Source organism: Niveispirillum sp. FG148 (genome assembly GCF_057809655.1).
The window spans coordinates 57477-113382 of sequence record NZ_JBMDKJ010000015.1 but is presented as its reverse complement, the minus strand read 5'-3'; the positions used below and the strand labels follow the sequence as shown (position 1 = coordinate 113382).

Genomic DNA, 55906 nt, shown 5'->3' with positions numbered 1-55906 from the left:
TTGTCGGAAACGACACTGTCCAGGCTCTGGCGATTGTAGTCGATAATCCACCAGGCATTGCGCAGATCGTGCTTCCAGCCTTCCAGCATGGCTTCGAAGACATTGCCTTCGTCCATCTCCGCGTCGCCGACCAGGGCGATCATGCGGCCTTCCGGCTGATCGGACAGGCCCTTCAGGCGCACATAATCCTGAACCATGCTGGCAAAGGCCGTGACGGCCACGCCCAGCCCCACCGAACCGGTGGAGAAATCCACATCGCGCGTGTCCTTGGTGCGCGACGGATAGGACTGGGCACCACCAAAGGCGCGGAACCGCTCAAGCTTGTCGCGCGTCTGCCGGCCCATCAGATATTGGATGGCATGAAAGACGGGGCTGGCATGGGGCTTGACCGCCACACGGTCCTGCGGGCGCAGCACATCGAAGAACAGTGCCGTCATCAGGCTGACCATCGAGGCGCTGGACGCCTGATGCCCACCCACCTTCAGTCCGTCGCGCGACGGCCGCAGATGGTTGGCATTATGGATCATCCAGGTCGAAAGCCAGAGCGCCTTGCGTTCCAGCGCGCGCAAATGCGACAGGCGCCGAACGTCGTCGGACGGGCGCAAAGGGCTGCTATTATCGGGCATCACGCCATCCTGGTGCTGAACGGGTTTCCTGGACATTGCCGGCTTTTCTGGGCGAAGCCTTGCATGTCAAGGATCGGCGTTCGCGCAAAGCCCTGGCGCTGCCGCTGATCCCTGGTCGGTTATAAACCAGGGGTCGTGTCATATGAAACGATTCAGAGGCAGCGCGCCAATGCAAGATCGGCGGAGCTGCGGGCAGGCAGATCAACTGGCGCGCGGCGAACCATACAGCTGGGTGAAGCTTTCAACCGTCAGCGTGCGAACATTGCCCCGCGGCGACCGGGGTTCGCGAACCTGCGGACCATCCAGCAATTCGTTGCGGGAGATGTAGCGCACATGAGGGACGGGAAATCCTTCCTGCGTGACTGAAATGACATGTGCGGTTTCGACCGTGTTGAAAATCACGCGTTGATAAACGTCGCCGGCAACCGGCGTCGACAAAGGTTTGGAACGCTTGAACAACGAAACGCCCATCGCAACGCCCCCCGCTTCGGGTCAATTCCAGTTTAGCGCCAAAGAGCTGCACCATCCCTGAAAGGAGTACTGCCCCATGGTAAAAGTGACATTAACGCAATGATAATGACCACGCAACGAAGACACCGGGTTTCCTGCGATTTTCTTCCCAGAAGTTATATGCAATTTTAACAAAAGCTGACAGAACTTGTCGCGATCCGCGGCCCCTCATAGGAACAATCTCCCCATCCATCTGCAACAGGCCGCTGGGCGTTTCCGGGGGAAATGGCCAAGTGATTTCTAAGAAATGACATAAGAATATCGTCACTATATATTGTTTTATATAGATAATTTAGCAATTACGTTCGGCACAGCCTCGGGCAGATCCTCGGCAATCAGGCCTGCACCGCAATGCAGGCCGGCCGCACCATGGCACCAGACACCCGCCGACGCGGCGTCAAATGGGTCCATGCCTTGAGCGATCAACGCCAAAATCATGCCGGCCAGGACATCGCCACTGCCTGCCGTCGCTAGGTCGGGCGGAGCATTATGGTTGATCCGCACTCGTCCATCGGGATGCGCGATCAGCGAATCCGCGCCTTTCAGCACCAGAATGGCGCCCGACTCCAGCGCTGCCCGACGGACTCGGTCCAGGCGCGACCCGCTGCCGTCCCCGAACAGTCGTCGGAATTCTCCCTCATGCGGGGTCAGCACCCATCGGTCATTAAGCCCCGCCGCCTTCAACGCCGGGAGATCGCCCGCAAAGCTAGTGAAGATGTCGGCATCCAGGACCCCCGACTTGCCGGCCCCGAGGGTGATTGCGACCAGATTCCGCAACCGTTCACCAACTCCCGCTCCGGGCCCGAGCAGGACGGCATTACGCCGGGGATCGGCCAGAAGATCGGCAAAGCCGGCAACATCGGCTACCGGATGCACAATCAAGCTGGGCATGGCCAGACTATAGACCAGATGCGCTGCCGGATCGCAGGCCAGGGTCACCAGTCCTGCCCCCAGCCGGAGCGCCGCCCGCGCTGCCAGACGGGCCGCCCCCGTCATCTCGGTGCCACCCAGGATCAGGGCGTGCCCGCGGCTATATTTATGTGATTGCGGCGTGGGGCGCGGAAATCGGGCCCGCCACAAGGCGGGGTCGTTCAGGGCCAGGGTAGGCGTAATGTCGGTCAGAACGGAGTCGGGAATGCCGATATCCGCGATGTGCAGCCGGCCGCACAGACCACGACCCGGATAAAGATAATGTCCAGGCTTCGGCCGGAAGAAGGTGACTGTGACAGTTGCAGGTGCCGCGCCCCCCTGCACGCTGCCATCGTCCCCGCTGACACCGCTGGGCACATCCACCGCCACAACCGGCCGGCCCGTGGCAGCCATGGCGCGAACCAGTGCCAGCCCCTGGCCTTCGAGTGGACGGCAGAGGCCGGCCCCGAACAAGGCGTCGACGATGATGGCCGCCCCCTGGAACAAGGCCGGCTCGGCCGGCAGAACCGGGCCGTCCCAGGTACCGGCCGCCCAGGCGGCATCGCCTTTCAGCCCACCACCGGGGCCCAGCAGGCCCACCCGCACCGGCCAGCCCGCCTGTTCCAGATGACGGGCCGCAACAAAGCCGTCGCCGCCGTTATTTCCGGGTCCACACAGCACCGCAACCGGCACCGGGGTGCCGGGCGACAGTTCCATCACGGCCCGCGCCACCGCGAGCCCCGCTGCCTCCATCAGAGTCGGGCCGGAGATGCCCGCCGCCATGGCGGCGCGGTCGGCCTCGTACATCTGCGCGACGGTCAGGAGTTCCTGCGACATGGGCGCCTCTACCGTATTCCACATGGCCGGCAACAGCATGGGCATGGTGGACGCCCGGCCCTTGCCGATCAATCGACATGTGCCGTCGCAAAACGGAAGCGGAAAATGAAAAGGCCGCCCGAAGGCGACCTTGTTTCATCCCCTGCGATCAGGGAAAATGGGGCGATGGATGGGACTCGAACCCACGACCACTCGGACCACAACCGAGGGCTCTACCAACTGAGCTACCACCGCCGCCGTGGGCCGCCTTATGCTACAGTCGGCTCCATGACGTCAAGCATTCCTTTCAAAAAAATTCATCACAGGATTGTCACGGTAAACGCTGCATTAACGTGCAGGTAATCAAGGTTTGAACCGTCCTTTTCCGCCCATATGCCCTACGGTTGATCCATATGGTCATTTTTTGTGCAGTACATTGTGACATATTTGGGCAAAATCGAAGTCGTTGCGCGCCAAGGGCGCGAAATATCATGGTCCTGCCAACTGGCATGGTCCATGCTTACCAGGGTCAATGCGTGGGCAGGGCCGCTGACGGTCGGGCCCGCGCCGAAATTTGGAGCTGCGGGACGCGATGAAGAAGATTGAAGCCATCATCAAGCCCTTCAAGCTGGACGAGGTGAAGGAAGCCCTCCACGAAGTGGGGATCAAGGGCATCACCGTGACCGAAGCCAAGGGCTTTGGCCGCCAGAAGGGGCACACCGAACTTTACCGGGGCGCAGAATATGTCGTCGACTTCCTGCCCAAGGTGAAGATCGAAGTCGTCATGGACGATGCGCTGGTGGAACGGGCCATCGACGCCATCCAGCAGGCCGCGCATACCGGTCGCATCGGCGATGGCAAGATCTTCGTCACCCCCGTCGAAGAAGTGATCCGCATCCGGACCGGCGAGCGCGGGTCCGACGCGGTCTGATCCGTCTGGCCGACAGCCGGGCAACAACCGGCGACCATCGGCCACAGGATCAAGAATTTTCTTTCCAAATGGTCCGGGGATCGGGTAACGCCAACGCTTGGCGGGCCCATCCGGGACCGGTTCGACAGCGACAAACCTCCAACTACGGAAGCAGAGGCTATGTCTGATTTGGCCAAGTTCTTCGACCTGATCAAGGAAAACGACGTCAAGTACGTCGACTTCCGCTTCACCGACATGAAGGGGAAGGTCCATCACGTCTCGCAGCACATCTGCACGGTCGACGAAGACCTGATGACCGACGGCGTGATGTTCGACGGGTCGTCGATCGCCGGCTGGAAGGCGATCAACGAGTCGGACATGACCCTGATGCCCGACCCCTCCACGGCCGTCATGGACCCGTTCTCGGCCCAGCCGCTGCTGACGGTCCTGTGCGATGTGCTGGAGCCCTCCACGGGCCAGCCCTACAAGCGCGATCCGCGCTCTATCGCCAAGGCCGCTGAGAAGTACATGGCCTCGGCCGGCATCGGCGACGTCGCCTATTTCGGCCCGGAAGCCGAGTTCTTCGTCTTCGACGACGTGAAGTTCGAAGTCTCGATGAACAAGGTGATGTACGAATTCGACAGCGAGGAAGGTCCCTACACGACCTCCAAGAGCTACGAAGGCGGCAATCTGGGTCACCGTCCCGCCGTCAAGGGCGGCTACTTCCCGGTTCCGCCGGTCGATAGCGCCCAGGACCTGCGCGCCGAGATGCTGACCGTCCTGGCCGAGATGGGCGTCGAAGTCGAAAAGCACCACCACGAGGTGGCCGCTTCCCAGCACGAGCTGGGCGTGAAGTTCGGCACGCTGGTCAAGATGGCCGACGGCATGCAGCTGTTTAAGTATGTCGTGCACAACGTCGCCCACCAGTACGGCAAGACCGCCACCTTCATGCCGAAGCCCGTCTTCGGCGATAACGGCTCGGGCATGCACTGCCACCAGTCGATCTGGAAGGACGGCAAGCCCCTGTTCGCCGGCAACGGCTATGCGGACCTGTCCGACACCGCCCTGTACTATATCGGCGGTATCATCAAGCATGCCCGCGCCCTGAACGCCTTCACCAACCCGCTGACCAACAGCTACAAGCGTCTGGTCCCGGGCTATGAGGCTCCGGTGCTGCTGGCCTACTCCAGCCGCAACCGTTCGGCTTCCTGCCGCATCCCGCATGTGTCGAGCCCGAAGGGCAAGCGCGTCGAGGTCCGCTTCCCGGATCCGGGTGCGAACCCGTACCTGGCCTTCGCCGCCATGCTGATGGCTGGTCTGGATGGTATCCAGAACAAGATCCATCCGGGCGAGGCGATGGACAAGAACCTGTACGATCTGCCGCCGGAAGAACTGAAGGAAATCCCGACGGTCTGCCGCTCGCTGCGTGAAGCCCTGGAAAGCCTTTCGGCCGACCGCGACTTCCTGAAGAAGGGCGACGTCTTCACCGACGACATGATCGACAGCTTCATCGACCTGAAGATGGAAGAAGTGCTGGCGTTCGAAACCTCGCCGCACCCGATCGAATACAAGATGTACTACAGCGTCTGATGCGGACGGCCCGGCAACGGGCCTTCCCTTCCGACCAGGGTTACGCAACCCCCGCCGGGAAACCGGCGGGGGTTGTGCTTTTCGGCCCCTGTCCGCCGCCAGGGGAATCCGCTATACAGGGCCGGCAATGCCCGACAGCCCCACCCGCCCCGCCCGCGCCGCGGTCTTTCCCGTCTCCCCCGGTATCTGGGGTGGGTCGCCACGGCGCATCATGGGCATGGTGATGCGCAACTGGTTCCTGATCCGGAAAAGTTGGCCGCGAATCCTGGAACTCTGCTACTGGCCGACCGTACAATTGCTGGTCTGGGGATTCATGTCCCAGTTCCTGCGGGGGAACAGCTCAATGCTGGTCAATGCGGCCGGCGTCCTGGTCTCCGCCGTGCTGCTGTGGGAGGTGCTGGTCCGCACCCAGATCGGCATGAGCCTGACCTTCCTGGAAGAACTCTGGTCACGCAATCTGGGCAACCTGTTCGTCAGCCCGCTGCGCCCCTGGGAATGGGTGGCGTCGCTGGTCATCATGGGGCTGATCCGGGTGCTGCTGGGCCTGTTGCCGCCGGTCATCCTGGCCATGGTCTGCTTCGATGTCAGCCTGTTCGATCTGGGGTTGCCGCTGGCTGGGTTCTTCGCCAACCTGATGATGCTGGGCGTGTCCATCGGGCTGTGTACATCGGCCATCATCCTGCGCCATGGGCTGGGGGCCGAATCCTATGCCTGGATGGCTGTCTTCGTCCTGGCTCCGTTCTCCGCCGTCTATTATCCGCTATCCTCCCTGCCACCGGCCATCCAGTTCATCTCCCTGGCCCTGCCATCGACCCATGTGTTCGAGGGGATGCGGGCCGTGCTGTTCGACGGACGGGTGCCGCTGGACCAATTGGCGATGGCCGCCATTCTGAACCTTCTCTATCTGGCGCTCGCCGCCCTATACTTTCTGCGCGCGTTCCGCAACGCGCGGGCGCGGGGCGCCCTTTTGAATGCAGGCGAGTAAGGCGGGGAGCGGACGGGGCGTGTCAGAACAGCGCAAATACGCGGTGCAGCGGCCCAAGGGGGCGAAATGGGAAACCTTGTCCCTGGTCGACGATCTGGGTCAAGGCAAGCAGGAATTCAAGAATGCGGTCACCCTGCATGGTGCCGGGCCCGTTCGGCTGATCCAGGTAGATTTCGTCAATGACGAAGCATTGGCGGATTTTGACTGGCGCCTGATCGAACTGCACGACCCGCGCAAGGGCGATCGGCCGAAGCCCACGGTCGTGGCCGGCAGCGAACGCAGCCGGCCCAAAAGCCACCCAACCCGCGCTGGTGCGCACAAGCGTGGTGGCGGCCGGGGGCCGGGCGTGAATGACAAGGTGCCGGTGCCGTTGAAGACCTATGTCCTGGCCTTCCTGTTCGGCGCCGTCTCCCTGGGTGTCTGGGCCCTGCTTTACCGGACGTGAAAAGGGTGGAAGCAAACCATCGTCGCTTCCGCCCTATACCGAACAGGCCCGGGATCCCTCTTCAGACGCTGGCCGCCGGACCCGGCTCGTCGGTCGTGGCCCCTTCCTGCAGGCGGGCCGCTTCGGCCTCCAGCACCTTGTACCGGCGCGCGGAGAAGGGTACGGAAACGATATAGGCCAAGCCGACAAAGGCCAGGGTGGTCCAAGGCGCACTGACCAGGGCAGCGGCTGCCACCCCCACCCCCAGCAGCACGAACACCACAAAACGCTGCGGAATGCGCAACCCCTTCATGGAGAAGGTGGGAATGGCACTGATCATCAAGCCGGACACCAGCAGGGTCCAGGGCACGACGATCCAGGGTCGGTCGAAAATCTCCGGCCCGACTTCCAGCGTGGCGATCAGCGGCAGCAGCGCCAGGAAGGCGCCGGCCGGCACCGGGACGCCCGTAAAGTAATTATAGGCGAAGGGCGGCTTTTCCGCGGCCGCCCCCAGCATGGTATTGAACCGCGCCAGACGTAGCGCCGCACAGCCCCCCAGGACCAGCGCCACGATCCAGCCGATGGAACGGGCATCATGCAGGGTCCAGAGATAGAGGATCAGGGCCGGGGCCACACCGAAACTGACCACATCGGCCAGACTGTCCAGTTCCTCCCCAAACTTGCTCTGGGCGTTCAACATGCGGGCGATACGGCCATCCAGCATGTCAAACAGGGCCCCGGCGGCGATGGCCAGCACGGCTTCCTTCCAATGCGCATCGATGGCGAATCGCATGGCCGTCATGCCCGACGCCAGATTAAGCATCGTCAGCATGTTGGGCAGCAGATTGTTCAGCGACAACCCCTTCAGGCGGGCCGGCCGCAGCCGCCGCGCCCGCTGGCGATGCCCCACGCGGGGTGGCGCTTTTTCCGCCGGCATCAGCGAACCTCGCCCTCGCGCTGACCTTCGTCGCTGTTCAGGTCGGCCAGGATGGTCTCGCCGGCGATCATCTTCTGGCCGACGACCACCAACGGATGCACCCCGTCGGGCAGATAGACGTCACAACGGCTGCCAAAACGGATCAGGCCATAGCGTTCGCCAGCCTTCAACGACTGACCGGGCGCCACCCACCAGATGATGCGGCGGGCGACCAGACCGGCGATCTGCACGAAAGCCATCTCACGGCCATCGGGCAGGCCCAGACGGATGGACATGCGCTCGTTCTCGTCGCTGGCCTTGTCCAGGTCAGCGTTCAGGAACTTGCCGGGCTTATACTCGGCTGCCTTGATGGTGCCATCGGCCGGGCTGCGGTTCACATGCACGTCGAAGACATTCAGGAAGACGGAGATGCGGGTCAGCTTCTCCTCTCCCATGCCCAGTTCGGGCGGTGGTGCGGCCTTGGTGATCAGGGTGACGCGGCCATCGGCCGGGCTGATGACCAGACCGGGCTTGGTCGGCGTCACGCGATCGGGATCGCGGAAGAAATAGACGCACCAGGCGGTCAGGACCAGACCGATCCAGCCCAGCGCCGGGGACCAGGTGGCCAGCAGGGCCGACACCACGGCAAACAGGGCGATAAAAGGCCAGCCGGCCTTGTTGATCGGAACGATGACGGTTTTCAGCGCGGACATGGTCTTTCGCGGCTACCCGGTGGTGGAACTCGAAGCCGCCATACTAGACAGTCGGGCGGCGGAAATGAAGCCAATTGGCACATATGGCCCGTATGGTCCTGGCGGTGTATAGCATCGCCCATGCGCGACTTCCCTTCCCTTCCCATTGATGACGCCCTGCCGGCCCTGCTGTCGGCCCTTTCCACCGGCACGGACGCGGTGTTACAGGCGCCGCCCGGTGCCGGCAAGACTACCCGCGTGCCGTTGGCCCTGCTGGACCAGCCCTGGGCCGCATCGGGTCGTATCATCATGCTGGAACCCCGACGGCTGGCGGCGCGGGGTGCAGCGCGGCGCATGGCACAGATGCTGGGGGAGGAGGTGGGCCAGACCGTCGGCTACCGGGTGCGCATGGATGCCCGCGTGTCGGCCGCCACCCGGATCGAGGTGGTGACGGAGGGTATTTTCCTCCGCCGCCTGCAATCCGACCCGTCGCTGGACGGCGTATCAGCCGTGCTGTTCGATGAATTCCATGAACGCAGCCTTGATGCCGATCTGGCGCTGGCCTTCTGTCTGCAATCGCGCGCGCTGCTGCGGGATGATCTGCGGCTGGTGGTGATGTCGGCAACGCTGGATGGCGGGCCCGTGGCGGCCCTGCTGGGCGGTGCGCCCCTGGTCACGTCGGAGGGTCGGGCCTTTCCCGTGGAGACGCGCTGGGCAGAGCCGGGGCCGACCGACCGGGCCGATGACCACATGGCCCGCACCATCCGCCGGGCGCTGGCAGACGAACAGGGCAGCATCCTGGCCTTCCTGCCGGGCAGCGGGGAAATCAAGCGGGTCGAACGGCTGCTGGCCGAGGGACCGCTGCCCGCCAATGTCCTGCTGACCCCGCTTTACGGCGATATGAGCCTGGAGGCACAGGACATCGCCATCCGCCCTGCCCCGGCCGGTCAGCGCAAGGTGGTGCTGGCCACCTCCATCGCGGAGACCAGCCTGACCATCGAAGGCATCCGCATCGTCATCGACAGCGGCCTGTCGCGCCTGCAACAGTTCGACCCGCGCAGCGGCATGGGCCGGCTGGAGACGGTGAGATCGTCGCGGGCGTCTGCCGATCAGCGCCGGGGTCGCGCCGGGCGCCTGTCAGCCGGCATCTGCTATCGGCTGTGGTCGGAGGCATCGGACCGCGCCTTGCTACCCTTCACCGCGGCGGAAATCACCCGCGCCGATCTGACACCCCTGGCGCTGGAACTGGCGCAATGGGGCATCGTGGATGCCGATGAACTGTCCTGGCTGGACACGCCGCCCGCCCCCACCCTGACCCAGGCGCGCAAGCTGTTGCAGCAATTGGGCGCCATCGACGCCCATCTGCGCATCACCGACCATGGCAAGGCCATGGCCGGTCTGGGTGTGCATCCGCGTCTGGCCCATCTGGTGCTGCGCGGCAAGGAACTGGGCCGGACACGGCTGGCCTGCCGCGTGGCCGCCCTGATCGGGGAACGCGACATTCTGCGTGGCGGCGGCCGGCGCGATGCCGATCTGCGCACGCGGCTGGAACATCTGGACGAGCGGGGACGCGGCGGCGATGTCGATCGTGGCGCCCTGCATCAAGCGCTGGAACAGGCAAGGCAACTGGAACGACAGGTCGGTGGCCCACCCGGCGGCAATGACCATAATGATGCCGGTCTGCTGTTGGCCCTGGCCTATCCCGACCGCATCGGCCAACGCCGCTCCGGTGCGCCGGGCCAGTTCCGCCTGTCGGGCGGACGCGGCGCGGCCCTGGACCCGACGGACGCGCTGGCGGCTTGCGAGTTACTGGCCGTCGCCGATCTGGATGGACAAGGCCGCGACGCCCGCATCTTCCTGGCGGCCCCCGTCACCCAATCGGAACTGGAGGAAGCCTTCGCGGACGAGATCCGCACGGAAACCGAGGTGGTCTGGGACAGTCGTGAGCAGATCGTTCAGGCCCGGCGGCGGCGACGGCTTTTCGAACTGTCACTGAAGGACGAACCGCTGTCCAATCCACCCGCGGACCTGGTATTGCCGGCTTTGCTGGAAGGCATCCGCTCGATGGGCCTGTCCTGCCTGCCCTGGACCAAGGAACTGGAGGGATGGCGGCGGCGCGTCGCCTTCCTGCACCGCGCCGCACCCGACCGCTGGCCGGACGTGTCGGACGAGGGGCTGTTGGTAACGCTGGAGGATTGGCTGGCTCCCTATCTTTCCGGGATCACCCGTCGGTCGCACCTGGATCGGATCGATCTGCATAGTGCCGTCACCGGCATCCTGGACTGGAACCAGCGTCAGGCCATGGATACCGAAATTCCCACCCACTTGACCGTGCCCACGGGCAACCGCATCCCCATCGACTATAGCGGGGAGGAGCCGGTGCTGGCCGTCCGCCTTCAGGAACTGTTCGGGCTGGCGGAAACCCCACGCCTGGGTGGTGGGCGCATCCCGGTGCTGCTGCACCTGCTGTCCCCGGCCCATCGCCCGGTGCAGGTGACGCGCGATCTGGCCGGCTTCTGGGCTGGCTCCTACAAGGACGTGAAGAAGGAACTGGCGGGCCGCTATCCCCGCCATTATTGGCCCGACGATCCGCTGGTGGCGGAACCGACGGCCCGCGCCAAACGTCGGGGTACGTGACACAGGACCCGCCCGTTCCACACCTTTTGCGTTATAGAATCAACCTTGTGATCCCGACCAGGGAGAGTAGCCTCAACCAATCCGACTCGTGATTTGGGAGGCTGCGGTGCGTTGGACCATACGCTTGAAACTCATCGCAGTCGGCGCCGTCGCCTTTGTCGGCCTCAGCATACTGGCCGCGACCTTCTTCATTGTCGACCGCGCCTCGGTCGAGAAGTTCCGTCAGTCGGATCAGGCGGAACAATATCTGAAGCTGGTCAATGAAGCCCATGGTCTGGCAACCGAAATGGGCCTGGTCGCCATGGACATCCTCGTCGACAAGGATGATGGCAACATTGAAAGCCAGCGGCGGAAATCCATGGAGGACGGGCTGGCCGAACTGGCACAACTGACCCGCCAGGTCAGGACCGGTGCCCAAGCGGGAGCCGAGGCCAGACAAGCCGAAAAGGCGCTGACCATCGTCGCCGACCTGACGCAGACCATGCGAAACGACTTGGTCCAGGCTGTGGAAAGCCGCGCGGACCACCAGCGCTTCGCTGAACTGGATGATCAGATCGACGGGATGGTGGAGAATATCAAGACTGAACTGGACGCCATCGTCACATCTGTCACGACCCGCGCCCGACAGGCGGACGCGGAGCAGCGCGCCTGGATGGCGACATCGCGTCTGGTCGCTGGCGCCGCCTATGGGATCACCCTGGTGCTGATGGTCGGCACCTTGGCAGTGGTCGGCGGTGCCATCATCGGTCCATTGCGGGCATTGACCGCCGCCATGGGCCGGTTGGCCGACGGTGATACCAACGTTGTCCTGCCAACCTGCGACAGCGGCGATGAACTGACGGCGATTGTCGCCGCAACCACCATTTTCCGGGACCAGGCCGTCCACAAGGCCCAATTGGAACGGGAACATGCGGACGCGGGAAACCGCGCAGCGATCGAACGGCGCCAGTCCCTGGAATCGGTGGCCGACGCCATCGACAAACAGGTGCAGAGTGCGGTTCAGACCATCGTTGATGGTATCGACAAGGTCCATGTCCTGACGGGCACCATGGCCGAAAAGGCGCGGGAAACCTCCCAATCCTCCACCGCAATTGCGACTGCGACGCATCAGGCGGCTGGCAATGTGCAATCGGTCGCCCAGGCAGCGGAAGAACTGGGCATTGCCTCATCGGAAATCGCCCGCCAGGTCAGCCATGCCTCCACCATCACCCAAACGGCCGTGCGGGAGGCGGAGACGGCGCGTGACGTGATGGGCGGCCTGACTGCCGCCGCCGGACATATCGGAGAGGTCGTCGCCCTGATCAGCGAGATCGCCGCACAGACCAACCTGCTGGCACTGAACGCCACGATTGAAGCCGCTCGCGCGGGTGAGGCCGGCAAGGGCTTCGCCGTTGTCGCGAGTGAGGTCAAAAATCTGGCCGGACAGACCGCCCGCGCCACCGATGAAATCACCCAGCAGATCGACACCCTTCGGCAAAGTGTAAGTGATGCCGTACAGGTCATCGGACGCATCGCCGGCACCATTGAAGCTGTCAACGGCAACGCGACCGCCATTGCTGGTGCCGTGGAGGAGCAGGTGGCCACAATTGCGGGCGTGTCTGACAATACCGGCCATGCAGCGGCCGCATCTCGCGATGTGTCGGAGAAGGTCGGCCACATCTCGCATGGGGCCGCCGCCACACTGGAATCGGCCGCAGGGATCGAGCGATGGATAGAGAATCTATCGAAACAGGCCAGCGACTTGGCTCAGCAGGTTGACCGTTTCGTCAGCGATATCCGGCGAACCGCCTCAGGCGGCGCCACCTGACAGCCTGTAATATTAAGGGCCATAATTTATGCCCCTTGGTACGGCGGCGACCGCCGGCGCACCGCTCATGCGAGCGGAGCCAAGCCAGCGGATGTTGTCACCGGAGATTTACCGCCACTGGTATAACTGTTCGACAGTATAAGGGGCGCCGATCCGGTTGGATCGGCGCCCCCGCCTTATCGTGTATTCCCCCTGCCCTCAGGCCGCGGCGGTCTTCCGCCCGGCGCGCACCGCATCATTCTCCAGAATGAAGCGACGCACACGCGGCTCAATATCTTCGCGCCATTTGCGGCCGTTGAAAATACCATAATGGCCCACGGCCTTCTGAAGATGGTTGTGCTTCTTGGCCTCGGGGATGTTCTTGCACAGATCGTGGGCGGCGATGGTCTGGCCGGGGGCCGAGATGTCGTCCAGTTCCCCTTCCACGGTCAACAGTGCCGTCTTCTCGATGGCAGACGGATCAACCGTCATGCCCCGCCATTTCATGCGGCCGTTCGGCAGCGCCCGTTCCTGGAAGACCTGATTGACGGTCTGCAGATAGAATTCCGACGTCAGGTCCATCACGGACAGGTATTCATCGTAGAACTTGCGATGCGCTTCCGCGCTGTCACCGTCGCCGCGAACCAGATGGCGGAACAGCTTCAGATGCTCGCCCACATGACGGTCGAGATTCATCGACATGAAGCCCGTCAGCTGCACGAAACCCGGATAGACCCGACGCAGCGCACCCGGATAATAGAGCGGAACCGACGTGATGACATTGCGTTCAAACCAGCCGATTTCCTTGTCTTCGGCCAGCTTGGTCACCACGGTCGGGGCGGCGGCCGTGTTGATGGGGCCACCCATCAGGGTCATGCTGGCCGGCTGACACGGATCATCCAGTTGCGCCATCAGGGCCACGGCGGCCAGGGTCGGCACCGCCGGCTGACACACAGCCATGACATGCGTGTTGGGGCCCAGGAAGCGGATGAAGTCCATCACATAGTCGATGTAATCTTCCAGATCGAAGCTGCCGCGGGCCAGCGGCACCAGCTTCGCATCGTGCCAGTCGGTGATATAGACGTCGTGATTTTGCATCAGCTGCTGCACCGTACCGCGCAGCAGCGTGGCGTAATGGCCCGACATCGGCGCCACCAGCAGCAGCTTCGGGTCATCATGCGGCACGGCGCGCTGGAAATTCAGCAAGTTGCCGAAGGGCTTTTCCAGCACCACCCGCTCCGTCACCGCCACCTCGCGGCCATTCACCCGCGTGGTCGGCAGGCCGAAATCCGGCTTGCCCCAACGGCGGGTCGTGCGGTTGATCAGCTCGGCTCCGGCAGCCACGGCGCGGCCAACCTTGGTGTAGGAGGCCGGCAGGAACGGGTTCTGGAACGTATGTTGGGTAGCCTCTGCCATCAGGCGCAAGGGCGTCAGGGCGGCATGCTGAAGATCGTACAGGTGATAGAGCACTGAATGTTTCCCTTTCAACCCTGGCCCCGCCCAATGGGGAACCCTCGGTGACGATAAAGCGTTAACCCTGCGGCACGCTGTCCCAGGGTTCAGCCTATCTACCACAGGCGATGATGCAACAGATAAATCACGAAACAGTTAAGATCAGCCGGAACTATCCGAAAGCTCCAGCCTTCCCCCTGCCACCGGTCCCATCTGTCGAGCTGCCGCTTTATTCGGCATACATACACCGTTAACCGGCGCGAATGTTACAATGTCCGGCGGGAACGCAGGGCCGCCGTCAGGGTTCCATCATCCAGATAGTCCAGTTCGCCGCCCACCGGCACGCCATGCGCCAGCCGCGACAGCTTCACATCGCAATGCACCAGACGATCGGAAAGATAATGGGCCGTGGTTTGTCCACCGACAGTGGCGTTCAGCGCCAGGATAACCTCCCGCACTTCCGACCGGCTGGCCCGTTCCAGCAGGCCTGGAATGGACAGATCATCGGGCCCGATCCCGTCCAGCGCCGACAAGGTACCGCCCAGTACATGATAGCGGCCACGGAAGGCGCCCGTGCGCTCCAGCGCCCACAGATCGCCCACATCCTCCACCACGCACAGCATGGTGGCGTCGCGGGCCGGGTCGGCACAGATGGAGCAGGGATCGTGGCTATCCAGATTGCCGCACACGGCGCAGGTGCGGATGCCGTGGGCGGCGGCCGTTATCGCCTCTCCCAACGGCATCATCAGGCTGTCGCGCCGTTTGATCAGGTGCAGCGCGACACGGCGGGCCGACCGCGGCCCCAGGCCGGGCAGCTTCGCCAACAACTGGATCAGGCGGTCGATTTCAGGTCCAATCATGGCGGCGACGCTACAGGATGTTCGCCGAATGTTCCAGCAGAAAAGCCGGATTCAGAAGCCGGGCCCACAGCCGCCTGATTTTACCACGCGATCGGCGCGCGGCGGATATTGGGCCCATTTCTCCGGTGCCCGGGGCGGGCGTGGCAGCAGCATTCCACCGCAATTGGGGCAACGCCCCCGCAGGGGCCCCTGGCCGCAGCCCTGGCAGAATGTGCATTCAAAGGAACAAATCAGGGCATCCGGGCTGTCGGCCGGCAGATCCCTGTCGCAACATTCACAGCCCGGTCGCATTTCCAGCATCAACGCCTCCCGTTTCCAGAAGACCTTCATCGCCCGACCGTAATGTGTCGGCAAGGCAGGATGCTGACAGAAAACGGACATTTTCCGCCATACCGGCGGGCCCCGGAAAAGCCGCAGGGGCGGGAAGGACCGGGCCCTCCCGCCCCCGATCACCGGCCTATGGTGACCAGACGCCTCAGAACGGCATCTTGAAGCCCGGCGGCAGCTTCAGGCCGCCCATCAAGGCATTGGTCTGTTCGGCCGTGTAGGCTTCGATCTTCGACTTGGCGTCGTTATAGGCGGCGGTGATCAGGTCTTCCAGCACCTCCACATCCTCCGGATCGACAACAGACTTGTCGATCTTCAGGCTGCGCAGGTCGCCCTTGCCGTTCAGCACCAGCTTGACCATGCCGGCACCGGCCACACCCGTGGCCTCATGCTCCTGCATCTTGGCCTGCATCTCGGCCATCTTGGTCTGCATCTGCTGGGCCTGCTTCATCATCTGGCCGATATTCTTCATGGCTCAGAAGTCTCCTTCATAATCGCCCTCATCCATGGGCGGTGGTGCATCGAAATAAGGGCTGTCGGCCATCTCGTCACCCCCAAAAGCGTCCATCGCCTCGGGAATGTCGGGTTCGATGGTGGCCGGCGGGGCCAGCGCCACCTGTGACAGGTCGCGGATCGTGTCGATCTTGGCGCCGGGAAAGGCCATCAGCACGGCCTTGACCAGCGGATGTTCCGCCGCCTCGGCCCGCTGACGCTGTTCGGCGTCGCGTTCCTGCTCGGCAATGGTCGGCTCCCCGGCCGCGCCGGAGACGGAAACGACCCAGCGTTTGCCCGTCCATTCGGTCAGCATCTGCCCGACCTTGCCGGGCAGGTTCTGCGGACAGGCGGGCTGCAGGCGCAGTTCAATCATTCCGCTTTCAAAACGGACCAGATGGACCGATGCCCGCAGCAGACCGGCCAGCACCCCTTCCCGCTTGTCCAGGAACAGGTCGGCCACGGCGCGGAAGCTGGTTGGTTCCGGGATCGTATCAATCTTGGGCGCAGGAGCCGTCTGCAACACCGGTGCGGGGGCCGGTACCCCGGCAAAGGCCCGCCCACCGGCCACCATGGCCATGGGCGCACCCTGGACCGGGGCTGCATGGACCGTGCCGGGACCGGGTCCGGCGGAGAAACCGCCGCCACTACCTCCCGCTGAACCACCGCCCAGACCGGCATGCAGGGCGCGGGCTGCCGCCTCCACCCCGCCGGCCTCGTTGATCTTCCGGATCAGATCGGCCGGGCTGGGCAGATCGGAGGCGTAGGACAGGCGGATCAGCACCATTTCCAGCGCCTGCATGGGCACCGGCGCATGCTGAATTTCCCCCAGCCCCTTCAGCAGGATCTGCCAGGCCCGCGCCAGGGCCGGCATGCCCAGCTTCTGGGCCAGGGCCACACCGCGCGTGCGTTCATCCTCCGGAATCGACGGATCGTCGGCCGTACCGGCGACAACGCGGGCGCGGGTCAGGAAATGGGTGAAGTCCAGCAGGTCCTGGGCAATGACAATGGGATCGGCGCCACAGCGATGCAGATCGGTCAGGATGTCCAGCGCCTCGGCCGGCTTGCCCGTCATCACTGTCTCGAACAGGTCGATGATACGGGTGCGGTCGGCCAGGCCCAGCATGTCGCGGACCTGGGTCAGGGTGACCTTGCCGCCGCCCAGCGCAATGGCCTGGTCCAGCAGCGACAGCCCGTCACGCACCGACCCGTCGGCCGCCCGCGCAATCTGGGCAATGGCGTCGGCTTCGACCGGCACGCCTTCCTTGCCCGACACGCGGGTGAAATGGCCCACCAGTGTCTCATGATCAACACGGCGCAGGTCGAATCGCTGACAGCGCGACAGCACCGTCACCGGCACCTTGCGAATCTCGGTGGTGGCGAAGACGAACTTCACATGCGGCGGCGGCTCCTCCAGCGTCTTCAGCAGCGCGTTGAAGGCGCTTTTCGACAGCATGTGGACTTCGTCGATGATGTAGAGCTTGTAGCGCGCGGCCGACGGGGCATAGCGCACGCCCTCAATGATCTCGCGCACATTGTCGACGCCCGTGTTGCTGGCGGCGTCCATCTCGATCACATCGACATTGCGGTCGGCGGCAATGGACACGCACATTTCACACACGCCGCAGGGGCTGATGGTCGGCCCCCCCTTCCCGTCCGGCCCGATGCAGTTCAAGGCGCGGGCGATGATGCGGGCCGTCGTCGTCTTGCCCACCCCGCGCACACCGGTCAGCATATAGGCCTGATGGATGCGCCCCGACTGGATGGCATTGCGCAGGGTGCGGACCAGCGCGTCCTGGCCCACCAGCTCGTCGAAATTCTGCGGCCTATATTTGCGCGCCAGCACGCGATAGGCGGCACCGGCGGCGGGATGGCTGTTCGTCTCGTCGGTCACGGCGATGATCCAAGGGCGCGGAAGAATTTCCGCACTTTAGTGCCGGGGGCGTCCTGATGCCACGATTTTGCGATGGCGCAAGACCAGCAGCACCAGATCGTGGAACGATTTTCAGTAATATGAAGGGTGGGAGGCTGGACGAACGACCCGAGCCGAAACTCGTTACGGCTGCTTCCTTCCGGACCTGACCGGGTTGGCGAGGGACCCGCCCGTTGCCAACCTCCCGCCGCCTATATCGGCGAGGCCCGCGGGAAATACAAGGGAGATTCCGCCGGGGCCGGTCTGTCGGGAACGCATTGGCCGGCTTTTCGGGCCCATGTCACCGTTTCCCAACCATGATGAAACTTAACTTCTATGCCGGGAGCGGCCTGGATCGGGCGGCACACCGGCGCAAGGATGCGCAATGGCTGGCCGAAAGGCTTCGCCACCCGACGGAAACCCGCATCGTGCCCTGGTGGCGCGGCCGGCATCTGGTGACCGGGTCGGAAGAGGCGCCTCTGCCAGCCTATCTGCCAACCGATGCCAATTGGTGGCAACGCGACATTACCCTGCCACCGCTTTATCTGGGCGATAGCGGTGGTCTTTCCTATTTCGCGGTCGATCTCTCTCCCCTGGAAGACATTGACGGGCACAAGGCTATCGTGGGCCTGGGCCGGTTCGTGGAGCTGCGGTCCCTGGGCACGCGCATCGGCCAGCGCACGGGCGGGCTCTACGCCTATATCCGCGCGCTGCTGCTCTGGCATGCCAAGCACCGTTTCTGCGGGTCCTGTGGGTCGCCGACGGAGGTGGCGGAGGCCGGACATAGCCGGCGCTGCACCAACCCGGCCTGTGCCGCCCAGCATTTCCCCCGCCATGATCCGGCCGTGATCATGCTGGTCCATGATGGCGGTGACCGCTGCCTGCTGGGCCGGCAGGCGCGGTTCCCGCCCGGCTTCTATTCTACGCTGGCCGGATTCGTGGAGCCGGGCGAAAGCCTGGAGGAGACGGTGGCGCGGGAATGCATGGAAGAGGCGGGGGTGAAGGTCACCGACATCCGCTATCATTCCAGCCAGCCCTGGCCCTTCCCGTCCTCCCTGATGCTGGGCTTTCACGCCCGCGCCACCAGCTTTGACGTGAAGCCGGACGAAGACGAACTGGAAGACGTGCGCTGGTTCAGCCGGGATTATCTGCTCAAACACAAGCCGTCGGACGAATTCCGCCTGCCGCCGCATGACAGCATTTCCCGTCAGTTGATCGAGTCCTGGCTGAAGGGATAGTCCATCCGACCTAACCCGATGCTTGCGGGCGGCGGGGCGCCCTGCCATCCTGCGCGCCTGTCCTGACCTCGCCGGAGTATGCGTCCAGATGTCCGACCTTTCCCTGCCTGCCGCGGGCACCGTGGCGGCGGAACTGTCCACCGTCCGCGATTTCATCCGTTATGCCGTCAGCCGTTTCAACCGGGCCGGCCTTGTTCACGGCCATGGCGCCTTCACCGCCTATGACGAGGCGGTGTTTCTGGTGCTGGAAACGCTGAAGCTGCCCGTGGACCAGTTGGACCCGTATCTGAACGCGCACCTGTTGCAGGCCGAGCGGCTGGCGCTGGCCGAAATCATCAACCAGCGCGTCACCAGCCGCAAGCCCGCCGCCTATCTGACCAAGCGCACCTATATCCAGGGCGTGCCCTTCTATGTCGATGACCGCGTCATCGTTCCGCGTTCCTTCATCGGTGAACTGCTGTTCGGCGAGCTGTTTGGCGGCGAACAGGACTTTGCCCTGGTGGAGGATGTGACGGACGTGGAGAAGGTGCTGGATCTCTGCACCGGCTCCGGCTGCTTGGCCATCCTGGCCGCCAAGATTTTCCCGCTCGCCGATGTTGATGCCGTCGACCTGTCGCCCGACGCACTGGAGGTGGCGAAGATCAATGTCGCCGACCACGGCCTGGAAGAACGGGTGAAGCTGTATCAGGGCGACCTGTTCAAGCCGCTGAAGGGCAAGAAATACGACCTGATCATCTCCAACCCGCCCTATGTCGATGCCGAGGCCATGGCCGACCTGCCGCCCGAATATCAGGCAGAACCGACGATGGCCCTGGTCGGCGGCGGCAAGGACGGGATGGACATTGTCCACCGCATCCTGAAGGAAGCGCCCAAATATCTGAACCCGGAGGGCGGCATCCTGGTGGAGGTCGGTACCGGCCGCGCCGCCCTGGAGGAAGCCTATCCGGACGCCGAATTCCTGTGGCTGGAAACGGAACTGTCCTTCGGCGAAGTGTTCTGGTTGACGCGTGAGCAGTTGCTGGAGCTGTAACAGCACCCAAGTTCCGTAGGTCAGGGTGAGCGTCAGCGAACCCCGACATCTTGCCGGTGCTGTGGCCTGTCGGGGTTCGCCGACGCTTACCACGACCTACGGAGGCGTCAAGGTCCCAGGGAACGGGATAAAGGACGCGCCCCCGCCAAAGCGCTGGACCGGGCGCCGCCGCTGTCATACACCTATCGCAGCCCCGCATCTGGTGGCCGCACCCGTTCCCGACCCCAAGCCATAGCAGCATGCCCGACGCCCTTCCCCAGTCCGCCCCCCTGACGCCATTGGCGGCGGCCCAGGATGCCTTGCGCCGGGTCTGGGGCTATCCGGCCTTTCGCGGCATGCAGGGCGATATTGTCGAACATGTCGTCGCCGGTGGCGATGCGCTGGTGCTGATGCCCACGGGTGGGGGCAAGTCGCTATGCTACCAGATCCCGTCGCTGGTCCGGCCCGGTGTCGGCATCGTCGTTTCCCCCCTGATCGCCCTGATGCGTGATCAGGTGGATGCGCTGCGCCAGTTGGGGGTGCGCGCCGCCTATCTCAATTCCACGCTGGACTGGCGCGAAGCCATGGAGGTGGAGCGGGCGTGTGAGCGGGGCGATCTCGACCTGCTCTATGTCGCCCCTGAGCGGCTGGTCACGCCGCGTTTCCTGGAACTGCTGGAACGGTCGCGCATCGCGCTGTTTGCGTTGGACGAGGCGCATTGCGTCAGCCAGTGGGGGCATGATTTCCGCCCGGAATATCTCCAGCTTTCTATTCTGCACGAAAAATTCCCCGATGTGCCGCGCGTCGCCCTGACGGCCACGGCCGATGCGCAGACGCGCACCGACATCGCTAACCGCCTGGGCCTGGGTGAGGCGCGGCTGTTCCTGGCCAGTTTCGACCGGCCCAACATCACCTACCGCATACTGCCCAAGGATCAGGAACGCCGCCAACTGCTGGATTTCCTGCGCCGCCGGCCTGAGGATGCGGGCATTGTCTATTGCCTGTCGCGTGGCAAGGTCGACGCCATCGCCCAGCACCTGTCCGAACAAGGCGTCGACGCCCTGCCCTATCATGCCGGCCTGGACCCGCAGACGCGGCAGGCCAACCAGGACCGGTTCATCAAGGGCGAAGGCGTGGTGATGGTGGCCACGGTCGCCTTTGGCATGGGTATCGACAAGCCGAACGTGCGCTTTGTCGTGCATATGGACCCGCCGCGCTCCCTGGAAGCCTATTATCAGGAAACGGGCCGCGCCGGACGCGACGGGCTGCCGGCGGAGGCACTGATGCTCTACGGCTTCGCCGACGTCGTGCAGATGCAGATGATGGTGGAGAATTCCGACAGCCCGCCGGCCTTCAAGCGCACGGAACGGCAGAAGCTGGATGCCCTGCTGGGCTTCTGCGAAACGGCGCGCTGCCGCCGACAGACTCTGCTGAATTATTTCGGGGAGGAGTACCCGAAGCCGTGTGGCAAGTGCGACACCTGCTTCCAGCCCGTGGAGACCTATGACGGGACGGTTGTTTCGCAGAAGGCACTGTCGGCCGTCTATCGCACGGGTCAGCGCTTTGGTGTCGGCCATCTGATCGATGTGCTGCGCGGCGTTTCCACCGACAAGGTGGCGGAAAAGGGCCATGACAAGCTGAAGACCTTCGGCTGCGGCACCGAACTCAGCAAGCAGGAATGGCACAGTGTCTTCCGGCAGCTGGTTGCCAACGGCTTTCTCTGCGCCGATCCGGAAGGCCATGGCGGCCTGGTCCTGACCGACACGGCCCCGCCCGTGCTGAAGGGCCAGGACGTGGTCCGCCTGCGCCGCGATCCGCCGTCGGAGGGACGGAGCAAATCCGCCTCACGCGGCAGCACGTCCGCCGCGCGGCCCCGCACCTCCACCGCCGACCTGTCGCCGGCCGATGATACGCTGTGGCATGCGCTGAAGGCGCTGCGTCTGGAACTGGCGCGCGAACAGGGGGTGCCACCCTATGTCATCTTCCACGACGCCACGCTGATGGAAATGATCCGGGAACGGCCGACCGACCTGGACGAGCTCGGTACCCTGCAGGGCGTGGGTGCGCGCAAGCTGGAGCGTTACGGCGAATATTTCCTGGATGTGATCCTGGCGCATTCGTGAACCGGACCACGGCTTCCGGGTAAAATGGAAAGGGCCGCCTGATCGTCAGGCGGCCCTTCCAACGGCTGGCGGGGGCATCACCCCGCCTTCTTCTTATCCGCCTCCAGTTCGTCCAGCAGCGCCTTGCGCGACAGCTTGCCGATCATGGTCTTGGGCAGTTCGTCGCGGAATTCGTACAGCTTGGGCTGTTCGATGGTGGACAGCTTGTCTTCCAGGAAGGACTTGATGTCTTCCTTGCTGAGGTCGAATCCATCGCGCTTCTTGATATAGGCCTTCACCGTCTGGCCGCGATAGGGGTCGGGCACCCCCAGCACGATGCATTCGGCCACGCCCGGATGCTGATAGATCGCCTCTTCCACATTGCGCGGATAGACGTTGTAGCCACCGGCCAGGATCATGTCCTTGATGCGGTCGACGATGAAGATATAGCCATCCTCGTCGAAATAGCCGACATCGCCCGTGTGCAGCATGCCACCATCCAGCGTCTCTGCCGTGGCTTCGGACTTGTTCCAATAGCCCTTCATCACCTGTGGGCCGATGATGCAGATCTCGCCCCGCTCGCCCTGCGGCATTTCCGTCTTGCGGTCTTCCAGGCTGATGATCCTGATCATCGTGCCGGGAACCGGCAGACCGATGGAGCCGGCGCGGCTGGCATGGGGCGGGTTGATGGTGGCGATGGGGGAGCTTTCGGACAGACCGTACCCTTCCACCAGCTTGCAGCCCGACAGCTTTTCGAACTGCGCCTTCACTTCCACCGGCAGCGGCGCGCCGCCGGAATTGCACAGCTTGATGGAGGACAGGTCGTACTTGGCCACGTCCTTGTGATTGTTGATGGCCGTATAGATGGTGGGCACGGCCGGGAACTGCGTCGGCTTCTTCTTGTCGATGACTTCCATCACCTGGTCCAGTTCGAACCGGGGCAGCAGGATCATCTCCCCGCCCTTCATTAGGGTCAGGTTCATCACGCAGGTCATGGCGAAGACATGGAAGAAGGGCAGCACGCCCAGCATGCGCTCCTTCCCATCCTCCGCCTCGTGGAACCAGGCCACGGCCTGACGCGTGTTGGCCGTGATGTTGAAATGGGTCAGCATCGCGCCCTTGGGCACGCCCGTGGTACCGCCGGTATATTGCAGCACGGCCACATCACTGGCCGGGTCGATGGCGACCGGGGCGGGATTGCCATTGTTGGCGATCAGGCTTTTGAAGCGCACATGCCGGTCGTCATTCGGGATCTCGGCGATTTCCTTGCGCTTGGCAAAGGGGAACAGCCAGTTCTTCGGAAACGGCAGGATGTCGGCCATGGGCACGACGATGATCTTGTGCAGACGCGTCTGGCCAAACATCTTGGCCAGCTTGTCATAGGTGACCTTCAGATCCAGGCTGATCATCCAGTCGGCTTCACTGTCATTGATCATGTGGGCAATTTCCCGCTCGGCATAGAGCGGGTTGAAATTCACCACGGTGCCGCCGGCCTTCAGAATGCCGAAGAAGCAGATGACCGAATAAGGCGTGTTGGGCAGGAACAGGCCGACCTTCTGGCCCTTCTTCAGCCCCATCTTCTGCAGGCCCGCCGCGAACCGGTCCACAAGCGACCCGATCTGGGCGTAATTATACTTCTTGTCCAGGAAGTCGATGCAGGGATGGGTGGCGAAGCGGCGCACAGCCTCGTCCAGCATGGCCGGCAGGGACTGGTTGGGCAGGTCGATATCCCAGCTTACGCCCGCCGGATAGCTCTTTTCCCAGATGTGAGCCTGACGATCCTGCGGTGCCTGCTTGGCGGCTTCGGCCATGTCCGTCCTCCCGAATGCTTCTCGATTGGCGCCCGGCAGTGCCGGAGCCCTTTATTGACCTATATCGGTAGCCAATTCGCAACCTCAAGCGATTATTCCGGGTGACGTAACGGAAGGCATGCGGATTTTTCGCAGGGTGGAAGAATTGGCTGTTGCCCCCACGGAATGTCCCCGAAATCAGGCCTTGGCGTGCAAGGCAGCGGTCGTCATCGCCGCGGCCATGATACCAATGTTCGCCAAACCATGGCCTGCGGAAATCACCAGCCATGCTTTCACATGTCCTGCCCGGGCCAGCAGGAAAACATATAGCCATGCCTGGGCGGCAAAGCCGGTGAAGTACCAGCCCCATAACAAGCTGGACTGGCCCTTGTGCATGAAAATGAAAAACAGGCCGGTTGCGACGATAAAGATCACGTCCGGCCGGAAGCGTGGCGGGATCATGCGACTGATGGCGTAAAGCGCGCCCAGCATCGCCGTTTCCAGCAATGGCCCCACCATGACAGTCAATATAAACCAGAAAGGAAGGCGCTCTCTGGCAAAAAACTGATCCGGCGGCGTGCCGGCGAAGCCCACGGCGTAATGGATCAGGCCTTGCCCCGCCCATGGCAGCAGCAGGAACAGCAGCCAGATCAGGGGCAGAACGTACCAACGCAGGCGAAGGGGTGCCCAGACGGTTCCGTCACCGATCTTGGACAGAAGATAGCCCGCATAGACCAGGGACAGCGCAAAACTGGCGATAATGATGAAGGTCATTCACGCCCTTCGCGTTGGATCGTCCTCCGTTCCCTTCAATTCATCACGTATCGTGCCTTCCCACAACTTTTCTCCGCTGATGTGGATTGCCCGGCCAATCATGTGGGCGGACACGGGCGTGGTCAGCAGCAGGAACAGGATGGCAGCGCCGGCACGGGCCAGCACATCGATACCGGGAAAGAACAGCGCCACGGCCAGCAGTGCCAGACCGCAGCCCAGAGCCCCGGCCTTGCTGCTGGCATGCATGCGGGTCAGGGCATCGGGCAGGCGATAGACCCCCAGGGCCGCGATGGCGCAGAACAGGGCGCCGGCCACGGCCAGCAGGCCCACAGCCCCCTGCCAGATCTCAATCCAGGGCATCGTCTTCCCCCTCCCCGGCCTGGCGCCGGGCCGCCGCGCGCTGTTCCATGAACCGGGCATAGGCCACGGTGCCGAAGAAAGCGACCAGCGCCAGGGCGATGGCCGCGTCCAGATAGACAACCCGATCCGTCAGGATGGCCAGCAGGGCGATGAAGGCCACGGCCAGCACACCGAACAGGTCGATGGCGACGATACGGTCACCCAATGTCGGCCCACGCAGCACCCGCACCACCGACAAAGCCAGCGCCAGCAGCAGCAGGACGAAGGACAGGATCAGGCAGCCCGACAGGAACGGCGTCATCGCAGCACCTCCAGGATGCGTCGCTCCATCTCGCGCTTGGTTTCGGCGCGCAAGCGCTCGGGATCGGCAGCGAACATGGCGTGGATGTAAAGCGTGCGCCGGTCGGGCGCCACATCCAGGGTCAGGGTGCCGGGCGTCAGGGTGATGGAACAGGCCAGCAGCGTGATCTCCCAATCCGTCTTCGCGTCCAGCGGAATGGCGATGATGGCGGGGCGGATCGGTTCCCCGATACCCAGTACGCCCTTGGCCACCTTGATCGCCGACAGCCAGATCTCCTTCACCAGCCACAGCGTATAGGCGATGCCGCCCCACAGGCGGCGGAAATAGCGCTGCTGGGGATAAAGCGGCCGGGCCAGCCACAGGATGGCATGAGACAGGACGAAGCCGACGATGAAGCCGCGCAGGCTGAAATCGGCCCCGATGGTCATCCAGCCGATCGCCAGCAGAATATTGATGGCCAGCAGGGTCATGGCGCGGCCCCTGTGGCGGCTTCGGGCTGGACGGCGCCGACCATCGTGGGTGGTTCACGCCCCTGTCCCAGCACCGCGTCGATATAGTCCGTCGGGTCGATCAGGCTGGCCGCCGCCCGGCCGCTGATATTCATCAGCAATTCGGGCCTGAGACCAAAACCCGTCGTCAGAAACGCCAGGATAAGCAGCGGCAGGACCAGCGCCATGCCCGTCCAGCCCTCAACGGGCTGAACAAAGGCGGCCTGGTCCGCTGGATAGGGTTTCCACACCATCTCCATCCAGACCCGGCCCACCAGCCAGATGGTCAGCAGGCCCGTGAACAGCAGGGCCGCGATGGTCGTATAGGCGCCGGCCGACAGGCCCGCCCGCACCAGGGCATATTTGCCCCAGAACCCCGACAGGGGCGGAAAACCCGCCAACGCGGCCATGGGGATGAACAGCAGCACACACAGCCAGGGCGCCAGCTTGAACAATCCCCCCAGGCGGTCATAGCCGGTATGACCACCCGCCATCCGCGCCACCACCCCGGCACCCAGGAACAGCCCAGCCTTCACCACCATGTCATGAACCATGTAGAACACGGCCCCGGCCAGCGCCAGGGGTGTGGCCAGCGCCAGACCGGCCACCATCGTCCCGATATGGGCCACCACCTGCCACGACCAGGCCCGCCGCAGGTCGCGCATGGCCAGGGCGCCCAGCCCGCCCAGGATCATGGTGCCCAGGGCCATCCACAGCAGGATGGCATGGGTCCATTCCCGATCGCCGACAAAGATCAGCGTGAAGACACGGATCAGGGCATAGACCCCAACCTTGGTCAGCAGCGCCCCAAAAATGGCCTGCACCGACGCCGCGGGGGTGTGATAGGCAGCCGGCAGCCAGAAGAAGAACGGGAACAGAGCCGCCTTCATCCCGAACGCGATGATGAACAGCACGGCGACACTGCTCACCAGCCCCTTGTTGGCAACGCCGGGCAGCTTCACAGCCAGATCGGCCATGTTCAGCGTGCCTGTCATCCCGTACAGCAGCGCCACGGCCAGCAACAGGGCTGCCGTCGCCACCAGGTTCATGGCGGCATATTTGACGGCCCCGTCGATCTGTTCGCGGGTTCCGCCCAGGGATAGCAGGACGAAGCTGCTGATCAGCATCACCTCGAACCAGACATAGAGATTGAACAGGTCGCCGGTGATCAGCCCGCCGCAGACACCCGTCATCAGCACCTGGAAGACGGGATGGTATCCGCCGCGTTCTCGCACCGGGTCAATATCGCCCAGGCTGTACAGGCACACGGCGAAGCCCAGCAGCGACGCGATCATGATCAACAGGGCCGACAGTTGATCGGCCACCAGCGTGATACCGAAGGGGGCCGCCCAGGACCCCATCTGCACGACCTGGATGCCATCATCCTGCACGGCGGACATCAGGCATCCGGTCAGAACCATCAACAGGACGCTGCCGGCCAGCGACAGGCCCCGCTGCACCTTCGGCCGCGCCCAGAACACCATGCATAGCGCCGCCGTCGACAGCGGCACCAGGATGGGCGATGCGGTCAGCCAGCCGCTCATGACCGCTCCTCCGGTTCCGCCGCGCGCATGGCGGCCGTGTCCAACGTCCCCATCTCCTGATACGCACGCCAGCCCAGGGCCAGGGCAAAGGACAGAAGCCCGAAACCGATGACAATGGCTGTCAGGATCAGGGCCTGCGGCAGCGGATTGGACACGCCGGCGGCCAGCACCTCTTCCCCACGGCCGATCAGGGGCGGACGGGCCGCGGTCAGGCGGCCAATGGTCAGGATGGCAACATTGATGGCGTTCGACAGCAGGATGACGCCGAACAGCACGCGCAGATATTGCCGTGACAGGAACAGGTAAACGGAAGCGGCGACCATGCCGCCGACGGCCAGGGCCATGATGGCGTTCATTGCCCCTTCCCCTCTTCCATCAGCGACTGGACCATGGACAGGATGCCGCCCACGACGACGAGATAGACGCCGATATCAAAAACCACGGGCGTGCCGATACCGACCGCCCATTTCGCCGTCATGAAACTGTCGCCCCAGGGGGCTGCCACAAAGCCTGACAGCACGCCCATCAGCAGCCCCGCCCCCAGCACGCCGCGTGGATCGGCGCGCAGCATGCGCGTCATGGCCGCAACGCCAAAGGCCAGGGCATGCAGGCAGAAGGCGACAGCGCAGATCAGTCCGCCGACGAATCCGCCACCCGGTTCATTATGGCCGCGCCAAAGGATTAAGACAGAGAACAGGATCATCAGCGGCACCAGCAGCCGCACGCCCGTGCGCAGAATCAGGCTGTCGATCATGGCTTGCCTCCGCCCTTGGCCCGCGCCTTCAGCAGCGCCAGCACGCCCAGACCGGCCGTGGCAATCACCGTGATCTCCCCCAACGTATCGAAGCCGCGGAAATCCACCAGGATGACATTGACGACATTGCGCCCGTGCGCTTCCAGCAGCGAGGTGTCGCCGAAGAAGCGCGTCAGCTCCAGCGACAGGGGCAGTTCCAGAATAGCCAGCATGAGGACGCTGGTCGCCCCGCCCAGGGCCAGCGCGATCAGCCCGTGCAGCAGCCTTGCCGGCGCCGGCCGGTCGGCCCTGCGCGGCAGCAGCGGCAGCCGGGCCAGGACCAGCACCAGGATGATGGCGGTCAGGGTCTCCACCATCAATTGGGTGATGCCAACGTCGGGCGCACCGTAAAGCAGGAAGAACAGGGCCACCGACAGGCCGTTGACCGACAGGGACAGGATGGCCGCCATGCGGGTGGTGGCGCGCAGGGCACCCGCGGCGCCGGTCAGCATCAGCACGGCCAGGGCGACGCCCAGCCAGTCGTCCGGCACGATGGTGATGGCGCCGGGCAGCACCAGTCCGTCGCGCGCCCACAGGGTCGCGACCAGCAGCAGCGCCATGGACGCGAAGATGATGGTCAGATAGCGGTGCAGAAGCCCGCCCTGCAATCCCCCCGTGACCCAGCGGGCCAGCCCATCGCCGGCCGCCAGCAGCCGGTCCCAGGCCCGGTCGTGATCGATGCGCGTGATGCGCTGAAGCGCCGCCAGACCCGCCCGCACCGGACGCAGCGCAAGATAGCCGATCAGCCCCAGCATCACGGTCAACGCTGTGAGGCCCAGGGCCGGTGTCAGCCCGTGCCACAGATGCAGTTCAACGGGCACTGCCGCTCCACGGATCGTTGATGCCGTGGCCGACAGCAAGGGGGCTGGCAGTGCCGCCCACAGGCCGAACAGCAGGGAAAGCGACGCCAGCACAGCCGGACCGCTCCACAGCGCCGATCCCCCTTCATGCGCCCTGGCGGCGGCAGGCGACGCCTTTCCCAGAAATGGCTTCACAAAGACCAGACCGGCAGCACCGATCATGCTGGCATTGGCCAGGATCAGAGCCGCCTGCGGCAGCCACAGTCCGCCCTGCCAGACGGCTTCATAGATCAGTTCCTTGGAAATGAAGCCCAGCAGGGGCGGCAGGCCCGCCATGGACAAGGCTGCCAGCCCCATGAACAGGCCCGTAATGGGCATGTGCCGCAACAGACCGCCCAGTTCGCCCACCTCCCGCGTACCGGTGCCATGGTCGACAGCGCCGGCCGCCATGAACAAGGCGCCCTTGTACAGACTGTGCGCCAGCAGGAAGGCCGCGAAGCCGGACAGCGCACCCGGCGTCCCGATGCCCAGCAGCAGCATCAGCACGCCAAGCGCCATCAGGGTCGTGTATGCCAGGATCTTCTTCAGATCGGTGGAACGCAGCGCCATGGCCCCGCCCCACAGGGCCGTCACCCCGCCGGCCACAACCAGCGCCCAGAACCAGATCGGCGTCCCGCCCAGTGACGGATGCAGCCGCGCCAGCAGATAGACGCCAGCCTTCACCATGGTCGCGGAATGCAGGTACGCGCTGACCGGCGTCGGGGCGTCCATGGCGTTGGGCAGCCAGAAATGGAACGGCACCTGTGCCGATTTGGTGAAGGCGGCCAGCAGCAGCAGTCCCATGATGGCGGGATAGAAGGCATGACCGGTGACGTTCACGCCCCCGGCCAGAATGCCGGACAGGGTCCATTCCCCCGTCACCAGCCCCAGCAGCACCAGACCGGCCAGCAGCGCCATGCCGCCGCCGCCCGTCACCAGCAATGCCTGCAGTGCCGAGCGCCGGGACCGCGCATTCTCGTGGTTGAAGCCGATCAGCAGAAAGCTGGTGACGCTGGTCAGTTCCCAGAAAACGAACAGCGCAATGATGTCATCGGCCGTGACCAGTCCCAGCATGGAAGCCATGAAGGCCAGGATGAAAAGCTGGAACCGTCCCAGATGCGGGTGACCCTGCAGATAGCCGCCGGCATAGATGACGATCAGGCCGCCAATGCCGGCGACCAACAGCGCAAACAGCAGCGACAGCCCATCGAGGCGGAAAGACAGGGCCACGCCCAGGCTGGGGGCCCAGGCCATGGTCTCCAGCACCGGTTGGCCGGACAGGACCGCGGGCAGCTGCGCGGCAAAGCAACCGGCAATGACCAGCGGGACCAGCCCGATCAGCCAATGGGCCGCGGACGGCACCGCGCGTGTCAGACTTGGCGCCAGAAAGGCGGAAAAGACGATCGCGAGAATGGCAGCCAGGATCAAAACGCGCCCACCTTCCGGTTACGGGTCCGTGGGGCGCAGTATAGGGATCAAGCCCCGCCCTTCAACCGAAACCGGCCGGGCGGGGACTTAATCCGGCAGATCAGTGATGGCCGTGGCCGCCATGATGGCCATGACCGCCATCGCCTTCCGGCGCCTTGATGGCGGCAACGCAGATGGCGGCCAGGACGCTGGCGGCGAAGAACAGGCCGATGGCAGCGAAGCTCATGTGGTATCTCCCAAACCCGGTAATCCGCCGCAAACCTAGCGGGCGGCGCCGGCGGGTGCAACCGTCACGGCGACAAGGGTGCAGCCAGCCATTCGCGCATCAGCATCGTCACCTTCGCCGGCTGTTCCAGCGGCGCCAGATGCCCGCAATGGTCCAGCATCTCCAGCCGCGCCTGGGGGATGAGCGCTGCGATCTCCTGGGACCGGTCCGGTGGTGTCTGCTGGTCGTCAGCGCCGACGATAATCAGGGTGGGCACGGCAATGGAGGACAGGCCGGGCCGGCTGTCCGGGCGCGACAGGATGGCCGATTGCTGCCGGCAAAAGGCATCGCGCCCCACCCGTTCCGTCATGGCCAGCACCACACCGCCGATTTCCGGCACATCGACATGGTCGGGATGAACCTGCGTCGCCAGCAGGCGGGGGGACATGCCCTTGAACTTGCCCATGCGCGCCAGCTTCACCAGGGCCGTGCGCCGCTGGCGCTGTTCGTCCGTGTCGGCCCGCGCACTGGTATCCACCAGACAGAGCCGGGTCACCCGCGCCGGTGCTTGACGCAGAATCTCGAAGGAGACATAGCCGCCCATCGACAGGCCGGCCAGCGCGAACCGCGGCGGGGCATGGGCCAGGACGACCGCCGCCAGCGCCGCCACCGAGTCCTGCCCGGTCAGGTCCGGAACATGACAATCCGCGATATCGGACAGACCCGATAGCTGATGCGCCCACAGCGCGCGGTCGCATAACAGGCCCGGAAGCAATAGGAGGGGCTGCCTTGCGTCCTGCGGGGGGTGGCTCATCGCCCGTAATCCTTGCTAACAAAGGCCGAAATTGATATCGAAGGCGCGACCGTAATCGATGTGTGCCGCCGACGCCAATGCCGGGGACGCAAGGTTGTCACCGGTCATTGCTGATCGCCGCCGACGTCACGGTGTTGTAATTCGACGTCGTCTCCAGACTGATGAAGGTCTAATGCTGTTCTCGGAACTTGGACTCGGGTCCGAAGTCCTGCGCGCCGTTGAAGAAGTCGGCTACACCACCCCCACGCCGATTCAGGAAAAGGCGATTCCCTGGGTGTTGCAGGGCCGCGACGTGCTCGGCTGTGCCCAGACCGGCACAGGCAAGACCGCCTCCTTCACACTGCCCATGATCGAAATCCTGGGGCGCGGCCGTGCCAAGGCGCGCATGCCCCGCTCGCTGATCCTGGAGCCGACGCGCGAACTGGCCGCCCAGGTGGCAGAGAATTTCGAGCTGTATGGCAAGTACCACAAGCTCTCCATGGCCCTGCTGATCGGTGGCGAATCGTTCGGCGACCAGATCAAGAAGCTGGAACGCGGCGTCGACGTGCTGATTGCCACGCCGGGCCGCATGATGGACCTGTTCGACCGCGGCAACATCCTGCTGACCGACATCAAAATCCTGGTGATCGACGAAGCGGACCGCATGCTGGACATGGGGTTCATCCCGGATATCGAGCGCATCGTCGGCCTGCTGCCGAAGAAGCGCCAGACCCTGTTCTTCAGCGCCACCATGCCGCCGGAGATCAAGCGTCTGGCCGACAAGTTCCTGACCACCCCGGAAGAGGTGACGGTCAGTGCGCCCGCCAGCACGGCCATCACCGTGGCCCAGCATCTGCTGGTCGTGGATGAGCAGGACAAGCGGGAGGCACTGCGGCGCCTGATCGCCACGGACGATGTGAAGAACGCCTTCATCTTCTGCAATCGGAAGAAGGATGTGGACATCGTCTATGGCTCGCTGGCCAAGCACGGCTTCAATGCCGGCGCGCTTCATGGCGACATGGTCCAGTCGAAGCGGACGGAGACGCTGGAAGCCTTCAAGGCCGGCAGCATCGACCTGCTGGTCTGTTCCGACGTGGCGGCACGCGGCATCGACATTTCCAATGTCAGCCACGTCTTCAATTTCGACACGCCGCATCATTCCGAAGACTATGTCCACCGCATCGGCCGCACGGGCCGCGCCGGCAAGCTTGGCCGCGCCTTCACCATCGCCACGCCGGAAGACGGCAAGCTGGTGCAGGCCATCGAGAAGCTGATCGGCAAGGAAATCCCGCGCTTCACCATCGAGGGCGTTGCGACGGCCGAACTCTCCTTCGACGCCGACCCGCGCCGTCGCGGCCGCGGCGGCCCGAAGAAGGACGAGTCGCGCCGTGGCAGGGACAGCCGTGGCGGCCGGGGTGAGCATCGTCATGCCCACGTTCCGGTCGAGGCCATCGAGGCGGCCGTGGAAGCGCACGAGCCGAAGCGTGAACGGCCGGAGCGTCAGGAAACCCGCAGCGAGGGCCGCGGTGACCGCCATCGTGAACGGCCCGAAAGCCGTCCGGAAGGTCGTCCCGAGGGTCGTGGCGAAGGGCGGCCTGAGGGTCGTCCCGACGGTCGGCCTGAGGGGCGCGGCGAGTTCCGCCGTGACGATTACCGCCGTGAACGCGATGATCAACGTCGCGACCGCCGTCCGCGTCGCGACGATATGGATGATGATCGCGGTCCGCCCGTCGTCGGTTTCGGCGACGATGTGCCGGCCTTCATCCTGCGCGCCGCGCGTCCACCCAAGGCACCGGCTGTCGTGGAAGTCGTGGATAACGAGGCGTCAGAGGCCTGACCCCCATGCAGACCATCTTCGTCCAGGTAAAATGCGAACTGGGCCGCGCCTATGACGTGGCCGATCTGGCTGTGCAGAGCGTCCCGGAAGTGTCGGAGGTGCATTCCATCTCCGGCCAGTACGACCTGATGATGAAGTGCTTCCTGGAGGATGGTGAGGATATCGGGCATTTCGTGACTGGACAGATTCAGACCCTGTCCGGAGTGAAGGACACCTTCACCATCATCACCTTCAAGGCCTTCACCTGACCTGATGTTTTTCAGCGTGGCGACATGAAAAAGGGGGAGCGACCGTCCGGTCGCTCCCCCTTTTTCGTTTGTCGGCGGGCAGGGGGTGCAGGGCGCCCCCTGCCCTTTATCACCGATCCGTGCGTTCCGCCCCAAGGATCAAGGGAAGCGGCAGATGGTGCCGGTCACCTCGACGAAGGAGCGGGCGCCGGGCGCTACCGTCATGCGGACTTCCTTGTCGGCCGTGATCAACGTGCGTTCCAGGGGCAGAACGCCCTCCATATCCACCGTCTTGCCCGAGGCGTCGATAATCTGGATCTTTACGGGCTTGGCCGGGTCGTACCAGGCCTCCGGGCTGCCACCCGTATTGCGGGCGGGCACACCCTCGCCGGAAACGGTGATGGCGCCATCGGCAAAGGCCACCTGGCTGTTGGCGCCCTTATAGATGGGCGTCGGGAGGACAAATCGCTTGGTTTCAGCGCGCGAGCAGGAGCGCGGGTTGCTGGTCTGCTCAATGACGAAAGCCATGCGGTCGGGGTTCACACCCTCGGCCAGCTTGCGCGCCACCAGTTCATTCAGCTTGGCCAGTTCGCCACTGGGCACCTCGCGCTGCAACCGGATCTCCAGCTCATTGGCACGGATTTCCTGGGTCTGGGCGATCTGCTGAAGCTGCTGGGCGCGCTTTTCAGCCTTGTCGCGGGCCGCAACCATGTTGGCCAGTTCCTCCTGCATGGAGCCTTCGCGCGATCTCAACTGTTCGACACCGACCAGATAGGAGAAACCGGCAACGACACCCAGCAGGGCCAACCACAGGCCGACCTTGCCAAGCCGGCTCCAGAAACGGCGACGGTAGCGCCGATGGTGATCGTAAAGACCGTAGCTCATCGCCTGCACAAGCTAAATCAACGGAAAGGGCGCGTGCCCGTCACCGGACGCGCGCCCCGCGACCCTACTCCACCCGGTCACATAATTACAAGCCGGGGCCGTCAACCCTTGGGCAGCGCCTTCTCGATGGCAGCGGACAATTCGGCGGATTCAGGCGTCACCTTGGAGGAAAAAGCCTCAATCAGCTTGCCATCCGTGCTGATCAGATATTTGTGGAAATTCCACTTCGGCTCGCCCTTCTGCGCCGCCAGCCACTTGTAGAAGGGGTGGGCAGCGTCGCCCTTCACCGGTTCCTTCGTGGTCATGGGAAAGTCGATGGCGAAATTGACGTCACAGAATTCCTTGATCTCCTTGGCGGAACCCGGCTCCTGCCCGCCGAAATCATTGGACGGCACGCCCAGCACGATCAGGCCCTTGTCCTTGTACTTTTCCCACAGAGCCTCCAGCCCCTTATATTGCGGGGTGTAGCCGCACATGGAGGCGGTGTTGACCACCAGCACAGCCTTGCCGCGATAGCTGTCCAGCTTCAAGGCGCCACCTTCGATGGCCGTGAAACTGAAATCATAGGCGTCTTCCGCCCGCGCCGCATCCGTCATGCCGATCATCCCCATCATTGCCAGACCACCGGCCAGGGCCAGGACGGCCCGACGGCCCGCAAACCAGGACTTGCTGTTCATGCTGCACCTTGCGTCAGAGAGGTTTCCAGAATGTAGTACGCGGAACCGTCCCGTCCAGTCTTCTCCCCCGCAATCACAGGCGCATGGCCACCTGCTTGGGATCGGCATTCCGGGCCAGACACTTGGCCAGGGCATCCGCCCGCTCCGCCGTCGCCTCTTCACCGGGCTTCGATGCCTGGACATAGGCGGCGCACCCGGCAAAATGCGGATGTTCATCGGCCACCTGCAGGGGCGGCATCACCATGTCCGGACCGGAGCAGGCGGCCAGCCCCAGACATAGTGCCAACAACATGACAAAGCGGCCCATCGCCGCCTCCCTTGCGGTTTCAAATCAGATGCTGAATTGAAACGTTCCGGGGCTTGCGGCGCAGTGACAGGCCGCACAGAGTGAGATTGATGTCTTCGCGCAAAGGAGAGTGCCATGGCGCCCCTGGTTCCGCCCACCCTGACATTGGCCGCCGATCACAGCCGCCTTGTTTTTATCGACCTTCAGGACCGGCTGCTGAAAGCGATCGATGGGGCCGACACCGTGGTGGCCCGCGCCCTGGTGCTGGCCCGCGCGGCGGAACGGCTGGGCGTGCCGATGGCAGCGACGGAACAGAACCCGGGTGGCATCGGCCCCACCACCCAGACCTTGGGCGCCCTGGTGCCCCGCCGCTTCGCCAAGGTTCACTTCTCCGCTGCGGAAGAGGCAGATTTCCTGGGGTGGACGGCGGGCGGCGGCACCGTCATCCTGGCCGGCACGGAGACCCATGTCTGCGTGCTGCAAACAGCACTCGGCCTGAAGGCGCTGGGGCTGCGCACGACCGTCGTGGCTGATGCCTGCGGGTCGCGCCAGGCCGCCGACAAGCAGGCCGCCCTGGACCGCCTGCGCTTCCACGGGGTGGAGATCGTGACGACGGAAATGGTCGTGTTCGAATGGCTGCACCGCTATGATCGGCCGGAATTCAAGGAGCTGCTGCGGCTGATCAAGTAACCAGCCCTTCGTTACCCCTGCACATAATCCAGGGGCAGTTCGGTCGTGTATTTCAGACATTCCATGGAAAAGCCTGCGGAGACATCCGACAGGTCCACCACCTTGATCAGCCGCTTATAAAGCGCATCATAGCCGGCAATGCTGTCGACCATGAACTTCACCATATAGTCGATATCGCCCGACATGCGGTGCAGTTCGATCACCTCCGGGAAGCGGCTGACGCCTGCGGCGAACTTCTCCAGCCACTCTTCCGAATGATTGGCGGCACGGATCAGGATGAAGCCTGTCAGCCCCAGATTGAGCTTGCGTGGATTCAACAGCGCCACCCGCTTGCGGATCACGCCTTCATCCTCCAGCCGCTTGATGCGACGCCAGCACGGGGTCTGTGACACACCGGCCCGGTCCGCAATCTCCGCCACAGAGCCGGAGGCATCCTGTTGCAACGTTGCCAGGATCTTCAGGTCGATGCTGTCCAAAATATTCTCCATTCCTGCACTTGTGTAGGAAATTATCACATCATCCGCAGCATGCGCCCACAGGATTTGGAGAAAAATCGACGCGGTTCGTTGCTATGTTTTCCCCATCAGATTTTCAGGGGAATGGGTCATGCTGCACCGTCTGTTCAACGAACATCCGGCCTCCGTGGGCGAAAGCTATCTGGCGCACATGGGGCAGGCCTTTTCGTTCGGCGCCACCATGATCCTGGCCGGCATCGCCTGCCTGCTGCATGGGTTCCTGCCCTTCCTGTTCACCCGTACCGGCAGCAACGCCATCCGCCGGCTGCACACGCGCATGGTCACCCATCGTGACCGGCGCATGGCGCCGGTGGACGGAAAGCCCGCCTGATGAGCATGGGCTCGCTCGCCAGCGCGCCGGCGCGGCTGCCGCTGTGGAATGCGGTGCGCGCACCCTTGCCGGGGCTGCTGCTGGCCGGCACTGTGGCGCTGGCGTCAGCCCATCTGGCCGCGTGGCAGGGCGGGCCCGTCATGCTCTATGCCCTGCTGATCGGCATGGGCTTTCATTTCCTGGCCATCGACACGCGCTGTCAGCCCGGCATCACCATCGCCACCAAGCCGGTGCTGCGCCTGGGCGTGGCCCTGCTCGGCGTCAAGGTCACGCTGGCTGACATGGCCGGTCTTGGCTGGGGCGCCATCGGGCTGTCGGTCTCCGCCCTGCTGGTGGCCCTGCTGGGCGGCTATGCCCTGGGCCGCGCGCTGAAGCTGGAACGCACCCATGCGCTGCTGTCGGCGGGGGCGGTCGCCATCTGCGGTGCGTCGGCAGCCCTGGCCATCGCCGCGGCATTGCCCGCCCGCCGCCAATGCGAAAAATCCACGCTGCTGGTCGTGGTCGGGGTCACGGCCCTGTCAACCCTGGCCATGCTGGCCTATCCGCTGCTGACGCGCCTGATCGGGCTGGACGACACCCAGGCCGGCTTGTTCTTCGGCGCCACCATCCATGATGTGGCGCAGGTGGTGGGGGCGGGCTATCTGGTGTCCGACCACGCGGCGGAGGTGGCGGCCGTCACCAAGCTGATGCGGGTCGCCTGCCTGGTGCCCGTAGTGCTGATCATCACTTGGCTGTTCCGCGGCAGGGGCGCCGACGACAAGGCTGCCGCACCGCCCTTCCCCCTGTTCCTGCTGGGTTTCCTGGCCCTGATGGCAGCCAACAGTGCCGGGCTTTTCCCCTCCACCCTGGTGGCGGGGCTGGGCGAACTGTCGCGCGCCTGCCTGATCACGGCCGTGGCAGGGCTGGGCATGAAGACCAGCCTGCGTTCCATGGCGGCTCTGGGCCCGCGCCCCGTCGCGGCACTGGCCCTGACCACGCTGCTGATGGCCGCCTACGCACTGGGCTTCATTCTGCTGACGGCGGCGGTATAAAAAAACCTGTCCGCCGGGTTGCCCCGACGGACAGGGTGCAGACCCCCGGGCCGCTTTGCGCCGGCCCCGGGGTGGGAGAACTTCTTACAACACCTGCCGCAACCGATCCGCCACCAGCGCAATGGCCTCGCGCCCCACCGGCAAACTGCCGGCGAATGACATGAAGCCGTGGAAGGTACCGGGGAAATCCACATGCTCCGCCTGTCCCCCGGCATCGCGCAGCCGCTGGGCATAAAGCGCCCCTTCATCGCGCAGCGGGTCAAACCCACCCGTCACGACCAAGGCCCGCGGCAGGCCGCGCAGATCAGGCGCCATCAGGGGCGACACTGCCGGCAGGACGGCCAAAGACGGGTCGGGCAGATAGTTCTTCTTGGCCCAGGCGATACCCTCGCGGGAGAGGAAATACTCACCATTGCCATTGGTGGTCCGGGATACCAGCCGCGGATCGCTGTCCAGCAGGGTCAGCACGGGGTACAACAGCACCTGCAACCGCGGCCGCAGCTCCGCCGGAGACAGCAGCAGGCAAACGGCCGCCGCCAGCGTACCGCCGGCACTGTCGCCACCGATGGCCAGACGCATGGGGTTGCCGCCGTGCCAGCCGATTTGTGACAGGGCCCAGCGCGTGGCGTTCAGCGCGTCATCCAGCGGCGCCGGGAACGGATGTTCCGGTGCCAGCCGGTAGCCGACGGAGACGATGAGGCAGCCCGCCTGCGCCGCCATGTGCGACAGCATGGCGTCATAGCAGGCGAGGCCCCCCATGCTCCACCCGCCGCCATGGAAGAACAGCAGGGTGGGCAACGGACCGGTCGCCCCCACAGGACGATAGAGGCGCAACGGCAGTTGGTGATCGGTCAGGGCCAGGCTTTCCAGGCGGATGGCGACATCCTGGGAAATCGGCCCGCCCAGCTGGCTGAACAGCGCGTCATAGTCGCGACGGGCAGCCGCCATGTCGATATCGTCGATGGCGGTGCCGCCCGCCTGCCGGAATGTCTCCAGCAGGGCCAGCGATTGCGGATCCAGACCCAAGGCAGGCCCCCGTCAGTAGCGATATTTCAGGCTGAAGGACCAGGTGCGCGGCGCGCCGTAATAGGCGAGCTGATAGCCCATGCTGTCCGACAGGTCGAAGCCATGGGTGATGTAGCGCTTGTCCAGCAGGTTGCGCACACCCATCTGGGCGGTCCAATGATCGTCGGCCGTTTCGAACGCCAACTGGGCGTTCAGCAGCGTATAGCCCTTCTGGGCCAGGATCTCGCTGCTGGACACGGTGGGGTAGGTCTTGGACCGGTATTCGGCATCGGCATCAAAGACCAGATCGCCGGCATCGAACACCGGATGGCGCCAGTTCAGGCCCAGCCGATAGCTGGTCTTGGGCGAATTGACGGGCGTGCGCAGCGCGGCAATGTCCTTGCCGCCCGGCCCGATATATTCGTCATATTTGGCACTCATCAGGGCGATGGTGCCGGTCAGGGTCACTTCCCGTGACACCCGCGCATTGGCCTCCACCTCCAGGCCCCGGGTCGTGGCGGCACCGGCATTGGTGAACAGGGCGGCGAAGCTGCCCTTGGCATCCGCCACGAAGCTGGAAAGCTGCAAATCCTTGTAGTCGTTATAGAAGGCCGCAAGGTTCAGCGTCGCGCGCCCGTCCCACAGGGTGGATTTCAGCCCCGCCTCGTATGACCACATGGTTTCCGGATCATAGGGCACGGCTTGGGTGGCGTCATTGGATCGGCCGTCGAACCCGCCGCTCTTGAACCCGCGGGCGGCACTGGCATAGGCCATGACGTCGTCATTGATCTTGTAATCAACACCGACCTTGGGCGACAGCGACGACCAGTCGCCATCGGTATCGACATTGGTGATCAGCAGGCCGCCACCCATCCTGGTCGGCACGGGGGCCGCAGGCGCCAGGAATTCCTGGGTGCGGCGGAAATCCTTCTTTTCATAGGTATAGCGAAGCCCCGCCGTCAACGACAGCGCATCGGTCAGGTGATAGCTGCCCTGGCCGTACGCCGCATAGGACTTGTTGGTCTGGTCGTTCAAGGACGCCGTGACCAGACTGATGACGGGACCGTAAAGCCCGCTCAAGGTCTCGTCATGTTCGCGGAAATAATAAAGCCCGAAGACCCCATCGAACCGGTCGCTGCGCACATTGGCCTGGAATTCCTGGCTGAACTGCTTCTGCGCCTCGTCCACATAGACGCCGAAGATGGCGGCCTTGGTGGCATCCAGGTCCAGATGCGTGTCGTAATCCATCGTGCGATAGGCGGTGATGGATTTCAGCGTCAAGGCGTCATTGACGTCATAGCCGATATTGGCCGCCGCCCCGCGCACCTTCAGCTTGTTCAGGTCGTTGAAATCGGCATCCACCTTCAACGGCGTGCGGCTGGCGGCCGTGCCGAACACGGGCGTGGCGCGGGCCGGCGTGCGGGAGGTATCGGGCGTGTCGTCCGACCCGTCGACCGACAGGGTGACGGACAGCGCCTCGCTGGGGGTGCCATGCAGGGCCAGGCGCCAGGCGAAGGTGTCCTTGTCGCCATCATCCTTGCCATCCACGGAATTGGTGGCATAGCCATCGCGCGACAGATAGGCGACGGCGGCACTGGCGGCCAGCTTTTCCGGGATCAGGGCGCCGCGCAGGCTGGCCTTCACGTCCAACCGGTCATAGGAACCGCCCGTGACTTCCAGCGCCGCCGCCGTGCGGTCGTCGGGCTGCTTGGACACGAACTTGACGGCGCCGCCGATGGTGTTGCGACCGTAGAGCGTGCCCTGCGGCCCGCGCAGTACCTCGATCCGCTCCACATCGAACACATCCAGGAAGGCACCCTGGGCCCGGCCCAGATAGACATCGTCGACATAGATGCCGACACCGGGGTCCGCGAAGGCCAGGCTGTCGATCTGGCCGACGCCGCGGATATAGACGACGGCGTTCGACGCGTCGCCTTCATGCAGGGTCAGGTTCGGCACGGCGGCCTGCAAATCGCCCAGATTGGCGGCGCCCAGCCGTTCCAGCATGTCGGCCGACAGGGCCGTGACGGCCACGGGCGCATCCTGCAACCGTTCCTCCGACCGGCGGGCCGTCACCACAATCTCTTCCAGCGTCAGGCTGTCGGCAGCCGGCTGCTGCTGCGCCATGGCGGGCAGTGCCGCCAGCATCGCCGTTCCCGTCAGCAGAGCCATGGTGTGGGGGTGGCGCGGTGCGCGTGTCTTGGCCATCTTCCGTCCCTGTATGTTCTGTATTGTCCACCACCGGTCGCGTCCAAAAAGGATACGCCAGCGTTATCCACACCATGGCGTGGGGAGCCGGTCCGGATATACAGAAGAGACAGCGGACATGATTGCCGCAAATTCTGCGCCTATTGTGCGGATGCGAACGGGACCGTCAATCCGCGCCGATCGTGTCCCGCGCCATCTGCAAGGTGCGGCTGAAATGACCGCGGATCACCTGTTCCAGCTTGGGCGTGGGCACAACGAAGGCGTTGCGCCCATCCAGATCAGCCTTGCGCTTTTCCAGATAGCCGTCATCGACGGCACGCTTGATCCGATCCTCCCGCGTGCGGTTGGACCCCGATTTCATGGTCTGGCAGGCCGCACTGACCGTCAGCGGCGCATGCCGCCAATGGGCCACGGTGCAGCCCACGAACAGGTACCAATATTCCTGGGTGAAATAGCCGGGCCTGTTCTCGAACGCCCGGTCCCAATCGCGTGCGTAATTTTCCAGGAAATCCAGCCAGCGGAACAGGTCCTGATCGCTGATATCCCTGGTCGTCATGCCGCTCACTGCTGTTGTTGACCGAACACGGAGCCGGAGATGGCGGGGCTCATGAACTCGCCCAGGTTCTTCAGCACCACGCGGAAGAACAGGCGGTCACCCGTATCGATACCGGTACGCCTTGTATAATCCCGTTCGCCCACCAGTTGGAAGGTCAGGCATTCCTCCTGATAGGTCAGGGTGGCGCTGCTCAACACCGGTCCGCCGCCGGCGGCCAGGTCACGGCGGTGATTGATGCCGATTGACCAGCGGTCGGTAATGGCCGAACTGATGCCCAGCGTCAGTTCCTCGCGGTTACGGGTGGCCAGACCGTCATCCTGGGTCAGCTTGTCCAGATAAACGTATGAACCGGTCACGCGGAACTGCGAAGGACCGAACACGCCATACACATCGTGCAGCCGCTGCGCCAGATTGTGGCTGTCCAGACGGAAGGAGTAGGAAACATCCATCCAGGGGCTGGGCGTCAGTTCCACCTTGCCCACCACATCGGACGTGCGGCGGCGCAGACCGGACCCGATGGGGAAATCAGTATCGCCCTTCAGCTTCTGGCTCTGGCCCAGGAAAATATTGCTGGACCCGCCGCCAAAGCCGAAGAAGCCCGCCTTCACACCGTAGGTGACGCGCTGCCCTCCCTCCAGCCGGTCAATGCCGGGGTAGCGCGAGGTCTGGAACAGGTTCGTGTAATCGAACTCGATATCCTGGCTGTCTTCGTTGGGGATGTTTGAACTGTTGCTGATATTGGGGGCGGCTGACAGCATGACCAGCGGCTCGATCAGGGTCTGCACCGTGTCATCCTGGCGCGCCAGCGGGTATGAGAGGGTCCAGTCCGCATGGGCGAAAGGCCGTACCCGCGTCTTGTCGCCGTCCGCCACCGTGCCATCGGCATAGTGCAGGTTGCTGACCCAATAGGCGTCGGTCCGCGCCTGGGCATTCATCGTCGACACCAGACCAAAATTGGTGATGTCGTCCCGTCGCCAGCCGACCGAACCGGACAGGCGGCGCGTGTCATTGCCATCATTGCGCAACAACGACAGGAAGCCTGCATCCGCCGACCAGCGCCCCCCCAGAATTCCACCCGGCTCACCCAGCGCGCTGTAGGTGACCATGGGCAGGACCAGCGGCTCCTCCTCCGGATTGTTGGGGCGCAGGTCCTGGAAATCATAGACATTGATGGACAGGTAGTTGCGCGCATCGAACTGTTCGACATAGGCGCGGCTCGCCAGAATATCTTCCCGGCTGTAATCATAGCGGCGCAGGAAGGTGTCGTCGGTCACGCGGCGCAGGTCGAAACCCCAGCGCCATTGATCATCGATATCGAACCGGCCCGTGCCGAAGACATAGCCCCGGAATTCCTTGTCCGTCACCACGCCGGATGTCGTGTCGCGCGCCCGGTCGGCATAGGTGCCGCTGGCATTCAGTGTCAGGCTGCCCGTGGCGAAGCGCTGGCGATATTCGCCGCCCAGCAGCAGCTTGTCCTTCACGCTGGGCACGACTTCCAGGGTGAAGTCCTTCGACTCGTCGATATCGAAGAAATAATAGAGCCTGGCATAGGTGCCCAGATCGGAACTGATGCCGCCGCTGGGCGCCAGAAAGCCGCTGCGCCGTTCCACCGTCGGGTCCGGATGCCCGAAGAAGGGCAGCCACATGACCGGCACGCCCGCCACTTCCAGCGTCGCGTCCCGGTAATAGACGTCGTGATTGCCCTGGTCATGGGTGATACGGGCGGCGCGGATCTGCCAGATGGGCGGGCGCGACGGATCCTCGGCGCACAGTTCGCACGGGGAATAGACGGCATTTTCCATGCGGGTATAGCGACCGTCCAGCCGCTCACCCTGCATGGCCGCGAATTTGGAATTGTCCGACAGCAGCACGCGGACCTGATCGACGAAGCCTTTCTGCAGATCGTCGGTCAATTCCAGGTAGTTGGCGAACAGCACCTCGCCCGTCGGCTCCAGGATGGAGACATTGCCCGACGCGGTGACGACATTGGTCTTTTCTGAAAAGCTGACGGTGTCGGCCAGCAGCAGCCGCGCACCCTGGCTCAGTTCCACATGGCCGCGCGCGGTGACGATGCCCAGGTCATGATCATAGTCCACCTGCTCGGCCGACAGCAGCACGGGCTGGCCCGTCTCCTTGGCGGACGGGTCAGCCGCCGGCTGATCGGCGGCAAGGGCGGGAGCCACCAGCCCATACGCCAGCGCCGTGGACAGAAGCAGGCGGCGAAGGAAGCGGGCGGTCGTCATCTGATTGGGCATCTCGATCACTGGCATCGTCGCTAGCTTGTCCCCGACCACACAGATCGTGTCAACTAAAGCCACCCACGGCGCATCCGCGCTATGTTGTCGTTGCGGGGCATGCTGATAAGGGGCTGTGGCATGGATTGGAACGATCTGCGGCATTTTCTGGCCGTGGCGCGGCTGGGCGGCCTGTCGGCGGCGGCCCGCGCCAGCGGCGGCAGCCCCGCCACGATCGGCCGGCATATCCAGTCGCTGGAGAATTCGCTGGGCGTCGCCTTGTTCGAACGGCTGCGCGACGGCTATGTGCTGACGCCCGCCGGACGCGACCTGCTGATCCGGGCCGAAGCGGCGGAAGCGGCCATTGACGCCGTGATGCGCGGGGCCGATGCCGATGATGGCGGGCTGCGCGGCACCGTGCGGCTGGCCACGGCGGAGGCGACAGCCGCCTACCTGATCGCCCCCGCCCTGCCGGCCTTGCGCGCCGCCCATCCTGACCTGACGCTGGAAATCGTGACCGGTGTCTCGGTCGTCAGCCTGTCGCGCCGCGAAAGCGATCTGGCCCTGCGTCTGGTCCGGCCGGACCAGGGCGACCATGTCCGCCGCCGCGTCGGCACCCTGGGCTTCGGCTTTTACGCAGCCCCGGCTCTGGCGGAACAGGCCGGGGGCGATCCGTGGACGCTGCCGCTGGTAGGGTGGGACCCGACCATGGCGCATCTGCGCTCCGCCGAATGGCTGCGCAAGTTCGGGCGGGGGCCTATTGCGGCCACGGCCGGCACCATGAATGTGCAGATTGCCCTGACGGTCGCCGGCGTCGGGGCCGCCATCCTGCCCTGTCTGGCCGCCGATGCCGTGCCGGGGCTGGTGCGGCTGGTCGGGCCTGACCAGATCGGGTTCCAGGATCTGTGGCTGGTCGCCCATGCCGACCTGTCGCGCGTGGCCCGTGTGCGGGCGGTGATGGACTTTCTGGGCGACCTGTGTCGGGACCATGCAGCCCGGTTGCGGGGCATCTGACGGCTTTTCATTTTTGAAAAATAATTGATCATTGACCACTATTTCTGAAACAACTGTCAGGGCGTATCCCGATTGGCATCGCTTGCCACGCAATCGGGAGAACATCATGAGCGTGATCGTCGAACTGACGGGCCTGGGCGGCCCGGAAAACCTTGTTGCGCGGGAGATTGACCTGCCTGCGCCCGCCGCCGGTGAGGTCAGGCTGCGCCACACCGCCATCGGCTTCAATTACCTGGACGTCTATCTGCGCCAAGGCGTCTATCCCGTCGCCCTGCCCGCCGTGCTGGGGGTGGAGGCGGCGGGTGTGGTGACGGCGGTGGGTGAGGGGGTGACGGGTGTCCGCCCTGGCGACCGCGTCGCCTATGCCGGCCCCACCGGCGCCTATGCCAGCGAACGCAACATCGCTGCCCGCCATCTGGTTCCCCTTCCTGATGGTGTCAGCGACCAGGCGGCGGCCGCCCTGATCTTCAAGGGTCTGACGGCCCACATGCTGGTCCGTCGCGTCCATCGGGTGGCAGCAGGCGATACGGTGCTGGTGCATGCCGCCGCCGGTGGCGTGGGGCAGATCCTGTCGCGCTGGTCCAAGGCGCTGGGCGCCACCGTCGTCGGCACCGTGGGCAGCGAGGCGAAGATTACCGCCGCCAAGGCCGCAGGCGCCGACCATGTGGCCGTGCTGGGCCGCGACGATGTGCCGGCCCTGGTCCGGGTGGCCTCCGACGGTATCGGCGCGGCTGTCGCCTATGACAGCGTGGGCCGCGACACAGTGGAGGCCAGCCTGGGCAGCCTGCGCCCCTTCGGCATCTTCGCCTCCTTCGGGCAGGCCTCGGGCGAGGTGCCGCCGATCAGCGCCGGGCAGTTGCGCCAGCATGGCTCAGCCTTCTTCGTCCGGCCCACCGTCTATCACCATATCGCGGATACGGGCGTCTACCGGGCGGCGGCGGCGGAACTGTTCGCGCTGCTGGCCGATGGCACCCTGTCGGCCGATATTGCCGCCACCTTCACCCTGGCCGACACCGCCCGCCTGCACCATCTGGCAGAGACGCGGCAGACGGTGGGGTCGGTGCTGCTGATCCCTTGAGCATCAGTCCTTGCGGGCCCGGAAAGCCGCCATCGCCGCCGTCACATCGTCCGGCAGCGGCGGCAACGGGCCTGCGTGCGGCGGCACCGGGGCCAGCACCAGCGACAATGGCATGCGATAGCCGCCATAGAGCGCCGGGTTCGCCCCATCCAGCACCAGCCGGTGGCCATTGCCGGACAGAACCAGTTCCAGCTGATCATAGCGGTAATCGGCCAGGGCGCGGCTGACCAGGGCCAGGCTGTCATTGCGATGCCGGTCCAGCCAGACCGGCGGCTCCGTCCCCGCGACGGCGATCCGCCCCGGCTGGGCCGCGCGCAGGCTGCCCGGCCCGACCACGGCCCCTTCTCCGGACAGGCGCAGGGGGACCGTGCCGATCAACAGCCCATCGGCACCCGTACCGGTCACACCTAAGGAGGCAAGGGCCGCGTTCACTGGCATCTGCGCGATATTGAGCGCCAGATCCAGATGGTGCTGCCCCAGGCGGTAGAGGGCGGGCGCCACCGTTACCGGCATCCCGGCCCAGTGGAACGGTTCCGCCGTCACCCGCAGCAATCCATCGCCACCCAGCGACAGGCCGACCGCCCCCTCCGTCAATGGAAACCCGATATCCGCCATCCCGACAGACAGGCGCTGCACCGGCATGGACAGGGGTGACAAGCGGTCGAAGCGCAGCACACCGTTCACGCCGGCCAGGCGCGCGCCCGGTACCGACAGGCCGACATTCTCCAGCATTATGTCGGCTGCCCCGTCGGCCCCACCTTCATGCCAGCCGGCTGTGATGCGGGCAGCCAGAGTACCGGTCAGCCCGTCCGGCAACGGCGCGCCGGGCAGCAACGCCTGCACTGTCGCCCCCTCCCCATCCAGCTGCAGCGGCGACAGGACAAGGCTCAGGCGGCCGCGGTCCCCACCGGCCACCATGTCGACGGCACCGGACAGTCGCGGGCCTGACGTCGCAGCGGCATTCCATTCCAGCCGCAGTTCCCCTGCGGGATCACCCCGCAGCCGCGATTGCACCGGCAAGGGCGGCAGCCAGGGCAGGCGGACGGATGCGGCAGCGATCTGAATATCCAGGGGCAGCGCCACGGGACCGGCCAGGGCCAATCCCCGCACCTCCGCCCCCAGGGTGGGAATGGACAGTCCGCCGCCGGCCCCGGCACCGGCCAGCCACCAGACGCCGTCGCGCCGCGTCGCCGTCGCCGCCAGTGTCAGGGCATTGTCGCGCGGCCCCTCGCCGAAGGCCACACCACGCGCCGTCAGGCGCAGATCGACAGCCGGTGCAGTGGCCGGCCAACCGGTCAGGTCGATATCATCGGCCAACGCCGTCACCTCCACCGGCCCGCCCGCCAATGCCGGCGCCGCCCAACCCAGCCTTTGCAGGAAGGGCCCCAGTTCGGCGACCGCCAACTTGGCCTCCAGCCGTGCCCGCCCCTTGTCGCCGGGGCGCAGGCTGGCATCGGCGCGGGCGATGCCGGGCCATTGCAGGGCAGCCGCCCCCTGCCCGTTGCGCCAGGACACGGTCAGGTCCGGTGCCCCCTCCCGCAGACGCTTTGCCTCCAGCTCAATCTCGGCAAGTGCCACCTGACGGTCCTTCCAGCGCAGCCGGCCCCTGCCGGACAGGCTGGGCGCCTGTGGCCCGCCATCGGGCGACAGGGCGAAAGCCAGTTCGTCCAGGCTCCCGTCACGCAAGCCCAGGGAAAGGTCGGCACCGGCCAGGGCGCCCGCCATGGCGGCACGGCCCTTCAGCGTGCCGCGCCACACCGCCCCATCCGGAATCCATTGGCCGTCGGCGTCGATCGTCAATGGCGGCAAACCGGCCGGTGGCACCAGGGTCAGATGCGCCTGTTCCAGGGTCAGGGGCCCGTCCAGCGGCAGGGCGGCAGCGCCCACCGGGAGACGCGCGCCGCCCGCCCCCACCGGCAGTGACAGGCGCAGGCCCCGCACCCGCACCGATTCTGCCCGTCCCCGCCACAGCCCCATCGGCGTGTAGGCGATTTCCACCGCATCGGCCCCCTGTTCCCCGCCCAGGCTGAAGGCGCCGGTGGCGGAGCCAAGGCCCAGATGGTCAAGGGCCAGCACGGCCTGTGGATATCCGGCGACCTGCAAGGCGGCGGTCCAGCGGGCGGACAGGATGGAGGGCAGCGCCAGCCAAAGCACCAGCAGTGCCAGGGCCAGCCCAGCCCCCGCCATGATCGCCGTCCGCCGCTTCGTCACCACGCCATCTCCACCCGGCAAATCCCGCCGCCTGCTGCGCCGCACCGCAGCTTTCCATGCAAGGATGCGGCCGTTATCCTGTCGCCCGCAACCTTGCCGGATCGATGCCGCCCATGCTGAAGCACCTGTTCATCCTCTTCTCGCTCCTGCTCCTGGTCCCGACGGCGATGGCCGACCGGCCCAAGCCCGTGCCAGAGGAAACCTTGATCATGGAGTTGAAGACCGGCACCGTGACCATCCAGATGCGGCCGGACCTGGCCCCGCTGCACGTCGCCCGCATCAAGCAGCTGGTGCGGCGCGGCTTTTATGATGGCTTGGCCTTCCACCGGGTGGTGCCCGGCTTCCTGGCCCAGGCGGGCGACCCCAGCGGGACAGGCCGGGGCGGCACGGGCCGCTGGCTGGAGCTGGAACCCAGCAAGGAACCGCATGTGCGCGGTACCGTCTCTATGGCGCGCGGCATGAACCGCAACAGCGGCGATTGCCAGTTCTTCATCCTGATGAATGCCGACCCGACGCTGGATGGCGAATATACCGCCTGGGGGCATGTGCTGAAGGGCATGGACCTGATCGACAGGTTGAAGGTCGGGGACAAAAAGACGGGCCGTGTCACCGATCCCGATCGGATCGTGTCCATGCGCATCGCGTCCGACCCACCGCGCCCGGCACCCCCGCCAGCGCCCCCGGCGAAATAGCAGGCACCCCCCGCGACGGGCACGGTTCCCATCCGGCGGCGATGCCGCTATGGTACGCACCGGCATGCAACCGACAACCGGCATCCAGCCGGTGCAAGGACGATTGGAAAATGGATCTCGAAAACACCCTCTATCTCGATCTGGAATCGGGTCGCGTCACCATCCAGCTGCGTCCGGATCTCGCGCCCAAGCATGTGGAGCGCATCAAGGAACTGGCGCGTGAGGGGTTTTATGACGGTCTGACCTTCCATCGCGTGATCGAAGGCTTCATGGCCCAGGGCGGCTGCCCGGATGGCAATGGCATGGGCGGTTCGGGCAAGAACCTGCCGCAGGAATTCTCGCGCGAACCGCATGTGCGCGGCACCTGCTCCATGGCCCGCGCTGCCAGCCCGAACAGCGCCGACAGCCAGTTCTTCATCTGCTTCGCCGATGCCCGCTTCCTGGATGGCCAGTACACGGTCTGGGGCAAGGTGACGGACGGCATGGACCATGTCGACGCCATCAAGCGCGGCCAGGGCCGCAATGGCGAAGTGCGCGATCCTTCCAAGATCGTGAAGTTCAGCGTCGCCGCCGACGTGGACGCCGCCTGATTCCCGTCAGGGTTCCGTAAAAACGCCGTCGATGGCTCCTGGCCGTCGGCGGCGTTTTCCTTTTTGGACAAGGCGATAGGCTCACACCAAGGGTCATGTCCATGACCCTTGGTGGACGCCGACCGGCGGCCCGCGCACCCATGTGCGCGTGAAGCCAAGCCGCCGGATGGCGGCGCCCGGCGCATGAGGGAACATGCAAACACCCCCGCGCCGCGCGTGACAGCGCAATCAATTTGGTTAATCCTTCCGTGCCGATTCCCGCCACTCTGGCAGGAACCAAGGATGGAGCCGCCCGCATGACCCTGAACGCCCCTCCCCCTGCCCTGGAAATCCGGTCCTTGCGCAAATCCTATGGGGAGAAGGAGGCGGTCAAGGGCATCGACCTGACCATCCAGCCGGGTGAATTCTACGGGCTTCTGGGCCCCAACGGTGCCGGCAAGACCACGACGCTGAAGATGGTGGTGGGCCTGCTGAACCCGACGGCGGGCAGCATCCGGGTTTTCGGGGTGGACACCGCCACCGACCCCATCGCCGCCAAGCGCCAGATCGCCTGGCTGCCGGACGAGCCGATGCTGTATGACAAGCTGACGCCTGTCGAATATCTGGAATTCGTGGCCGGGCTCTGGGGCATTGATGCAAGCACGGCCGCCGACCGGGCAGACGAGCTGCTGACCCGCCTGGAACTGCAGGACCATCGCCATGAACGCTGCGAAGGCTTCTCGCGCGGCATGAAGCAGAAGGCGGCCCTGGCCGGTGCGCTCATCCACGATCCTCGCCTGCTGATCCTGGATGAACCGCTGACGGGTCTGGATGCCGCCATTGCGCGGCAGGTGAAGGACCTGCTGGCGGAAAAGGCGCGCGCCGGCTGCACCATCATCCTGACCACCCACATCATGGAGGTGGCGGAACGGCTGGTGGACCGTATCGGCATCATCCAGCACGGGCTGCTGCTGGCAGAAGGCACGCTGGACGCGCTGCGTCAGCAGCATGGGCGCGACGGCGCCTCGCTGGAGGATCTGTTCCTGGATCTGGTCTCCGGCAAGGCGGTGGCGGCATGATCGCCCTGGCGCCGGGCAGCCTGCCCTGGCTGCTGAAGCATGAAATGCGCCTCGCCCTGCGCACCAAGCGTACCGGTCCCTGGGCCTGGGCGCTGCTGATCGTGGGGCTGCTGTTCCTGCAGGGCATCGGCATCCTGTCCGCCTTCGGTTTCGCCCGCATCAAGCTGGAACCGGCAGCGGTGGAAATGGTGTTCGGCGGCGTCGGCCTGTTCTCCATGGCCATCATGCTGGCCGCCTCCATGCAGCTGACGGTGCAGGCCATCTATACGCGCGGCGACCTGGACCTGCTGCTGTCCTCCCCCCTGCGACCAGGGATCATTCTGCCCATCCGGCTCCTGGCCGTGGCCCTGTCGGTCATGTCGGGGTCGATTCTGATGGCTGGTTGCTTCATGAATGGCGGTGCCATCATCATCTCTGCCCGCTGGCTGATTGGGTACCTGACCCTGCCGGCCCTGGCCATGCTGTCCGTCACCCTGTCCTTCCTGCTGGTTCTGCTGCTGGTCCGGCTGGTAGGCCCGCGCCGGGCACGCACGGCGACACAGGTGATCGGCGGCGTCATCGGCATCAGCGCCGCCCTGGCCGGTCAGATCCCCAACATGCAGCGCGCGGCCGAGGACGGTCCCCGGCGGCGCGGCTTCGAGGGCCTGATCGCGCTGGCCGACAGTCCGGCCGCCGCCCCGTTGCGCTGGCTGGGCGCCGCGATCACGGGTGACGGGATGGCAACCATCCTGCTGCTGTTGATTGCCTTCGGCGGCTTCATCCTGGCCACCAGCCTGCTGGGGCAAAGTTTCGTGCGCAGCGTCAACGCCGCCGCCGGCGCGGACGCCAGCCCCAAGCGCCGCCCTGCAAAGGACGGCGCCCTGTCCATGCGAGTCCGCGGCGTGACCAGCTCGGTTCTGCGGAAGGAATGGCGCCTGATCCTGCGCGACCCCGGTCTGCTGACCCAGGTCATCTCCATCCTGCTGGTGGCCGCGCCCATCGTCCTGCCGACGATCGGCAAGACGGTGACGACGGCGGCGGGAGAGGCGATGGCCTTCGGCTGGCTGGGCATGGTGCCGGTGGCGGGCTTGTTGGCCGGTTCCCTGGTCTGGCTGGCCTTCGCGGGCGAAGACGCGCCCGACCTGCTGGGCACGGCCCCCGTCTCCACGCGGCGCCTGATGGCCGATCGCTTGCTGGCCGCCAGCCTGCCGTCAGTCGCCCTGGTGACGGCGCTGTGCCTCTATGTCGCCCTGCGCACGCCCATCGCCGCCCTGCAGGTCTGGCTGGTCTCGCTGCTGGCCGTGCAGTTCTATCTGGCCTTCGACATGCGCCAGGAGCCGCCCGTGGGCGGGCGCAAGGCCTTCCAGAAGCGTTACCAGGGCAACATCCTGCCGCTGATCGGGGAGATGCTGCTGGGCTTCATCCTGTTCGGACTGGCCTGGGGGGTTCTGGTCTATGCAGCCCCCCTCTGGTCCCTGCCGCTGCTGCTGGCGTTGAATGGTGCCGGCATCGCGGGCCTGCTGCTTTACGGGCGACCGGCCAGCCGGTGATACAGAAGTCATGACTATGGACGAATGCGCCTTACACAGGCCGGCGACCGCCGGCCCGGCGCTCGTGCGCCGTAAGCCAAGGGCGCGGATGCGCCCGCCCGGCGCCTGAGGGGACCTGAACCCTCCATGTCCGAAAACCGCGAGCCGGCGGGGGCGGGCCGTGGCAGGATCATGCCCATGGAAACGCTCGACCCAATCGCCTGTTACCGCGCCGTTGAAACCCGTGACGCCCGCTTCGACGGACGGTTCTTCACGGCCGTGGTGACCACCGGCATCTATTGCCGCCCCATCTGCCCGGCCCGCACGCCCAAGGCGGAGAATTGCCGCTTCTATCCCAGTGCGGCGGCCGCACAGGAAGCGGGTTTCCGCCCCTGCCTGCGCTGCCGGCCGGAAGCCGCCCCCGATCTGGCCGTCTGGCGCGGCACCTCCAATACCGTCAGCCGGGGTCTGGCCCTGATCGCCGACGGCGCCCTGGACGGCGATGATGCCAGTGTCGATGCGCTGGCCAGCCGGCTGGGCGTGGGGGAGCGGCAATTGCGCCGACTGTTCAAACAGCATCTGGGCGCCAGCCCCATCGCCGTGGCCCAGACGCGCCGTGTGCTGTTCGCCAAGCAATTGCTGCACGAGACCAGCCTGCCCATGGCAGAGGTGGCGCTGGCCGCCGGTTTCGGATCAATCCGCCGCTTCAACGAGACCTTCCAGGCGCTCTATGGCCGACCGCCCCGTGAGTTGCGGCGGCAGATTGCGGCCGACCGGCCGGAAGGCAGCGTGGCGACGGATGGTGTCATCCTGCGCCTGCGCTACCGCCCGCCGCTGGACTGGCCCGACCTGTTGCAGGCCGTGGCCGCACAGGCCGACCCCGCCGAACACATCATCGACGGCACCTGGCACCGCCTGCTGCCCGACGGACAGGTCACGGTGACCGCCCTGGCTGATCAGGACGCCTTGCGCGCCACCATCCGCACTGGCTCCATCGCCGGCCTGTCGGCCATCGTACCGCGCATCCGGCGGCGGTTCGACCTGTCGGCCGACATGGTGACCATCAATGCCCATCTGGCGCAGGACCCGCGTCTGGCGCCGCTGGTGGCGGACCGGCCGGGACTGCGCGTACCGGCCCCCTGGGACGGGCCCGTTCCCATCCATGATGGGGAACGACGATGGCATCCCTGGGGTGCCTACGCCCATCGCCACCTTGCCCCCTTCATCCAGACCTTGGATATCGCCTCATGACCATCGATAAGTTCGCCATTTTCCACGCCCTGCATCAGGGTGATGCCCCACTGATCCTGTGTAATGTCTGGGATGCCGGCTCTGCCCGCATGATGGCCAGCCTGGGTGCGAAGGCCATCGCCACCACCAGCGCCGGTCTGGCCTGGGCCCTGGGCGTGGCCGACGGCAACCGGCTGCCGGCTGACCTGCTGCTATCCGCCGCCGCCAATATCGTCCGCGCCGTGCCCGCTCTGCCCGTCAGCATCGATATGGAAGCCGGCTACAGCGACGATCCCGCCGCCGTCGCCGAGCTCGCCACCCGCATCATCGCCACCGGCGTCGTGGGCATCAATATCGAGGATGGGGCTGGCACGCCCGACCTGCTGGCCGACAAGATCCGCGCCATCCGCGCCGCCGTGGGGCCGGGCCTGTTCATCAATGCCCGCACGGATGTCTATCTGAAGGGGCTGGCCGCTCCGGCCGACCGCGCGGCAGAGGTGATCCGCCGCGGCGCGCTCTATGCGGCATCCGGGGCCAGCGGCCTGTTCCCCGCTGGCGTGACCGATCCATTGGAAATCAAGATGATATCCAATAATATTAAAGTACCGCTGAATGTCATGGCCCGCCCTGGCCTGGCCGATGCGGCAGCCCTGGCGCCTCTGGGCGTGAAACGTCTGTCGGCGGGGTCGGCGCTGCCCGAATATCTCTGGGGCCGGGTGGCCGCCATCGCCGGTGCCTTCCTGACCGATGGCGCATCGGACCCGATCTGCGCCGATGCCATGCCTTATCGCGACATCAATGCCCTGATGGCGGCGTCAGCCTGACCTCCGCCGCCAGGGCCAGCATCCGGTCCCGCGCTTCCGCCACGGCGGGGCGCGGCGTGCCGGTGCGGGTGACCACATGATAGAGATAGGGGTTGGGCACCCATAGCGGATTGACCGGCACCAGCCGTCCATCCGCCACCCACGCATCGCCCAAGGGGGCCCGCAGCATGGCGATGCCCAGCCCCACCTCCGCCGCGGCCAGCACGGTATCGTAATCCTCGAACCTTATGTCCTGCGGGCGCGGCTTGGCATAGGGCACGCCATTTGCCGCCAGCCAGGCGCGCCAGGAGGTGACGGTGCTGTCATGGATCAGCGTCTGGGCCAGGATCTCCGTCACCCCGGCCCGGTCACCCATCCGGGCGGCCAGCGACGGGGCTGCCACCGGATAGACCATTTCGCGGAAAAGCGGCGTACTGGTCACGCCCGACCACTGACCATTGCCGCAACGGATGGCAATATCAACTTCGCCCTTGTCCAGGTCGGCCAGCCGGTGTTCCACCACCATGTCGAAGCGCAGATGCGCATCCTGCAACCGGTCCAGCATGCCGAACAGCCACAGCTTGGCAAAAGCCGGCAGGATGGACAGGCGCACGATTTCCGTTCCGCGCCGCTGCCGCCACTGGTCACCCGACCGGGCGATCATGGTGAAGGCCTCGCCCACCCGCGCGATGAAGCGGTCGCCATCGGGCGTGGTGCGCACGCCGCGCCCATGGCGTTCGAACAGGGCCACGCCCAGCCAGGCCTCCGCTGCCTGCACGCGCCGGCTGATGGCGGCATGAGTCACGCCCAGTTCCACCGCGGCGGCGGAAAAGGAACCGGTGCGCCCGGCGGCCAGAACGGCCGTCAGGCTTTCCAGCGGCGGCAGGGAGATGTTGTACGTCATACGCACAGCTTCTTCCCCAACGGTGCGCTATGTCAACAGCTCGCGACGATGCACCATAGGACCTATCCAACAGGCACCCCCATCAAGGATGTGACATGACCGCCAGCAATACCGCCCTGGACAGCCGGCCCGGCGCCAGCGCCCTGCCCTTCATCGCCGTGGGTATCACGGTGGTCAGTTGGGGATCGGCCTTTCCCGCCATCCGCATCGCGCTGGGCGGGCTGGGGCCGCTGCCCCTGGCGGCGACGCGTTTCGCCCTGGCGGGCCTGTTCGCGTTGGCCTATCTGCTGCTGAAACGCCCCACCCTGCCGCGCGGACGCGATGCCGTGCGGGCCGTGCTGTGCGGCGGCATCGGCATCGCGCTTTACAATCTGCTGCTGAACACGGCACAGCAGACCGTGTCGGCCGGTGCCGCCAGCTTCATTGTCAATGTAGCACCCGTGCTGACGGTGGTGCTGGCCACCCTGTTCCTGAAGGAACGGTTCCGCCGCTGGGCCTGGATCGGCATGGGGATCAGCCTGGCGGGCGTGGCCCTGATCGCGTCGGGCCAGCCGGGGGGCCTGCGCTTTGGCAGCGGGGCCAGCCTGCTGCTGGGCGCCGCCGTGGCGACGGCGACCTATTTCACCCTGCAAAGGCCACTGGTCGGGCGCTATGGTCCGCTGACCTGCTCGGCGCTGACCATCCTGACCGGTGCCATCTGGTTGTCGCCCTGGCTGCCACAGGGCATCGAACAGGCGCTGGCCGCACCTGTACCGGTGCAGGCCGCGCTGCTGTTCCTGGCCGTCTTCCCCGCCGCCATCGGCTATGCCGCCTGGACCCTGGCGCTGG

The 55906-nt window shown here is 65.1% G+C and carries 54 protein-coding genes, 1 tRNA gene and 1 other RNA gene (2 of these 56 only partly in view); 23 read left to right on the top strand and 33 right to left on the bottom strand.

Annotated elements, in window-relative coordinates:
• From ACODTW_RS16590 to ACODTW_RS16575, 4 genes are all read right to left on the bottom strand, one after another.
• Positions 1-626, bottom strand: the 5' end (the start) of a protein-coding gene (locus tag ACODTW_RS16590; protein ID WP_488947166.1) for a 1-deoxy-D-xylulose-5-phosphate synthase N-terminal domain-containing protein. It extends 1729 nt beyond the left edge of the window; the window shows 626 of its 2355 coding nt (coding positions 1-626); it begins with the start codon at positions 624-626; the stop codon falls past the left edge of the window.
• A 201-nt stretch (positions 627-827) separates the two neighbouring features.
• On the bottom strand, positions 828-1097 hold the full coding sequence (locus ACODTW_RS16585) for a hypothetical protein (protein WP_488947165.1): 270 nt from the start codon (positions 1095-1097) through the stop codon (positions 828-830).
• A 318-nt stretch (positions 1098-1415) separates the two neighbouring features.
• Complete coding sequence (locus ACODTW_RS16580) at positions 1416-2927, bottom strand: NAD(P)H-hydrate dehydratase (RefSeq protein WP_488947164.1); 1512 nt, start codon at positions 2925-2927, stop codon at positions 1416-1418.
• Positions 2928-3040: 113 nt separating this feature from the next.
• Positions 3041-3116: transfer RNA gene (locus ACODTW_RS16575), tRNA-His, on the bottom strand.
• A gap of 337 nt (positions 3117-3453) precedes the next feature.
• Here ACODTW_RS16575 and ACODTW_RS16570 point away from each other — a divergent pair.
• The 4 genes from ACODTW_RS16570 to ACODTW_RS16555 all read left to right on the top strand — a co-directional run bounded on the left by ACODTW_RS16570 (position 3454) and on the right by ACODTW_RS16555 (position 6791).
• On the top strand, positions 3454-3792 hold the full coding sequence (locus tag ACODTW_RS16570) for a P-II family nitrogen regulator (RefSeq protein ID WP_488947163.1): 339 nt from the start codon (positions 3454-3456) through the stop codon (positions 3790-3792).
• Positions 3793-3951: 159 nt separating this feature from the next.
• Complete coding sequence (gene glnA, locus ACODTW_RS16565) at positions 3952-5361, top strand: type I glutamate--ammonia ligase (protein ID WP_488947162.1); 1410 nt, start codon at positions 3952-3954, stop codon at positions 5359-5361.
• Positions 5362-5488: 127 nt separating this feature from the next.
• Positions 5489-6346, top strand: coding sequence for an ABC transporter permease (locus tag ACODTW_RS16560; protein ID WP_488947161.1), 858 nt, complete (start codon positions 5489-5491; stop codon positions 6344-6346).
• A 19-nt stretch (positions 6347-6365) separates the two neighbouring features.
• Complete coding sequence (locus ACODTW_RS16555; protein WP_488947160.1) at positions 6366-6791, top strand: hypothetical protein; 426 nt, start codon at positions 6366-6368, stop codon at positions 6789-6791.
• Positions 6792-6852: 61 nt separating this feature from the next.
• Here the strand turns inward: ACODTW_RS16555 and pssA are convergent, their stop codons facing one another.
• Complete coding sequence (gene pssA / locus ACODTW_RS16550; RefSeq protein WP_488947159.1) at positions 6853-7707, bottom strand: CDP-diacylglycerol--serine O-phosphatidyltransferase; 855 nt, start codon at positions 7705-7707, stop codon at positions 6853-6855.
• Positions 7707-8399: a phosphatidylserine decarboxylase gene (locus tag ACODTW_RS16545; protein ID WP_488947158.1), complete on the bottom strand. Its 693-nt coding sequence runs from the start codon at positions 8397-8399 to the stop codon at positions 7707-7709. Before ACODTW_RS16545 ends, pssA begins: the two co-directional genes overlap by 1 nt.
• A 120-nt stretch (positions 8400-8519) precedes the next feature.
• Here ACODTW_RS16545 and hrpB point away from each other — a divergent pair, with 120 nt between their 5' ends.
• Together hrpB and ACODTW_RS16535 are read left to right on the top strand one after the other, a co-directional pair.
• Positions 8520-11015, top strand: a complete 2496-nt coding sequence (gene hrpB / locus ACODTW_RS16540; RefSeq protein ID WP_488947157.1) for an ATP-dependent helicase HrpB — start codon at positions 8520-8522, stop codon at positions 11013-11015.
• 124 nt (positions 11016-11139) lie between these two features.
• The gene (locus ACODTW_RS16535) at positions 11140-12822 is read left to right on the top strand and encodes a methyl-accepting chemotaxis protein (protein WP_488947156.1); all 1683 of its coding nucleotides are present in this window, start codon (positions 11140-11142) and stop codon (positions 12820-12822) included.
• A gap of 198 nt (positions 12823-13020) precedes the next feature.
• Here the strand turns inward: ACODTW_RS16535 and ACODTW_RS16530 are convergent, their stop codons facing one another.
• From ACODTW_RS16530 to ffs, 6 genes are all read right to left on the bottom strand, one after another.
• Complete coding sequence (locus ACODTW_RS16530) at positions 13021-14271, bottom strand: polyhydroxyalkanoate depolymerase (RefSeq protein ID WP_488947155.1); 1251 nt, start codon at positions 14269-14271, stop codon at positions 13021-13023.
• 248 nt (positions 14272-14519) lie between these two features.
• Positions 14520-15113, bottom strand: coding sequence for a recombination mediator RecR (recR, locus tag ACODTW_RS16525; protein ID WP_488947154.1), 594 nt, complete (start codon positions 15111-15113; stop codon positions 14520-14522).
• A gap of 51 nt (positions 15114-15164) precedes the next feature.
• Positions 15165-15404 carry a DUF1272 domain-containing protein gene (locus ACODTW_RS16520; RefSeq protein WP_488947186.1) on the bottom strand — a complete coding sequence of 80 codons (240 nt, stop codon included), beginning with the start codon at positions 15402-15404 and terminating at the stop codon, positions 15165-15167.
• A 184-nt stretch (positions 15405-15588) separates the two neighbouring features.
• Positions 15589-15912, bottom strand: a complete 324-nt coding sequence (locus tag ACODTW_RS16515) for a YbaB/EbfC family nucleoid-associated protein (protein WP_488947153.1) — start codon at positions 15910-15912, stop codon at positions 15589-15591.
• Positions 15913-15915: 3 nt separating this feature from the next.
• Complete coding sequence (locus tag ACODTW_RS16510) at positions 15916-17826, bottom strand: DNA polymerase III subunit gamma/tau (RefSeq protein WP_488947152.1); 1911 nt, start codon at positions 17824-17826, stop codon at positions 15916-15918.
• A gap of 126 nt (positions 17827-17952) precedes the next feature.
• Positions 17953-18050, bottom strand: an RNA gene (ffs, locus tag ACODTW_RS16505) — signal recognition particle sRNA small type.
• Between the two features lie 111 nt (positions 18051-18161).
• On the opposite strand from ffs, the gene nudC reads away from it, so the two are divergent.
• The 3 genes from nudC to recQ all read left to right on the top strand — a co-directional run bounded on the left by nudC (position 18162) and on the right by recQ (position 22214).
• Positions 18162-19082: an NAD(+) diphosphatase gene (gene nudC / locus ACODTW_RS16500; RefSeq protein ID WP_488947151.1), complete on the top strand. Its 921-nt coding sequence runs from the start codon at positions 18162-18164 to the stop codon at positions 19080-19082.
• Between the two features lie 88 nt (positions 19083-19170).
• Entirely contained in the window at positions 19171-20112 is a 942-nt protein-coding gene (gene prmB / locus ACODTW_RS16495; RefSeq protein WP_488947150.1) for a 50S ribosomal protein L3 N(5)-glutamine methyltransferase, read from the top strand.
• A 239-nt stretch (positions 20113-20351) separates the two neighbouring features.
• Entirely contained in the window at positions 20352-22214 is a 1863-nt protein-coding gene (gene recQ / locus ACODTW_RS16490) for a DNA helicase RecQ (RefSeq protein WP_488947149.1), read from the top strand.
• Between the two features lie 77 nt (positions 22215-22291).
• Here recQ and ACODTW_RS16485 read toward each other — a convergent pair whose 3' ends face one another.
• The 11 genes from ACODTW_RS16485 to ACODTW_RS16435 all read right to left on the bottom strand — a co-directional run bounded on the left by ACODTW_RS16485 (position 22292) and on the right by ACODTW_RS16435 (position 31529).
• A complete protein-coding gene (locus tag ACODTW_RS16485; RefSeq protein WP_488947148.1) occupies positions 22292-24004 on the bottom strand; it encodes a long-chain-fatty-acid--CoA ligase in 1713 nt (570 codons plus the stop codon).
• A 177-nt stretch (positions 24005-24181) separates the two neighbouring features.
• Positions 24182-24757, bottom strand: coding sequence for a hypothetical protein (locus ACODTW_RS16480; protein ID WP_488947147.1), 576 nt, complete (start codon positions 24755-24757; stop codon positions 24182-24184).
• Positions 24758-25117 carry a monovalent cation/H(+) antiporter subunit G gene (mnhG, locus tag ACODTW_RS16475; protein ID WP_488947146.1) on the bottom strand — a complete coding sequence of 120 codons (360 nt, stop codon included), beginning with the start codon at positions 25115-25117 and terminating at the stop codon, positions 24758-24760.
• On the bottom strand, positions 25104-25418 hold the full coding sequence (locus tag ACODTW_RS16470) for an MrpF/PhaF family protein (protein WP_488947145.1): 315 nt from the start codon (positions 25416-25418) through the stop codon (positions 25104-25106). Before ACODTW_RS16470 ends, mnhG begins: the two co-directional genes overlap by 14 nt.
• Positions 25415-25888 (bottom strand): Na+/H+ antiporter subunit E, encoded by a 474-nt coding sequence (locus ACODTW_RS16465; protein WP_488947144.1) that lies wholly within the window; start codon positions 25886-25888, stop codon positions 25415-25417. The genes ACODTW_RS16470 and ACODTW_RS16465 overlap by 4 nt, the downstream gene beginning before the upstream one ends.
• Positions 25885-27450, bottom strand: coding sequence for a Na+/H+ antiporter subunit D (locus ACODTW_RS16460; protein WP_488947143.1), 1566 nt, complete (start codon positions 27448-27450; stop codon positions 25885-25887). The genes ACODTW_RS16465 and ACODTW_RS16460 overlap by 4 nt, the downstream gene beginning before the upstream one ends.
• Positions 27447-27806: a Na+/H+ antiporter subunit C gene (locus ACODTW_RS16455; RefSeq protein ID WP_488947142.1), complete on the bottom strand. Its 360-nt coding sequence runs from the start codon at positions 27804-27806 to the stop codon at positions 27447-27449. Before ACODTW_RS16455 ends, ACODTW_RS16460 begins: the two co-directional genes overlap by 4 nt.
• Positions 27803-28204: an MnhB domain-containing protein gene (locus ACODTW_RS16450; RefSeq protein ID WP_488947141.1), complete on the bottom strand. Its 402-nt coding sequence runs from the start codon at positions 28202-28204 to the stop codon at positions 27803-27805. Before ACODTW_RS16450 ends, ACODTW_RS16455 begins: the two co-directional genes overlap by 4 nt.
• Positions 28201-30510 (bottom strand): hydrogen gas-evolving membrane-bound hydrogenase subunit E, encoded by a 2310-nt coding sequence (gene mbhE, locus ACODTW_RS16445; protein ID WP_488947140.1) that lies wholly within the window; start codon positions 30508-30510, stop codon positions 28201-28203. The genes ACODTW_RS16450 and mbhE overlap by 4 nt, the downstream gene beginning before the upstream one ends.
• A gap of 100 nt (positions 30511-30610) precedes the next feature.
• The gene (locus ACODTW_RS16440) at positions 30611-30736 is read right to left on the bottom strand and encodes a hypothetical protein (protein ID WP_488947139.1); all 126 of its coding nucleotides are present in this window, start codon (positions 30734-30736) and stop codon (positions 30611-30613) included.
• A 64-nt stretch (positions 30737-30800) separates the two neighbouring features.
• Entirely contained in the window at positions 30801-31529 is a 729-nt protein-coding gene (locus tag ACODTW_RS16435; protein ID WP_488947138.1) for an alpha/beta fold hydrolase, read from the bottom strand.
• 172 nt (positions 31530-31701) lie between these two features.
• Between ACODTW_RS16435 and ACODTW_RS16430 the strand changes: the two genes are divergently transcribed.
• Both ACODTW_RS16430 and ACODTW_RS16425 read left to right on the top strand, forming a co-directional pair.
• Positions 31702-33345 (top strand): DEAD/DEAH box helicase, encoded by a 1644-nt coding sequence (locus ACODTW_RS16430; RefSeq protein WP_488947137.1) that lies wholly within the window; start codon positions 31702-31704, stop codon positions 33343-33345.
• A 5-nt stretch (positions 33346-33350) separates the two neighbouring features.
• Positions 33351-33593, top strand: coding sequence for an Lrp/AsnC ligand binding domain-containing protein (locus ACODTW_RS16425; RefSeq protein ID WP_488947136.1), 243 nt, complete (start codon positions 33351-33353; stop codon positions 33591-33593).
• 138 nt (positions 33594-33731) lie between these two features.
• Here the strand turns inward: ACODTW_RS16425 and ACODTW_RS16420 are convergent, their stop codons facing one another.
• The 3 genes from ACODTW_RS16420 to ACODTW_RS16410 form a co-directional block, all read right to left on the bottom strand.
• Positions 33732-34457, bottom strand: coding sequence for a hypothetical protein (locus tag ACODTW_RS16420; RefSeq protein WP_488947135.1), 726 nt, complete (start codon positions 34455-34457; stop codon positions 33732-33734).
• Positions 34458-34558: 101 nt separating this feature from the next.
• The gene (locus ACODTW_RS16415; protein WP_488947134.1) at positions 34559-35134 is read right to left on the bottom strand and encodes a glutathione peroxidase; all 576 of its coding nucleotides are present in this window, start codon (positions 35132-35134) and stop codon (positions 34559-34561) included.
• A gap of 73 nt (positions 35135-35207) precedes the next feature.
• Positions 35208-35441, bottom strand: coding sequence for a hypothetical protein (locus tag ACODTW_RS16410; RefSeq protein WP_488947133.1), 234 nt, complete (start codon positions 35439-35441; stop codon positions 35208-35210).
• A 114-nt stretch (positions 35442-35555) separates the two neighbouring features.
• Between ACODTW_RS16410 and ACODTW_RS16405 the strand changes: the two genes are divergently transcribed.
• Positions 35556-36110, top strand: coding sequence for an isochorismatase family protein (locus ACODTW_RS16405; RefSeq protein ID WP_488947132.1), 555 nt, complete (start codon positions 35556-35558; stop codon positions 36108-36110).
• An 11-nt stretch (positions 36111-36121) separates the two neighbouring features.
• Here the strand turns inward: ACODTW_RS16405 and ACODTW_RS16400 are convergent, their stop codons facing one another.
• Positions 36122-36598, bottom strand: coding sequence for an Lrp/AsnC family transcriptional regulator (locus ACODTW_RS16400; protein WP_488947131.1), 477 nt, complete (start codon positions 36596-36598; stop codon positions 36122-36124).
• A 118-nt stretch (positions 36599-36716) separates the two neighbouring features.
• On the opposite strand from ACODTW_RS16400, the gene ACODTW_RS16395 reads away from it, so the two are divergent.
• Positions 36717-36956, top strand: a complete 240-nt coding sequence (locus ACODTW_RS16395; RefSeq protein WP_488947130.1) for a DUF6356 family protein — start codon at positions 36717-36719, stop codon at positions 36954-36956.
• Positions 36956-37987, top strand: coding sequence for a YeiH family protein (locus ACODTW_RS16390; RefSeq protein ID WP_488947129.1), 1032 nt, complete (start codon positions 36956-36958; stop codon positions 37985-37987). The genes ACODTW_RS16395 and ACODTW_RS16390 overlap by 1 nt, the downstream gene beginning before the upstream one ends.
• An 84-nt stretch (positions 37988-38071) precedes the next feature.
• On the opposite strand, the gene ACODTW_RS16385 is transcribed toward ACODTW_RS16390, so the two are convergent.
• From ACODTW_RS16385 to ACODTW_RS16370, 4 genes are all read right to left on the bottom strand, one after another.
• Positions 38072-39013, bottom strand: coding sequence for an alpha/beta hydrolase (locus ACODTW_RS16385; protein WP_488947128.1), 942 nt, complete (start codon positions 39011-39013; stop codon positions 38072-38074).
• A 12-nt stretch (positions 39014-39025) separates the two neighbouring features.
• Positions 39026-41200 carry a TonB-dependent receptor gene (locus ACODTW_RS16380; RefSeq protein WP_488947127.1) on the bottom strand — a complete coding sequence of 725 codons (2175 nt, stop codon included), beginning with the start codon at positions 41198-41200 and terminating at the stop codon, positions 39026-39028.
• 166 nt (positions 41201-41366) lie between these two features.
• Positions 41367-41756, bottom strand: a complete 390-nt coding sequence (locus ACODTW_RS16375) for a hypothetical protein (protein ID WP_488947126.1) — start codon at positions 41754-41756, stop codon at positions 41367-41369.
• 5 nt (positions 41757-41761) lie between these two features.
• Entirely contained in the window at positions 41762-43999 is a 2238-nt protein-coding gene (locus ACODTW_RS16370; protein ID WP_488947125.1) for an LPS-assembly protein LptD, read from the bottom strand.
• Between the two features lie 132 nt (positions 44000-44131).
• On the opposite strand from ACODTW_RS16370, the gene ACODTW_RS16365 reads away from it, so the two are divergent.
• Positions 44132-45004, top strand: a complete 873-nt coding sequence (locus ACODTW_RS16365) for a LysR family transcriptional regulator (RefSeq protein WP_488947124.1) — start codon at positions 44132-44134, stop codon at positions 45002-45004.
• A gap of 106 nt (positions 45005-45110) precedes the next feature.
• Complete coding sequence (locus ACODTW_RS16360; protein ID WP_488947123.1) at positions 45111-46082, top strand: quinone oxidoreductase family protein; 972 nt, start codon at positions 45111-45113, stop codon at positions 46080-46082.
• Between the two features lie 3 nt (positions 46083-46085).
• Here the strand turns inward: ACODTW_RS16360 and ACODTW_RS16355 are convergent, their stop codons facing one another.
• Positions 46086-48293: an intermembrane phospholipid transport protein YdbH family protein gene (locus ACODTW_RS16355; protein WP_488947122.1), complete on the bottom strand. Its 2208-nt coding sequence runs from the start codon at positions 48291-48293 to the stop codon at positions 46086-46088.
• A 113-nt stretch (positions 48294-48406) separates the two neighbouring features.
• On the opposite strand from ACODTW_RS16355, the gene ACODTW_RS16350 reads away from it, so the two are divergent.
• The 6 genes from ACODTW_RS16350 to ACODTW_RS16325 all read left to right on the top strand — a co-directional run bounded on the left by ACODTW_RS16350 (position 48407) and on the right by ACODTW_RS16325 (position 54195).
• Positions 48407-48985, top strand: a complete 579-nt coding sequence (locus ACODTW_RS16350; protein WP_488947121.1) for a peptidylprolyl isomerase — start codon at positions 48407-48409, stop codon at positions 48983-48985.
• 110 nt (positions 48986-49095) lie between these two features.
• A complete protein-coding gene (locus ACODTW_RS16345) occupies positions 49096-49575 on the top strand; it encodes a peptidylprolyl isomerase (protein WP_488947120.1) in 480 nt (159 codons plus the stop codon).
• A gap of 296 nt (positions 49576-49871) precedes the next feature.
• Positions 49872-50633 (top strand): ABC transporter ATP-binding protein, encoded by a 762-nt coding sequence (locus tag ACODTW_RS16340; RefSeq protein WP_488947119.1) that lies wholly within the window; start codon positions 49872-49874, stop codon positions 50631-50633.
• On the top strand, positions 50630-52162 hold the full coding sequence (locus ACODTW_RS16335; RefSeq protein ID WP_488947118.1) for a hypothetical protein: 1533 nt from the start codon (positions 50630-50632) through the stop codon (positions 52160-52162). The genes ACODTW_RS16340 and ACODTW_RS16335 overlap by 4 nt, the downstream gene beginning before the upstream one ends.
• Positions 52163-52288: 126 nt before the next feature.
• Positions 52289-53392, top strand: a complete 1104-nt coding sequence (locus ACODTW_RS16330; protein ID WP_488947117.1) for a bifunctional transcriptional activator/DNA repair enzyme AdaA — start codon at positions 52289-52291, stop codon at positions 53390-53392.
• A complete protein-coding gene (locus tag ACODTW_RS16325; RefSeq protein ID WP_488947116.1) occupies positions 53389-54195 on the top strand; it encodes an isocitrate lyase/PEP mutase family protein in 807 nt (268 codons plus the stop codon). Before ACODTW_RS16330 ends, ACODTW_RS16325 begins: the two co-directional genes overlap by 4 nt.
• Here ACODTW_RS16325 and ACODTW_RS16320 read toward each other — a convergent pair.
• Positions 54167-55078 (bottom strand): LysR substrate-binding domain-containing protein, encoded by a 912-nt coding sequence (locus ACODTW_RS16320; RefSeq protein WP_488947115.1) that lies wholly within the window; start codon positions 55076-55078, stop codon positions 54167-54169. The genes ACODTW_RS16325 and ACODTW_RS16320 overlap by 29 nt on opposite strands.
• Positions 55079-55173: 95 nt before the next feature.
• On the opposite strand from ACODTW_RS16320, the gene ACODTW_RS16315 reads away from it, so the two are divergent.
• On the top strand, positions 55174-55906 hold the 5' portion of the coding sequence (locus ACODTW_RS16315; protein WP_488947114.1) for a DMT family transporter. The gene runs 164 nt beyond the window's last position; only the first 733 of its 897 coding nucleotides appear in the window; its start codon is at positions 55174-55176; the stop codon falls past the right edge of the window.

Excerpts from the sequence above, each read along its gene's own strand:
- ACODTW_RS16585 (WP_488947165.1), bottom strand. The coding sequence starts at position 1,097 with ATGGGCGTTTCGTTGTTCAAGCGTTCCAAACCTTTGTCGACGCCGGTT.
- ACODTW_RS16580 (WP_488947164.1), bottom strand. The coding sequence starts at position 2,927 with ATGCCCATGCTGTTGCCGGCCATGTGGAATACGGTAGAGGCGCCCATG.
- ACODTW_RS16570 (WP_488947163.1), top strand. The coding sequence starts at position 3,454 with ATGAAGAAGATTGAAGCCATCATCAAGCCCTTCAAGCTGGACGAGGTG.
- glnA (WP_488947162.1), top strand. The coding sequence starts at position 3,952 with ATGTCTGATTTGGCCAAGTTCTTCGACCTGATCAAGGAAAACGACGTC.
- ACODTW_RS16560 (WP_488947161.1), top strand. The coding sequence starts at position 5,489 with ATGCCCGACAGCCCCACCCGCCCCGCCCGCGCCGCGGTCTTTCCCGTC.
- pssA (WP_488947159.1), bottom strand. The coding sequence starts at position 7,707 with ATGCCGGCGGAAAAAGCGCCACCCCGCGTGGGGCATCGCCAGCGGGCG.
- ACODTW_RS16545 (WP_488947158.1), bottom strand. The coding sequence starts at position 8,399 with ATGTCCGCGCTGAAAACCGTCATCGTTCCGATCAACAAGGCCGGCTGG.
- hrpB (WP_488947157.1), top strand. The coding sequence starts at position 8,520 with ATGCGCGACTTCCCTTCCCTTCCCATTGATGACGCCCTGCCGGCCCTG.
- recR (WP_488947154.1), bottom strand. The coding sequence starts at position 15,113 with ATGATTGGACCTGAAATCGACCGCCTGATCCAGTTGTTGGCGAAGCTG.
- ACODTW_RS16520 (WP_488947186.1), bottom strand. The coding sequence starts at position 15,404 with ATGCGACCGGGCTGTGAATGTTGCGACAGGGATCTGCCGGCCGACAGC.
- ACODTW_RS16515 (WP_488947153.1), bottom strand. The coding sequence starts at position 15,912 with ATGAAGAATATCGGCCAGATGATGAAGCAGGCCCAGCAGATGCAGACC.
- nudC (WP_488947151.1), top strand. The coding sequence starts at position 18,162 with ATGATGAAACTTAACTTCTATGCCGGGAGCGGCCTGGATCGGGCGGCA.
- prmB (WP_488947150.1), top strand. The coding sequence starts at position 19,171 with ATGTCCGACCTTTCCCTGCCTGCCGCGGGCACCGTGGCGGCGGAACTG.
- recQ (WP_488947149.1), top strand. The coding sequence starts at position 20,352 with ATGCCCGACGCCCTTCCCCAGTCCGCCCCCCTGACGCCATTGGCGGCG.
- ACODTW_RS16485 (WP_488947148.1), bottom strand. The coding sequence starts at position 24,004 with ATGGCCGAAGCCGCCAAGCAGGCACCGCAGGATCGTCAGGCTCACATC.
- ACODTW_RS16480 (WP_488947147.1), bottom strand. The coding sequence starts at position 24,757 with ATGACCTTCATCATTATCGCCAGTTTTGCGCTGTCCCTGGTCTATGCG.
- mnhG (WP_488947146.1), bottom strand. The coding sequence starts at position 25,117 with ATGCCCTGGATTGAGATCTGGCAGGGGGCTGTGGGCCTGCTGGCCGTG.
- ACODTW_RS16470 (WP_488947145.1), bottom strand. The coding sequence starts at position 25,418 with ATGACGCCGTTCCTGTCGGGCTGCCTGATCCTGTCCTTCGTCCTGCTG.
- ACODTW_RS16465 (WP_488947144.1), bottom strand. The coding sequence starts at position 25,888 with ATGACCCTGCTGGCCATCAATATTCTGCTGGCGATCGGCTGGATGACC.
- ACODTW_RS16460 (WP_488947143.1), bottom strand. The coding sequence starts at position 27,450 with ATGAGCGGCTGGCTGACCGCATCGCCCATCCTGGTGCCGCTGTCGACG.
- ACODTW_RS16455 (WP_488947142.1), bottom strand. The coding sequence starts at position 27,806 with ATGAACGCCATCATGGCCCTGGCCGTCGGCGGCATGGTCGCCGCTTCC.
- ACODTW_RS16450 (WP_488947141.1), bottom strand. The coding sequence starts at position 28,204 with ATGATCGACAGCCTGATTCTGCGCACGGGCGTGCGGCTGCTGGTGCCG.
- ACODTW_RS16440 (WP_488947139.1), bottom strand. The coding sequence starts at position 30,736 with ATGAGCTTCGCTGCCATCGGCCTGTTCTTCGCCGCCAGCGTCCTGGCC.
- ACODTW_RS16435 (WP_488947138.1), bottom strand. The coding sequence starts at position 31,529 with ATGAGCCACCCCCCGCAGGACGCAAGGCAGCCCCTCCTATTGCTTCCG.
- ACODTW_RS16430 (WP_488947137.1), top strand. The coding sequence starts at position 31,702 with ATGCTGTTCTCGGAACTTGGACTCGGGTCCGAAGTCCTGCGCGCCGTT.
- ACODTW_RS16425 (WP_488947136.1), top strand. The coding sequence starts at position 33,351 with ATGCAGACCATCTTCGTCCAGGTAAAATGCGAACTGGGCCGCGCCTAT.
- ACODTW_RS16420 (WP_488947135.1), bottom strand. The coding sequence starts at position 34,457 with ATGAGCTACGGTCTTTACGATCACCATCGGCGCTACCGTCGCCGTTTC.
- ACODTW_RS16415 (WP_488947134.1), bottom strand. The coding sequence starts at position 35,134 with ATGAACAGCAAGTCCTGGTTTGCGGGCCGTCGGGCCGTCCTGGCCCTG.
- ACODTW_RS16410 (WP_488947133.1), bottom strand. The coding sequence starts at position 35,441 with ATGGGCCGCTTTGTCATGTTGTTGGCACTATGTCTGGGGCTGGCCGCC.
- ACODTW_RS16405 (WP_488947132.1), top strand. The coding sequence starts at position 35,556 with ATGGCGCCCCTGGTTCCGCCCACCCTGACATTGGCCGCCGATCACAGC.
- ACODTW_RS16400 (WP_488947131.1), bottom strand. The coding sequence starts at position 36,598 with ATGGAGAATATTTTGGACAGCATCGACCTGAAGATCCTGGCAACGTTG.
- ACODTW_RS16395 (WP_488947130.1), top strand. The coding sequence starts at position 36,717 with ATGCTGCACCGTCTGTTCAACGAACATCCGGCCTCCGTGGGCGAAAGC.
- ACODTW_RS16390 (WP_488947129.1), top strand. The coding sequence starts at position 36,956 with ATGAGCATGGGCTCGCTCGCCAGCGCGCCGGCGCGGCTGCCGCTGTGG.
- ACODTW_RS16380 (WP_488947127.1), bottom strand. The coding sequence starts at position 41,200 with ATGGCCAAGACACGCGCACCGCGCCACCCCCACACCATGGCTCTGCTG.
- ACODTW_RS16375 (WP_488947126.1), bottom strand. The coding sequence starts at position 41,756 with ATGACGACCAGGGATATCAGCGATCAGGACCTGTTCCGCTGGCTGGAT.
- ACODTW_RS16370 (WP_488947125.1), bottom strand. The coding sequence starts at position 43,999 with ATGACGACCGCCCGCTTCCTTCGCCGCCTGCTTCTGTCCACGGCGCTG.
- ACODTW_RS16365 (WP_488947124.1), top strand. The coding sequence starts at position 44,132 with ATGGATTGGAACGATCTGCGGCATTTTCTGGCCGTGGCGCGGCTGGGC.
- ACODTW_RS16360 (WP_488947123.1), top strand. The coding sequence starts at position 45,111 with ATGAGCGTGATCGTCGAACTGACGGGCCTGGGCGGCCCGGAAAACCTT.
- ACODTW_RS16350 (WP_488947121.1), top strand. The coding sequence starts at position 48,407 with ATGCTGAAGCACCTGTTCATCCTCTTCTCGCTCCTGCTCCTGGTCCCG.
- ACODTW_RS16345 (WP_488947120.1), top strand. The coding sequence starts at position 49,096 with ATGGATCTCGAAAACACCCTCTATCTCGATCTGGAATCGGGTCGCGTC.
- ACODTW_RS16340 (WP_488947119.1), top strand. The coding sequence starts at position 49,872 with ATGACCCTGAACGCCCCTCCCCCTGCCCTGGAAATCCGGTCCTTGCGC.
- ACODTW_RS16335 (WP_488947118.1), top strand. The coding sequence starts at position 50,630 with ATGATCGCCCTGGCGCCGGGCAGCCTGCCCTGGCTGCTGAAGCATGAA.
- ACODTW_RS16330 (WP_488947117.1), top strand. The coding sequence starts at position 52,289 with ATGTCCGAAAACCGCGAGCCGGCGGGGGCGGGCCGTGGCAGGATCATG.
- ACODTW_RS16325 (WP_488947116.1), top strand. The coding sequence starts at position 53,389 with ATGACCATCGATAAGTTCGCCATTTTCCACGCCCTGCATCAGGGTGAT.
- ACODTW_RS16320 (WP_488947115.1), bottom strand. The coding sequence starts at position 55,078 with ATGACGTACAACATCTCCCTGCCGCCGCTGGAAAGCCTGACGGCCGTT.